Origin of the sequence: Parapedobacter tibetensis, assembly GCF_024704835.1 — a bacterium.
In the GTDB taxonomy this organism is placed as follows: domain Bacteria; phylum Bacteroidota; class Bacteroidia; order Sphingobacteriales; family Sphingobacteriaceae; genus Parapedobacter; species Parapedobacter tibetensis.
The window spans coordinates 1-40503 of sequence record NZ_JAMXBE010000024.1 but is presented as its reverse complement, the minus strand read 5'-3'; the positions used below and the strand labels follow the sequence as shown (position 1 = coordinate 40503).

At 47.1% G+C, this 40503-nt stretch carries 35 protein-coding genes and 1 pseudogene; 19 read left to right on the top strand and 17 right to left on the bottom strand.

What is annotated here, in order from left to right:
- The 7 genes from NF543_RS23675 to NF543_RS25605 all read left to right on the top strand — a co-directional run.
- Nucleotides 1-1660, top strand: a 1660-nt coding sequence (locus tag NF543_RS23675; RefSeq protein WP_257957567.1) for a hypothetical protein, incomplete at its 5' end; no start/stop codon positions are given.
- 53 nt (nt 1661-1713) lie between these two features.
- Nucleotides 1714-3147 (top strand): CshA/CshB family fibrillar adhesin-related protein, encoded by a 1434-nt coding sequence (locus NF543_RS23670; RefSeq protein WP_257668786.1) that lies wholly within the window; start codon nt 1714-1716, stop codon nt 3145-3147.
- 4 nt (nt 3148-3151) lie between these two features.
- Nucleotides 3152-4813, top strand: coding sequence for a T9SS type B sorting domain-containing protein (locus tag NF543_RS23665; RefSeq protein ID WP_257668785.1), 1662 nt, complete (start codon nt 3152-3154; stop codon nt 4811-4813).
- Nucleotides 4814-4954: 141 nt separating this feature from the next.
- Nucleotides 4955-5968, top strand: coding sequence for a PorP/SprF family type IX secretion system membrane protein (locus NF543_RS23660; protein WP_257668784.1), 1014 nt, complete (start codon nt 4955-4957; stop codon nt 5966-5968).
- Nucleotides 5969-5998: 30 nt separating this feature from the next.
- Nucleotides 5999-7942 (top strand): OmpA family protein, encoded by a 1944-nt coding sequence (locus NF543_RS23655; protein WP_257668783.1) that lies wholly within the window; start codon nt 5999-6001, stop codon nt 7940-7942.
- 50 nt (nt 7943-7992) lie between these two features.
- Nucleotides 7993-8214: a hypothetical protein gene (locus NF543_RS23650; RefSeq protein ID WP_257668782.1), complete on the top strand. Its 222-nt coding sequence runs from the start codon at nt 7993-7995 to the stop codon at nt 8212-8214.
- Between the two features lie 36 nt (nt 8215-8250).
- Nucleotides 8251-8454: an HTH domain-containing protein gene (locus tag NF543_RS25605; protein ID WP_373275029.1), complete on the top strand. Its 204-nt coding sequence runs from the start codon at nt 8251-8253 to the stop codon at nt 8452-8454.
- Nucleotides 8455-8944: 490 nt separating this feature from the next.
- On the opposite strand, the gene NF543_RS23645 is transcribed toward NF543_RS25605, so the two are convergent.
- Entirely contained in the window at nt 8945-9214 is a 270-nt protein-coding gene (locus tag NF543_RS23645; RefSeq protein ID WP_257957566.1) for a hypothetical protein, read from the bottom strand.
- Here NF543_RS23645 and NF543_RS23640 point away from each other — a divergent pair.
- From NF543_RS23640 to NF543_RS23620, 5 genes are all read left to right on the top strand, one after another.
- On the top strand, nt 9213-9356 hold the full coding sequence (locus NF543_RS23640) for a hypothetical protein (protein WP_257957565.1): 144 nt from the start codon (nt 9213-9215) through the stop codon (nt 9354-9356). The two genes, NF543_RS23645 and NF543_RS23640, sit on opposite strands and share 2 nt — an antisense overlap.
- 398 nt (nt 9357-9754) lie before the next feature.
- Nucleotides 9755-10405 (top strand): NAD(P)-dependent oxidoreductase, encoded by a 651-nt coding sequence (locus NF543_RS23635; protein WP_257668779.1) that lies wholly within the window; start codon nt 9755-9757, stop codon nt 10403-10405.
- 14 nt (nt 10406-10419) lie between these two features.
- Nucleotides 10420-10773, top strand: coding sequence for a DoxX family protein (locus NF543_RS23630; protein WP_257668778.1), 354 nt, complete (start codon nt 10420-10422; stop codon nt 10771-10773).
- A 347-nt stretch (nt 10774-11120) separates the two neighbouring features.
- On the top strand, nt 11121-11945 hold the full coding sequence (locus NF543_RS23625; protein ID WP_257668777.1) for an SDR family NAD(P)-dependent oxidoreductase: 825 nt from the start codon (nt 11121-11123) through the stop codon (nt 11943-11945).
- On the top strand, nt 11942-12397 hold the full coding sequence (locus tag NF543_RS23620; RefSeq protein WP_257668776.1) for a DUF1772 domain-containing protein: 456 nt from the start codon (nt 11942-11944) through the stop codon (nt 12395-12397). The genes NF543_RS23625 and NF543_RS23620 overlap by 4 nt, the downstream gene beginning before the upstream one ends.
- 28 nt (nt 12398-12425) lie before the next feature.
- Here NF543_RS23620 and NF543_RS23615 read toward each other — a convergent pair whose 3' ends face one another.
- The gene (locus NF543_RS23615) at nt 12426-12725 is read right to left on the bottom strand and encodes a hypothetical protein (protein ID WP_257668775.1); all 300 of its coding nucleotides are present in this window, start codon (nt 12723-12725) and stop codon (nt 12426-12428) included.
- A 542-nt stretch (nt 12726-13267) separates the two neighbouring features.
- On the opposite strand from NF543_RS23615, the gene NF543_RS23610 reads away from it, so the two are divergent.
- From NF543_RS23610 to NF543_RS23595, 4 genes are read left to right on the top strand one after another with little or no spacing between them, the layout of a single operon-like run.
- A complete protein-coding gene (locus NF543_RS23610; RefSeq protein WP_257668774.1) occupies nt 13268-15271 on the top strand; it encodes a S9 family peptidase in 2004 nt (667 codons plus the stop codon).
- A 38-nt stretch (nt 15272-15309) separates the two neighbouring features.
- The gene (locus NF543_RS23605; RefSeq protein ID WP_257668773.1) at nt 15310-16719 is read left to right on the top strand and encodes a TlpA family protein disulfide reductase; all 1410 of its coding nucleotides are present in this window, start codon (nt 15310-15312) and stop codon (nt 16717-16719) included.
- A 41-nt stretch (nt 16720-16760) separates the two neighbouring features.
- Entirely contained in the window at nt 16761-19823 is a 3063-nt protein-coding gene (locus tag NF543_RS23600) for a SusC/RagA family TonB-linked outer membrane protein (protein WP_257668772.1), read from the top strand.
- A gap of 31 nt (nt 19824-19854) precedes the next feature.
- Nucleotides 19855-21249, top strand: a complete 1395-nt coding sequence (locus NF543_RS23595) for a RagB/SusD family nutrient uptake outer membrane protein (RefSeq protein ID WP_257668771.1) — start codon at nt 19855-19857, stop codon at nt 21247-21249.
- Between the two features lie 25 nt (nt 21250-21274).
- Here NF543_RS23595 and NF543_RS23590 read toward each other — a convergent pair whose 3' ends face one another.
- From NF543_RS23590 to NF543_RS23560, 7 genes are all read right to left on the bottom strand, one after another.
- Nucleotides 21275-21880 (bottom strand): DUF5025 domain-containing protein, encoded by a 606-nt coding sequence (locus NF543_RS23590; RefSeq protein ID WP_257668770.1) that lies wholly within the window; start codon nt 21878-21880, stop codon nt 21275-21277.
- 67 nt (nt 21881-21947) lie between these two features.
- A complete protein-coding gene (locus NF543_RS23585; protein ID WP_257668769.1) occupies nt 21948-23294 on the bottom strand; it encodes a DUF4302 domain-containing protein in 1347 nt (448 codons plus the stop codon).
- 26 nt (nt 23295-23320) lie between these two features.
- Nucleotides 23321-24220, bottom strand: a complete 900-nt coding sequence (locus NF543_RS23580) for a substrate import-associated zinc metallohydrolase lipoprotein (RefSeq protein ID WP_257668768.1) — start codon at nt 24218-24220, stop codon at nt 23321-23323.
- Between the two features lie 18 nt (nt 24221-24238).
- A complete protein-coding gene (locus NF543_RS23575) occupies nt 24239-25729 on the bottom strand; it encodes a RagB/SusD family nutrient uptake outer membrane protein (protein ID WP_257668767.1) in 1491 nt (496 codons plus the stop codon).
- 11 nt (nt 25730-25740) lie between these two features.
- On the bottom strand, nt 25741-29166 hold the full coding sequence (locus tag NF543_RS23570) for a SusC/RagA family TonB-linked outer membrane protein (RefSeq protein WP_257668766.1): 3426 nt from the start codon (nt 29164-29166) through the stop codon (nt 25741-25743).
- Between the two features lie 792 nt (nt 29167-29958).
- Entirely contained in the window at nt 29959-30558 is a 600-nt protein-coding gene (locus tag NF543_RS23565; protein WP_257957564.1) for a hypothetical protein, read from the bottom strand.
- A 623-nt stretch (nt 30559-31181) separates the two neighbouring features.
- On the bottom strand, nt 31182-31961 hold the full coding sequence (locus NF543_RS23560; RefSeq protein WP_257670853.1) for a CPBP family intramembrane glutamic endopeptidase: 780 nt from the start codon (nt 31959-31961) through the stop codon (nt 31182-31184).
- Nucleotides 31962-32416: 455 nt separating this feature from the next.
- Between NF543_RS23560 and NF543_RS23555 the strand changes: the two genes are divergently transcribed.
- Nucleotides 32417-32548: a hypothetical protein gene (locus NF543_RS23555; RefSeq protein ID WP_257670852.1), complete on the top strand. Its 132-nt coding sequence runs from the start codon at nt 32417-32419 to the stop codon at nt 32546-32548.
- Nucleotides 32549-32597: 49 nt separating this feature from the next.
- Here NF543_RS23555 and NF543_RS23550 read toward each other — a convergent pair whose 3' ends face one another.
- From NF543_RS23550 to NF543_RS23530, 5 genes are all read right to left on the bottom strand, one after another.
- Nucleotides 32598-33017 carry a hypothetical protein gene (locus NF543_RS23550; protein ID WP_257670851.1) on the bottom strand — a complete coding sequence of 140 codons (420 nt, stop codon included), beginning with the start codon at nt 33015-33017 and terminating at the stop codon, nt 32598-32600.
- Between the two features lie 7 nt (nt 33018-33024).
- The gene (locus tag NF543_RS23545) at nt 33025-34134 is read right to left on the bottom strand and encodes a type VI secretion system amidase effector protein Tae4 (protein ID WP_257670850.1); all 1110 of its coding nucleotides are present in this window, start codon (nt 34132-34134) and stop codon (nt 33025-33027) included.
- A 139-nt stretch (nt 34135-34273) separates the two neighbouring features.
- A complete protein-coding gene (locus NF543_RS23540; RefSeq protein WP_257957563.1) occupies nt 34274-34897 on the bottom strand; it encodes a hypothetical protein in 624 nt (207 codons plus the stop codon).
- Nucleotides 34898-35218: 321 nt separating this feature from the next.
- Complete coding sequence (locus NF543_RS23535; protein WP_257670847.1) at nt 35219-36895, bottom strand: hypothetical protein; 1677 nt, start codon at nt 36893-36895, stop codon at nt 35219-35221.
- Between the two features lie 12 nt (nt 36896-36907).
- On the bottom strand, nt 36908-37687 hold the full coding sequence (locus NF543_RS23530; RefSeq protein ID WP_257670846.1) for an ABC transporter ATP-binding protein: 780 nt from the start codon (nt 37685-37687) through the stop codon (nt 36908-36910).
- Nucleotides 37688-38237: 550 nt separating this feature from the next.
- Here NF543_RS23530 and NF543_RS23525 point away from each other — a divergent pair.
- On the top strand, nt 38238-38486 hold the full coding sequence (locus NF543_RS23525) for a hypothetical protein (RefSeq protein ID WP_257957562.1): 249 nt from the start codon (nt 38238-38240) through the stop codon (nt 38484-38486).
- Nucleotides 38487-38513: 27 nt separating this feature from the next.
- Entirely contained in the window at nt 38514-38768 is a 255-nt protein-coding gene (locus NF543_RS23520; RefSeq protein ID WP_257957561.1) for a hypothetical protein, read from the top strand.
- 214 nt (nt 38769-38982) lie between these two features.
- Here the strand turns inward: NF543_RS23520 and NF543_RS23515 are convergent, their stop codons facing one another.
- From NF543_RS23515 to NF543_RS23505, 3 genes and pseudogenes are all read right to left on the bottom strand, one after another.
- Nucleotides 38983-39243 (bottom strand): hypothetical protein, encoded by a 261-nt coding sequence (locus tag NF543_RS23515; protein WP_257670843.1) that lies wholly within the window; start codon nt 39241-39243, stop codon nt 38983-38985.
- 41 nt (nt 39244-39284) lie between these two features.
- On the bottom strand, nt 39285-39917 hold the full coding sequence (locus tag NF543_RS23510) for a fibronectin type III domain-containing protein (protein WP_257670842.1): 633 nt from the start codon (nt 39915-39917) through the stop codon (nt 39285-39287).
- Between the two features lie 119 nt (nt 39918-40036).
- Nucleotides 40037-40503 (bottom strand): annotated as a pseudogene (locus tag NF543_RS23505) (hypothetical protein); the annotation flags it as partial.

The window sequence follows — 40503 nt, the reverse complement described above, 5'->3', positions numbered from 1 at the left end:
CGACTTTGAGGACCTCGTCCAGGCCAACGAGACCCTGACCACCTTAGTAGATAACGGGGACGGTACGGTGACCTATACCGATGAGGCCGGCACGGCCACCACGATAGCCCTGGCCACGATTATCGACGACTTAGAGACCGTGACCGACCTGGTGGACAACGGCGATGGGACCATTAGCTATACCAATGAAGACGGCACGGTCCAGACCATAGACATAGGTGCGGTCGTCACGGCCAATGAAACGGTAACGACTTTGGCAGACAACACCGACGGCACCTTCTCGTACACCAACGAGGCTGGCGACGTGGTCACCTTCGACGCCAACACCACCACAATGGCGGACAATGGGGACGGCACCTACACCTTCACCAACGCCAACGGGGATGCCATAACCGTGGATGTGCCGCAAAGCGTGGTGGGGAACATCCAGAACGAAGGGGACATATTCAACGAGATCATAAACCTGATAGGCGAGAACGAAGTAGATGCCATCAATGGATTAACAAAAGTTGACGGGGAGATCAAATTGGGCGGTGCTTTAACAGAGCCTACCGAGATCATCACCGACGCCACCAACACCCTGGCCATTTCTGGCTTGGAAGCAGGAGACGTAGTAACAAACAGCGTGGTATCTGTTGACCCGAACGGTGTGCTGCAAACCATAGATGTGGATGCGTTGGCCATAGAACCCTGGCTAAACCAAGCAGACGGCGCCCAGGCTACCACCAACACGCAGGACATCTACCAGATGGGCCGCGTAGGTATAAATACGGCCTCGACCAATAAGCAACTGGAAATAGCAGGGACATTCAAAGCGATGTCGGGTGCCGGAACTCAATTCACCGGAATAGAAACGGATCTAGCTGGATCAAATGCCACGGCTATCTTCCACGTTAATAACGCTAATTTAGGGAATGCCACTGAGATTAGCACAGTGGCAACGAGACAGGGACTTTCACAAGTATATGGGGCTAGTGCTGCTACCAACAGGGTGGGGTTTTTGAATGTGCAAACAGGGGCAGGGGAAACACCGCATTTTGAACTTGCACTTGGTTTCCCGGGCTCACCAACTCCTGAACAGATACCGGAAGGCTCTTCTATAAGGGGAACTTTTGGGGAGATCAATATGAACAGTTTTCAGCCGAATGGCTTACGTTCGAGTATTCAAGTGAGTCGAGCAAACGGCATCCGATTTTCGTATGGCCTCCCTTCTCAACCCACGTTTGCAGATTACATTTTTCCCCGCAACAATCCTACCGCCAATCAGGTATTGGCAGCAGGTAGTACAACACCGCAACAATTGGAATGGAGGGATATGCCTGTGTCCGTTGATGCTGCTATGCCCAAGTTCTTCTATATGCCAGCTATTATAATACCTACGGCAGCGGATCAAGTGCCCTCGGGAGAAACTTTTGGTACTATAGACTTATATGCAAAATATCAAGACCAGTTTGGCTCGCCAATGGTTACGAATACAAATACCACCACTAATTTACCGGTATTACCTGCCAACGAGTTGGATTATTACATCACTTGGTATGACGATACCGTATTTACAAATGTCCAAGTAGATGATAATGGGGTACTGACATACTCGGTAAGCCCAACGGCAGATGTTCTCGTAGGATCGTTTATGAATATTGTATTTGCTGTTAAATAATAAATAGTATGGTAATGATGCAAAATACGTTAAAAAATTTTGGAGCAATAACAATGGTCTTGGTTTTGTTTTCTATAAACAACGCCATAGCCCAACCTTGTTACCCTAACCAGATTGTAACGGCAGCTTATGCAACAGGTGGAACCAGCCCTTATAAAGACCAAGTGCTATGGTTAACCTGGGGATCGTCAAATCAAACAACAGATCCTTATGGTAAACACAATCAACCCTTAACGGCAGGTAATAAATCGTATGCGTCCATATCGTTGGGAAGCGGCAAATACTTATGTGTGGAGGCTGAAATTATTAGTATAACGGGAACTCCAGTGAATAGCTACGCGCCGGGAAACTTTGTAGGAGATTCATTTGATAACCTGTATAATATCGGCGGAACAGGAGCCAACAATAAATTGGTTGCCGGTATTAGAAATAGGAACGATGGGAGGACATCTACACTTAGGCTAAGGTGCAAGGCTACCATTGGAAGCGTCCCTATTCGCATTGCAGGATTGGTAATTGCAGATGCGGAGTCTTTAGCTCCTACTGAGTATATCTATGCAACGGCAGATGGCAGGTGGACTATAGTAGAGCTAAAAAAAAATGTTGGGGCGGGGGACTATAGGGTAAGAAAAGAAAATGTGAACGGAACAACTCAACAAATCATGAGGTTTTTAAGAGGAAATGATAACAATACAACCGCTATCTCGTTTCTCTCTTTTAATGAATCTGCCTATAACAATACAGGAATTAATCCCGATCTTTCTGTTCAGTTTACCGCAACGCTAAAAGGAGGAGGGCTAACAGCCTTGGCAATAGGTTTATTAACGCCAAACGCAGATTTAGGGGATGCACCGGAATCGTATGGCAGCCCGATTCACCTATTGCAAAATCTTACATTTACAAGTGATGGAATTAACCCGAATCCAATATTTTATACCAACATTAATACCATCGGTTATAATCCGGGAGCTTTGGTAAGTACTTTAGGCAGTTATCTGGGAAGCACTCCCCCCGATGCCGATAATAATTCTATGTTTTCAAAAGATGCCCTGGGCGATGATAATTCGGGAGACGCAGGAATAGATGAAGAAGACACTTGGCCAATACAGTATAAACGTTTTTCATATAAAGCCTACTATATGCCGGGGAACATTATCAGTGCACAAATTCCATATAAAGGGGCAAAAGCCGGTGCACGGATATCGGGTTGGATTGATTTTAACCGGAACGGCACATTCGATACTGACGAAAGGCAAACGGCTATTGTTCCTGCCAATGGCGACGGAAATGTAGCATTGCAATGGACGGTGCCTTCTGTAAGGAAACCTTACAGTACATACGTAAGGTTACGCTATTTTGACCCGAGCGAACCCGATGCAACAAGCCCTGACAGTAACGTGAATTTTGGAGAAGTGGAAGATCACAGGATGTATATTTTAGGGCCTGCCATTACAAACCCCGGGCTTCCTTCAAAAGCAAAACAATAAGACTATGCGCAATAAGATCAACATGAAAATTATTGGCATTTCGTCGCTTTTCCAACTTTCGTTTTATGCAAAACGGCAAACAGTGGAAGAGTTGCCAGCAACATTGAAACACATCTTACAAAACATCATAATCATAATAGGCGTTACGATGTTATCTTCGGTTCCCGTTTCTGCGCAAACAGGCGAAGGTAGTGCCACGGCAGACAACTCGACGGTGGTTGTGAGCCCCGGGACGGTTGAACTCCGCTTTTCTGAGACTTCCTATTTCGGGCCTAATGCGCATTGGGAGATCCATGGAACATTGGAAATATGGAGCAAAAACATTTGGATAGCACCCACAGCGACCTTCACGGGCACGGGACGGATCATCATCCATGACCCTGCCACCAACCCGTATTATGAGCACATGGAATCCGGACCTACATTGATTGATGGGAACAATGGGACATTCATCGGGTTGGATATCGAACTGAGGAACCCGGGCAACCTGATGCTCGCGGATTTCGGGGATCCGGGGTACGGAACTGCCAATCCGGAGTCGGCTAAAGCCGCGGCGCTGAATATTGGTGGGCTGTTCGAATTTGCCATGGATGGCGGGGATATCATATTGAATGGCCACGATCTCGGTATGGACGTGTCGGCAAGGTTGATGGGATACAACAGCCAGCGGATGATCGTAACGGGCAACAGCACTGCTGGACATGTAATCAAGTCCTATGGCAATACCCAGCCGTTCGTGTTCCCGGTAGGTATCGCCGAAGGTGATTACACCCCAGCCACACTCGCGCCTGATGCCACGACCACCCTATATGTGAGCGTGCAGGACTATGGTGCGGCGGGTATCGACCTACCGGATCCGGAACGGGGCATGGACCGCATCTGGCATGTCCATGCCGATGCTGGGGTAAGTACCATGTACACATTGCAGCATAACAGCATCACCAACGGCAGTGCCTATGTGGATGCCGATGCGCAAATCGTGCAATATGCAGGCAGTGGCAACTGGATCGGAGACGTGACCGTACTAGCGGGCGAAGGTATCCATACGCGGGCCGATATATTAACCGTGGCCGGTGTGACGGCGGATGGCGGATGGTTTACCAAGTTAACAGACGGGGAAGAGGTCGGACCCGAGATCACCGACGATTCCGCAACGGTGGAATCCGGTTCATCCGTACAGATCAACGTCTTAGAAAATGACCGACCGGGCAGCAGTCCGATTGCAGTGGGCAGTGTACGCATTACGCGGCAGCCGAGCAACGGCACGCTGGTGGTCAACCCCGATGGCAGCATCACCTACACGCCCAACCCCGGTTTCGTTGGGGACGACAGCTTCGAATATGAGACTGCCGATGAGAACGGTCTCACCGATACGGCGACGGTAACCCTCACGGTGACGCCAAGAGCGCTACGGATACCGAACGTGTTTACCCCGAACGGCGATGGTAAGAATGACGTGTTCGAAATCGAGGGCATCGAAGGGTTCGACCGCATCGAGGTGACCGTGGTGAACCGCTGGGGCAACGAAGTGTACCGGAGCACCAACTATAGGAATGACTGGGACGGCCGCAACCTCAATGAGGGAACATACTATTACCTGATTACGACCCATAAGGGGGGAACCCTTACGGATTATAAGGGTTGGATATTGATTAAGCGACAGTAAGCAATGCGTTAATTCGCAAATACGCAGATTCGCTATTCGCAAAAAGCGCATAAACAAAACCCGACGCAGGAGGGTTCATTGATGCCTTTAAAAACAAACAGGGAATCAATAATCTGCAAATAAGCAAACAAGAAAAAGGAAATGAAAAGGACAATCATAAAAACGATGATACTTGCGGCATTGCTGGGGGGCTCTGGGATGCTCCGGGCCCAGCAGAACATTCAGTTCACGCAATACATCTTCAATTCGATGAGCGTTAACCCAGCCTATGCCGGTTATAAGGAGGAATGGTTCGGGCAGTTGGGCCTCCGTAGCCAATGGGTGGGGTTGGATGGCGCTCCGCAAACCGGATTGCTGTCCATAGACGGCGTAGTAGATCCCCTACGTAAGCGCCATGGTGTGGGCCTCCAGGTTACGGCGGATAAGTTGGGGCCCCAAGCAGCCAATGCGGCATACCTGAACTATGCTTTCCGGTTGCAGCTGAACACCGAAGATACCCGGCGGCTGAGCTTTGGTGTAGGCGCAGGAGCTACGCAGTATAGCCTGGACGGCACCCAGCTCGATCCGCTCCATTTGGGCGACCAAGCGCTCCCGCCGAACAAGATCAGCAACTTTGTACCAGACGTACGATTTGGTATCTATTATTACAGTCCCCGATGGTACGCGGGGGCTTCGGTGATGGACCTGCTGTCGGGCGACCAAAGCAATAACATCTTCCGCTGGGACAATACCACCACGGACAACATCCGGCGTAAACGGCACCTGTATTTCATCGGTGGGGCGTTGGTGGATCTCAGCGATGGGCTCAAACTGCGCCCAAGCTTGTTGGTGAAGGAGGATTTTAAGGGGCCCACCAGCCTCGATGTCAACGCGATGTTCATCTTTGGTGACCGTTTCTGGATCGGCGGGGGCTGGCGCACGGGGGTGACGGTGTTCCAGAAGGATTACCAACGCGTGACAGGTAGTAGCCTCAGCAGCCGGAATTCGTTTTCGGTCGTTACGCAGCTTTACGCGACGGACGATTTGCGGATTGGCTACTCCTATGATCATGTATTAAGTCGCCTGAGTAGCGTACAGAACGGTTCGCACGAAGTGACATTGGGAATCACGTTTGGAAAGCGTTATCGCCGGATGCTTAGCCCGAGGTTCTTTTAGGCAACAAAAACGAAAATAAGATAAGAGACTATGAGACCACAATACCTATACACCATGATGATGATGCTCACGCTTCCTTGCTGGTTATACGGCCAAGAACAGCCGAACCTAAGGCAACGGGCGGAAGAACATTACCTAAAGTACGAGTATTCCCATGCCATAGCACTGTATCTCAATCTAGTCGACGGCCGTAAGCCCCGACTTCGGGATTTGGAACGTTTGGCAGTCTGCTACAAAAAATTAAATGACTATGAGTCGGCAGAGAATTGGTATGCCCGTGTGGTGCAGCACGAGGATAGCGATGCGGAAAACCTCATACGCTATGGCGACGTACTCAAAAGCAACGGAAAATATGACGTCGCCAAGAAACAGTTGGAAGCTTACGCGGCAGAGACGGGTGATTGGGAAAGCGTTGCTATACAGTTGGCCGGTTGCGACTCCGCAGTCGTTTGGATGGCCAATCCTACCCCGCATAAATTGAGGAATGAGGCCAACGTGAATACCGCACTGTCAGAGTTTTCCATATTCCCCTTGGGCGATAAGGCATACTACGTGGGGGAACCCGACGCATTGGTGGGACAGCGATTATATGGCTGGACGGGAAATGCCTTTTTGCGGGTATATACGGTAGATGTGGCATCAGATCATACCTTGAGCCACCCCAGCATCGCTGAGTCCCCTATCAATAATGAGCGCTTCCATATCGGTCCGGTGGCAGTGGATGCGGGAGGCAATACCCTTTACGTAACACGTACCTACCCAGGCCATGATGGGGAGTACGTACGGGAAGGTAAAAAGAAAATCATTACCAATAGATTGGAATTGTACATCCATACCCATCAGGGTGGTACGTGGCAAGTTGAACCCTTTGCCTATAATGATGTGTCCATGTATTCGGTTGGGCATGCAACCCTCAGTTCCGACGGACAGACACTCTATTTCGTGAGTGACATGCCGGGCGGGCACGGCGGAACCGATATTTGGTATTACGTGGAGGAAGCAGACAATCGTTGGGGCAAACCGATGAACGCGGGGCCTATTGTCAACAGCCCGGGCGATGAACTGTTTCCGAATATCGGGCCGGATGGCGCATTGTACTATTCCAGTGATGGATTGGCAGGAATGGGTGGCCTTGACGTATTCAAGTCCCTAGGAAGCGAATCGACTTGGAGCAAGCCAGAAAATCTCCGGTATCCGGTCAATTCAGCCGGTGACGATTTTGCTTATATCGTGAGCACTGAAAATGAGGGTGGATTGGCGGGATTCCTTTCCTCCAACCGCAAAGGGGGTGTGGGTAATGACGATATCTATTCATTCAGCTATGAGAAACCACGGATTGTTATCGTCCTCAACGGAACGACCTCAGACAAGTCCACGGGCGAACGCATCTCTTCCACTTCGGTGACACTATACGACGGCACACGTGAAATTGTAGCGAAGAAGAACAGCGACAAAATGGGTAGGTTTGAATTCATCCTCGATAGCGACATGGGTTATACGGTGCTTGGCCAGCAGGAAGGTTACCATGCCGATTCGGCCAAAATCAGGACGCATGGCATCACCACATCAGACACCTTGGAGGTGGCGCTACTATTGGAGCCGGTGTCCAAGATAGGTCAGACTTTTGAACTGGAGCATATCTATTATGATTTTGATAAGGACAATATCCGTCCAGATGCCGCGGCAATACTGGATGAACTGGTTCGTACAATGCGTGACAACCCTACGCTGAAAATCGAATTGGCTAGCCATACAGACAGCCGGGGCAGCGATGCCTACAACATGGATCTATCTCAACGCAGGGCACAGTCGGCGGTAAATTACCTGGTAAGCAGGGGTATCTCGCGCGAACGGATGGTAGCGCAGGGATATGGAGAGACACGGTTGGTGAATCATTGCAGCAATGGAGTGCCATGTAGCCGTGCTGCACATCAAGCCAATAGGCGTACGGAGGTTACGGTATTGGCATATTGAGCAGACTGGTAGGTAGAAAAAACATAGATTTTGGAGATAATGATATTCGTGTGAAACCGCTTTTAAGAACTAAGGAACTGCTGTTTGTGGTTGTGGACAACCATAAGGGCTTGATGTCGGCCGTTGAGGGTAATTACGGTATAGTCGCCTTTGGCGAAAACATGGAAGATCTTAAGAACGTGATTGTGTTGAAAGTGCGGCAATTCTTCAATGGTCACTTCAAGGGAATTATCCGAATACGCCAATTCAGTGATCATATTGTCAGGATATAGCTAATCGTTACAGTTCTTTTTTAAACAGTTTTGTAAATGGATTATTTAACGTATTCTATTAGATTAGATTATTTACTTGAGTTGATAAATAAGCGTAGGCTTCATTCGCCCAAAGAGATTGCAGAAAAATTCAATTGCACAGAAAAGACAGTCCGCAATATGATTAATGTTTTAAGAAAAAAAGGTCATAAGATAGAATACTGTAACCAGAATAGGAAATATTTGTTAAAAAGTGAATGACGGAATATCTTTTTCCGTCTAATTACATTATTTCGTCATTGAAAATAATGTAAACTTAAAATTTTATCCAAAATGAAAATCAGTAAACTATCAAAAGAAAACCAATTCTCGATGGAACAGCGTACAGTTCCTTACGTACCTTATTGGCCTTGGGGCAATTAACTTATAATAATCTTAATGATAGTGAAACTCACAAACAATTATAAAGAGCGATTGATAAGGGGATTCGCGTTTTTTTTAGCTATATTCTTATTGCTTTTCGCCAAGGACATGGCACTGGAGGGGAAGACAATTTCAGAACTATTTGAATGGAATAACCTAATTTTTATAATCATAGGGGGAGTTGGCTCTGCTTATTTTTTGTTTGACAGTAAAAAGGACAAATAATAGTTCAGAGCGATTACGGTTCCATCATGGAAGTAACTGAAACTATTATGTAATCTTGCTGGACAGGCCCGTTATCAGAATTCATTATTTCGGGCCTGTCTTTTTATTTCAGTGCAGCCGGCATGATTTCGCCCGTTATGATGGCTTCCACCTCGCTGTATATTCTTTCATAATTTTGTTCCAAAAGTTTCTCGGTAACACCCTCTACAAAAGGTTCAACGGCCAAAAGACGTTCATTCGGGTCTACTTTTACCGTACCCCGTACTTTTGTTTTTTGTGATTCGACCGATAGGCCTACAAATTCACCCTGTTTAAGTTCGTATAACCTATCGGAACGAGAACCTCTGGTCAAGCGAACGGTCATGGTATACATGGCAGCCAACAATGACCTCAAAAAGGAAGCCCTTCGCAGCATCGACGAAATGGAAATGGTTGCTGACCAATTTGATGGACGGATGTTGGTGTTAATCATTCGGATACGACAAGGGGCAGCAGATGGACATAACGGAAGTTAAATGACAAAAAGCATACCCCATTCACGTACAAACCGGTTGTTTTATATCACCTAAATTGGGGTAGTATTTCCCACAAATATGGTGTGAAGAAACGATGATATTTTTATTTTCCTTTGACTTGTTAATCGCTTCGTTCGATATTTTGATAGCTCGACAAGCTAACAGCGTATTGTTCCTAAGGGGGATTAACAAGAAGAAACCTGCATGAGCTACCGCTCAAAAAAGGGCATGAACTAAGCGAAGCGGTCTCTTGAATGCCATTGAAAACACAGAAGAAATGAAAAATAAGACAGCTCATGCAAGCTTCATTGCCGTTAAAGAACAATTTATTCTAATGAAAAAAGTTTAAACAAGTTCATAGTTAAATCAATGAAGAAAAATAACATAAAAATAAAATCATGAAAATTTTATTAATTGGAGGAACTGGCAACATTGGCCAGCGAATATTAAAAGAAGCCTTAAATAAAGGATATGAAGTAACAGCCGCACAACGCAAACCGGAAGCCCTAGAATTGAAACACCCGAATTTAGCAGTAATTAAAGGCGACTTGCTAAATGAGGCAGAATTACCCTCATTAATAGCTGGTAAAGATGTTGTTGTATCCGCAATATCACTTTATGCAGGACTAACGCCTGAACAGTTTAAAAAAGCACATCAAAACCTTATCAATGCCTTAAAAAAACAACCGCAAACAAGAATTATTGCTGTTGGCGGAGGTCCTAATAATGAGATTGCACCTGGCCTGAAAATGTTGGATAATGCCGACATTATGAATAACATTCCGGAAGAATATAAACCATCGATTTTTGCACACGGTGAAGTGCAGGGGTTTTATGAAAATTCGGGGTTGAAAAACTGGACTTATTTTAACCCGGCTGCGATGATACAAGCTGGCGAACGTACAGGTAAATTCAGATTAGGAACTACCAATCTGGTTGCTGACGAAAATGGAGCAAGCACCATTTCATTCGAAGATTATGCGGTTGCGTTGGTTGATGAAATCAAAAATCAGCAATTTGTAGGCAAGCCATTTACCATTGGTTATTAAATCATCTAAAAAAAATGAAAAAAAATAAAATTATTTATTGGACAACCACAGGCATAATTACAGCCATAATGCTTTTTAGTGCATTCGGATATTTTACTAATCCTGATATGAAAGCGGCATTTGTACATTTAGGTTTTCCAGATTATTTCCGAGTTGAACTAGGAGTACTAAACGTACTTGGTGCTATAGCATTAATACTTCCACGGGTTTCAGATAAGATAAAATCATTTGCCTATTTCGGGTTCGCACTGACTTTCGTTTCTGCATTTATAGCTCACTTTGCAAGTGGAGATCCACTATCTGTAGTCATTATGCCTATTTTCTTTTTAGTGGTTTTGGCGGTATCATATTATTTTCAAGATAAATGAAAAATAAAAAGAATAAAGTAATGAAAAAGAAAAGAAGTTTTTCAGTAAAAGGTCAAAGAGCCGATGTCGGTACATTGGCCATCATGAGAATATTGCCCAATCGGTATGCCGATAAAATAGGCCCTTTCGTGTTTTAGACCACCTACCGCCAGTAATTAAAGAGACCGTTCATGTAGGCGGTATGGGTGACACACCGCCGTCGCATACCATCGTTTTCCCTCCCATCCATCGGGCAATTTCCAAAGCGCCAGTTTTAAGCAGCAAAATCGAGGGTATACCTGAAATCAATGACAAACTAAAGAAAGATTTACCACCGAACTTTGTCCTGTTAATTTAAACAAAGTATTATGGACATAGCAAACAAAAATATCGTCATTACCGGTGCTTCTGCAGGAATTGGTGCAGCACTGGCTTTGGAACTAGCATCTAAAGTAAAAACACTCATACTAATAGCCCGAAGAAAAGAACTGCTAGATAAGATTTCACAAAAAATAATCGCTATTAACTCATCTGTAAAAGTGATTATTTTTCCTTCAGATATTACTGATGAGAAATGTCAGCAAGAAATTATTGACCGACTGGAAGAACAAAAAATAACCATAGATATTTTGATTAACAATGCTGGTGTTGGTGACGAAAAATATTTTCACGAAAGTGATTTAATGAAGCTATACAGCATTATTGACCTTAATATTAAAAGTGTTGTTTCCTTCACTCATTTGGTTTTAAGAGAAATGATGCAAAGTCCTAAAGGCAAAGGCATTGTGTTCATGGGTTCCGGTGCAGGTATTGCTTGGATGCCCGGAAGCGCCGTATATTCAGCATCCAAACATTTTATTACCGGGTTTACAATGAATCTTAAAGCTGAATTAAAGCCTTACGGAATAGATATTGTATTGGTTACACCCGGACCCGTAGATAGTGAGTTTGACAAAAATGCGGGAATAGATGGAGGTATGAAAGGCGGTCCCTCTCAAAACACCCGTATATCATCAGAAGAATGTGCAGCAGATATTGTAACCCAATTAGAAAAGAACAAATCGCTTATTCTGCCGGGCAGAAAACTTCGCAGACTAATGAATCTGTATATCAACTTCCCCTGGTTTTTGAGAGAAAAGCTTTTATTGAGTGATGGAAAAAAAATGTTTAACCAGAAAAATAAAAAGTCATGAATTACTTAGAAATAATCACCATTATTATAGTGGGTTGGGTAGCGGGAGCAGAGTCAGGTTCCTGGATGTGTGTACACCCGGTAATCACAAAGTTACCTCCTGCTGAACAAATCACATTTCAAAAAGGATTGTTGAAAACATTTGGAAGGATTATGCCGATTTTAATGCCTTTAAGTTTAATCTTAGTTATTTCGATCTATGTCGCTAACCCTATCAAAATAAGCCTTTCGGGAACTTTACAATTGATCAGTAGTATCGTATTTTCTTTAGCCATTGCAACCACTATATTCTTTAATGTCCCAGTAAATGTCGCTACTGGTCATTGGAAAAGTGACGACTATTCAAATGAATGGAAAAGAAAACGAAGAATATGGCGTTTTTTTCAAGGATATCGTTCTATAGTTTTCATTCTGACTTTTGCTTTATTAGTGTTTGCATCGCAAAGTAAATAAGGCTGCAGTACGGTTTAGCTTTTTGGAGTTACAACAAGCCCTTAAATCTGCTCTTCCCTATTCTCTCGGTTCCGACTCCCTTTTCTATCCTCGCCGAGGCGGGTAGTTTCGTAGCAACATTACAAAGTGATGGGCAAAATGACCTCTTTAAAAATCGTCGAATACCTGTCGATAAACATCCAATTTTTTTTATAAAAACATAGGTCGTAAAAGGTATTTCCCCTTCGCTATCGGTATAGGTTATCAAATGCCCTCCTGCTATGACCGCCCTACCCGGCCCAATCCTGACCGTGGTAAAATCCAGCCTCTTGTGTTTTATCTTGCTCACGAAACGGAAGTTAAATGACAAAATGCATACCCCATGCACGTACAAACCGGTTGTTTTATATCACCTAAATTGGGGGGTAAATTCCAAGGATTATGGGGTATATCTCCTAACATTCAATTACGTTACTTTGTTTATTCCAAGACTTTAAAGGGCATCACAATACCCGCTTGGTTTATATCCGGTTGAGGAGATTTGATACCCATTGGGTTTGAAGAGTATGATTAGGTAATTGAAATGATTTATTTGGTTGGTTAGTTAGGGCAAGGGAGAGCAATCTCTCTTGTCCATTTTTAAATGGATACTGCCGATCGCTCGCATGAAACACCGCTGAAGTCAATAGACCTCATAAGAGCTCACCTAAATTGGGGTAGTATTTCCCACAAATATGGTGTGAAAAGGTGCTAAAATTATCCTGTTACTTTGTATTGTCTTCGTAGCATCCGTTGTGGGATTCAAAAAGCGGACACATGGAGAAGGCGCAGTGGCTTATGCCCTTTCCAAACACATCATATTATTTTTAAAGAGAACGTAACGAAAAAAAAATGAAAAAATTGATCTTATTAATCCCGGCATGTTTGATAATCGGTCATATCAGTGCCCAGGAAAACAAAGATTTACCGGGAAACGCAACACTTCCCTCTTCGAAAGAAGCATTGGAAATGCTGGCTTCACTTGAAAAAGGCAACTATAAATATGCTGTAGAAGATTATTTTGCAAAACCCAAGGCCTCTGCATTCGGGATATCTCCAAATGGGATGTATTTGAGTTATCGGGAAAAAGACGGGGATTTAAAAAACCACGTGTATGTAAAAAACCTGGAAACCGGCAATGTAAAACGAATAATTGAAGAAAAAGAAGAACTGGTGCTTGCTTATGCATGGGCCAATGACAACCGTTTAATCTACGTGATGGACAAGGGCGGCAATCAAAATTATCACCTGTTTGCGGCAAATGTTGATGGTAGCAACCAAAAAGAATTGACTCCGTATGAGGGAGTAAAGGTCGATCTCCCAATCCTGAATTTGCTGAAAGACGATAAAGACCATATGATTATCTCCATGAACATGAATAATCCGCAGGTGTTTGAGCCGTATAAGATCAATATCAATACAGGTGAGATAGAGCAATTGTATAAAAATGAGGATTTAGTGACCCCGATTACGGGGTATAATTTTGATAAAGATGGAAACCCGCGGGGTTTTGACCGGTTGGTAGGGGGTGTGAACACACACGTTTATTATGAAACCTCTCCCGGTAATTATGAGAAAATTAAAGAAACATCCTGGGATGAGAGTTTTAGTGTGCTCAGCTACGACTATGCTTCAGATAATCCGCATGATGCTTATGTGCTTTCAAACCTGGGAACGGATAAAACGCAGGTACTGAAATATGATTTGGCGAAAGGCAAAGTCATCAAAAAATTATTTAGCCATGATGAGTATGATGTACGCGGTGCTTCGTTTTCCAGAAAAAGAGACTGGGAGTTAGATTACTTCACTTATGAGGGAGAAAAAAATAATATGGTACCCGCTAGTGACTACTTCCAAAAGCTGCACCACCGAATCACAGAACAATTTCCTGATTATCAATACGGTATAAGTGGTTTTACCGATAACGAGAACAAGTACCTCATTTCTGTAAACAGCGACAAACTGTACGGAAAATTTTATTCCTACGATGTGACCACCGACAAATTTGAGCTGTTGTTTGATTTAATGCCACAGCTACAGGAAAAAGACATGGCGGAAATACGGCCTATTACCTTTACAAGTCGCGATGGTAAAACCATACACGGATATATTACCCTGCCCGAAGCTGCATTAAAAGGAGAGCGTGTCCCCGTAATCGTGAATCCGCATGGTGGCCCGCAGGGTATTCGCGATTCATGGGGCTTTAACCCGGAAGCTCAACTATTTGCCAGCAGGGGATATGCCACCCTTCAAGTGAATTTTAGAATTAGCGGCGGATACGGAAAAGAATTTTTACGCAGTGGGTTTAAGCAGGTGGGCCGAAAAGCCATGGATGATGTTGAAGACGGCCTGGCATACGTGATTGAGAAAGGCTGGGTAGATGGCGGCAAAGCGGCAATTTATGGCGGAAGCCATGGTGGTTATGCCGTATTGCGCGGATTGACCAAAACGCCTGATTTATACGTCTGTGGTGTAGATTATGTAGGTGTTTCCAACATATTTACCTTTATGAATACCATACCGGCCTATTGGAAGCCTTATCTGGGCATTTTAAAAGCCGTTTGGTATGATGAAGAGGTGCCCGAAGAAAAAGAAATCATGAAAGCAGTGTCCCCGGTTTTCCACACCGACAAAATCAAGAAGCCTTTATTTGTTGTACAGGGCGCCAATGACCCCAGGGTGAATATCGATGAATCGGACCAGATCGTTGAGAATTTGAGAAACAGGGGTGTAGACGTTCCATATATGGTTAAGTACAATGAAGGCCACGGCTTTGCTCATGAAGAAAACGAGATAGAATTTTATAAGGCAATGATGGGCTTTTTTGCTAAACATTTAAGGCAGACGGCCCTTTAGCTAGCTATATTTTCATTTAACCATTTAATCCAAATAACATGAAACCATCATGGAACACATTACAGGCAACGATGATTGCTTTGGTAATGATTGGGGGCTGTACCCAAGAGCAGAAAGCAGATTATGTCCTATTCTCCGGAACGGTAACCGGACACAAGGACCTGAAAGAAATAAAAATACGCGGAAACGATTATGAACAAGGTATAGCCCTGGATGGGAACAGAAGTTTTACAGATACGTTAAAGATCGAACTACCCGGCTATTATTCCCTATCGATAGGCGATCAACACACAACCCTATACTTAAACAAAGAAGACGACATACAGCTAAAAGTCAATGCTGACCCGGATGAAAATAAATTTGATGAAAGCCTTACGTATACGGGTACCGGGGAACAGGCAAATAATTACCTTGCCAGAAAATTTTTATTAAAGGAAAAATTTCCCAGGTCCAAACCGGATGAATTATTTGTACTGGAAGAAAAGGAATTTAAGCGAACCATACAGGATCAAAAGAATACATTAGACTCCTTGGCGAAAAATTCCAATTTGAACGAAAATTTTATACAATTGGAAGTAAGCGGTAATTACTATGAATATGCGCTGAACATTTTACACTATCCTGGTGCTCACAAGTACTTCACCAAAAATGATTCATTAGACCTTAGTGAAGACTTTGATACAGAGCTTAGCAACATAGATTATGCCGACGAAGAAGTTTTTGTAAAAATTCCTTCATATAAAGGATTGGTATTTAGTGAATTCGGTAGGCGGGTGCAAAAAATCCATGATAAAAACAAAGAAAAAGAAACCTCTTCCTATCCAGCTGCAATGCTCGAAGTTTTAAAGCAATACCCCCGCGGTAAAATAAAAGATGCATTATTAGACCTAAATGCACATGCCTTAATATCTCCGGGAGCAAATGACCTGAAAGAAACGTATGCCTACTTTATGGCGGAACTGCAAAGTGAAGGAATAAAGGAAAAACTAGCGAAAAAATATGAAAACATCAAGAACCTGGTAAAAGGGAAGCCTTCCCCTGTTTTTGAATACGAGAATTTTAATGGTGGGACTACTTCCCTGGAAGAGCTAAAAGGCAACTATGTATACATCGATGTTTGGGCTACGTGGTGTGCCCCATGTATAGCGGAAATCCCATTTCTAAAAGAAATAGAAAAAGAATACCACAATAAAAACATCGCATTTGTTAGTATTTCTTTGGATGAGAAGAAACAGTATGACACCTGGAGGGAATTGGTAAAAAACGAAGAGCTTGGAGGAATACAACTCATCGCTGACAATGCCTTTGAGTCTGACTTTATATTGGGTTATGCGATATCGTCGATACCGACATTTATTTTATTGGACCCTGCAGGAAATATCATTTCTGCCGATGCTCCACGGCCTTCCGACCCAAAAATAAAAGAGCTGTTTGATTCGCTGTTGTAGGGTTTCCATACGCAAATCAATTTCCTTAATCCCACAAAAGTATGAAGTTCAAATGCTCATATAAACTTCCATATCATTTATGGAAGCAAGGAGGTGCTGTGTTGCTCACTGTCATTTGTATCCAGGTTTCGGCGAATGCGTATACACGTACCTATCCAGTAACGGGGGCGTTACCCGAGACCCGTCAAATGACCGTACACGGTGTGGTAGTAGACATCCACCGCAATCCACTTACAGGCGTGACGGTGACCGAAAAGGGCACCAATAATGTGACCACCACGAATACACGGGGGCAGTTTTCCCTTACGGTACCACATGATTCCGCCATGTTGCATATCCATTATATCGGCCATGCCAGTCTTGACGTACGGGCCAGCGATGCAGGAGACATTATCTTGGAAGTCGAGCGATCCGTACTGGATGAAGTAGTGGTTATCGGATACGGGGAGTCTACGCGGGGCGAGCTCACGGGTTCCGTGTCCAAGGTGGAGGGGAAAACCATCGTCCAACAACCCATTCAAAATCCGGTAATGGCTTTGCAGGGCCGGGTGGCCGGCGTGTACATAAGCACTACAAGTGGCAACCTCGGTGCCCTCACGCACGTACGCATCCGGGGCGACAATACGGTTCTCTCCTCGCCACACCCACTATATATCATAGATGGAGTGCCCCTGCCCTCAACCTCCATCAACAATTATGATGTCGGTGGGGCCGCGGGTTGGATAAGCCCGTTCATCAACCTCAACGCTGCTGATATCGAGAGTGTGGAGGTGCTAAAGGATGCCGATGCAACCGCAATTTACGGTTCACGAGGGGCAAACGGCGTCATCCTGATCACTACAAAAAAAGGAAAAGCAGGCCCCACACGGGTAAGTGCCGATATCTACAGGGGCTACCAACGAGCCGTCAACAAACTGGAGCTACTGAACACCCAGGAATACATCCAGATGCGCAGGGATGCCTTCGCGGCAGACGGGATAGCCCCATCAGACATCACAGCCATCGATATCGTGGAATGGGGCGAAGAGCGGTACACAGACCTGCAGGATCTGCTGTTCGGTGATACGGAGAGCATCACCGATGCGCAGCTGAATGTCCAGGGTGGAACCAACCATACGACGTTCATGCTGGGACTGGGGTTTCGTGATGAAAACGGCGTACTGATGGGTAAAAACAACCAGAAAAAAGGCACTGCACGTTTGAATGTCAACCACCGGTCATCGGATAACCGTTTTACGACAAGTGCAACGCTCGCCTACACCCTGATGAAAATGGCCTCCATCGGAGCAGATGCCTTCGAATATGCCTGGCTGGCGCCCAATATCCCATTGCTGGATGAAGAAACCGGATTACCCTATTACGGCCCCAGCGGTTCTTCCAATACCCAAAGCCCGTTGCAATATACCTATACGGACACCGACCTGAAAAACTACCAGTTTGTCGGATCCGGCACCATTGGCTACCAGGTACTGGACAATTTGCAGGTCAAACTGGATGGCGCTTTTACCCGTTTGGATTACAATGGGATAGGAAGGTACAGAAGCGGCTATATTGATAATATTTGGGCGACAGCCGATAAAAATTATGCCTATTTCAGTACCAACTACCAATATACGTACAATATCGAGCCACAGATTAATTACAACGTATCATTCGGGAAGAACAAGTTTGCCGTTTTAACAGGAAGCACATTCCAGCACACCATCAGTGGTGGACAATTTATCGAGGGACAAGACTTCCCTTCCGAATTGTTGATGAACGATCTGGGGTCTGCGTCAAGGATAAGCAATTATAACAATTCCTACAACGAGTACAAGTTCCATTCGTTATTCGGCCGTGTGACCTATAATTTTGACGACACGTATTTCCTGAATGCCACATTCCGTCGCGACGGTTCTTCCCGCTTTGCCCCAGACAGACGCTTCGGCAATTTCTGGGCCCTCGGTATCGCTTGGATCCTCAGCAATGAACAGCTCGTCAAGGATAACCTATCATTTGTCTCCTTTGCCAAACTCAGGTCCAGCTACGGCCTCACGGGAAACGATGGAATTGGCAACTACGCCTACATGGAGACATTTGGGGCCGCAAACCATCCGTACAACTTCACTCCGGGATTGTATGCCGACCGACTGGGCAACCCGCAATTTAGGTGGGAGCGTACCAACAAATTTGAAGTGGCCTTGGAACTGAACCTGTTCAACAACCGGATCACTACAACTACGGCTTTCTTTAACCATTCGGGAAGTAATCAGTTGGTGACTTATCCGACTGCCCTACAAACGGGATGGTCAAGCTATGTAGCCAACCTGGATGGTGCCAAAACCAGGAACCGGGGGGTGGAATTCGAATTTACCACCCATAACATAAAAACGACGGATTTCAATTGGCAGACAACTTTCAATATCACCACGTATAAAAATACCTTGGTGGCCTTTCCCAATCTTTCCGCTACCGTGTATGCCAACAGGTATGAAGTTGGTAAATCCCTCAATACGTACAAGCGTTTTGAGTTCGACCATATCGATCCGGAAACAGGGATGCCCCTTGTAGTAGACCAAAATGGAGACGGCATGATCACTTGGCTAGACGACAGAATCAGCTACGGCAGCTCGGATCCAGCTTATTATGGTGGTCTAGGGAACACATTCCGTTATAAAGGGTTTGAACTGGATGTCTTTTTCCAATTTGTCAAGCGTCCCTATGCCAACGGCTACATCAATGATTCCAATAGCTCGCAGCCGGGGATAATATTCAATGTGCCCAAGTTCCTGTTGGAGGGTATATGGCGGAAACCCGGAGACCAGGCATCCCGGCCACGGCTATCCACGCAGAATAGCGGTGACTTTGGGGTCGCCTATGATCGCTACGGAAATTCAACGGCGGCCATAGAAGATGCATCCTTCATGCGCTTGAAAAACCTTTCGCTATCGTATACGGTACCGGCGCAATTCGCCAAAAAACTAAAACTGGATAACCTCAGGGTTTATTTACTCGGGCAAAACCTGTTGACCATCACCGGCTACAAAGGCTATGACCCGGAAACACCGGGCTTCTACACCCCTCCCTTGAAGGTATTCACCTTTGGCTTGCAGGTAACACTGTAACCAGCAATACACATTTTAACTGATCATCATCATGAAATCACCAGCTATCGGCATCAGCACGTTAATACCAATGCTCGGATTATTTTTGTCTTCCTGTGAAAAGTTCGTGGACATAGACCCGCCGACAAACAGCTTCATAGCCGGCACAGCGTTTGCCACGGACGAATTGGTGGAAGCCAATATCGCAGGGATGTATAGTTACAACCTCATAGGCAGTGCATACCATGACGTTTACCGGCATATCTACCCGGCTTTTTCAGCGGATGAACTCCTACACTTCAATTCACCTGAATACGATCAATTCGTTTACAACAGCCTATTACCCTCCAATGGGTCTAGCCTGACCATGTGGCGCATACCGTACCATTCCATTTACCAAAGCAACCTCATGTTAAGCGCATTGGCGGAAGCTCCCAACATCTCCGAAAATGTCAGAAAAGAGGCCCTTGGGGTTGCCCGGTTTTTCAGGGCACTGAGCTACCTCAATTTGGTGAGCCTTTTTGGGGATGTCCCTTTGGTACTCACCGCGGATGTGACGGTATCGGGATCACTGGCCAGATCACCAAAACTGGCTGTATACGCACAAATCATCGATGACCTTACACAAGCCAAGGTGCTCCTGCGCCATGTGACCAAGAACAATGGATGGGCCACGGAACCTGTAGCGGCCGCTTTGCTGGCGCGTGCCTACCTATACCAAGAACAATGGGAGCAGGCAGCCAGTGAGGCCGATCAATTAATCAACGGTCCGTTGAAGGGTTCGTTAGCGCTGGAGGAGATTACGCAGGTTTTTCTAAGAAGTAGCCAGGAAACGATATTCGCCATCAGTACGGATGGCTCCAGTAGGACGACCATAGGCCATACCAATGCCGGAAGATACTACATCCCTTCTCCTTCTGCACGAGGAGCTTCCCTTTTCTTCACGGATGACTTTCTTGATGCCTTTGAGGAGGGCGACCAGCGCAGGGTCAATTGGGTGAACCAATTTACCGCAAGGGAGCCTTTTAATTGGTACCCTTATAAATATAAGCAACGGAGCACCCCGGATGACGGTACGTTGGCCGAGAACCAGGTACTTATCCGCCTGGCCGAGATGTACCTGATCTATGCGGAGGCAAATGCCCAGTTGGGCCGTCTTTCGGCGGCCATAAATGCGCTGAACACCATCCGTGGCAGGGCAGGCTTGGGCGAACTTCCGCCATCCCTGTCAAAAGAAGAAGTATTGCTTGCTGTCGAACAAGAAAGAAGGGTAGAATTGTTTTCCGAATACGGACATCGGTGGGTGGATTTGATCCGTACCGGTAGAGCCGATGCCGTGTTGGGTGCACACAAAGGAAGCTCCTGGAAAAGCGATGCCGTATTATACCCAATACCGGAACAAGACCTTGAATTGAATCGCAATCTGACACAGAACCCAGGGTATTAGGTTTGGTTAAACGTGAAATCCCTGCTTAATAGGCCCTGGTCTTGAATGCTAAATCTAGCACCATGCTATCCTGTCCGTCATCAGGATTATATAAACTTCCCTTAATCGTTCCGCTAACGATGGGAATAGTTGTAATCGGATCGGGTTTCACTTCAGTGACCGCCAACGTGACGGTGCTCCTGTCTTTTGGGGTTGTGAAGATGACATTCTTTTTTTTCTCCCCATCTCGCTGATTGATGTGGCAATAAATCCAGCATGTAGCTGGATCCTTCGTAGCGGTGGGGGCGACAAGTTGATGGTTTTTTTCCACCCGAACATCGTGAATGTTCACTTCCAAAGCCAATGATAAATCATGCCTAGCAACATCGGAAAAGCGATTCCATAAGAACTGAAACCTATAGCAGTCATTAGCACGGTCGTATTTGATTGTTTTGATATACATATTTTCTTTACCATTCGTCAATTGCAGATTTAAGTACGGCAATAGTTGTCCAATGATATATCCTTGTTCAACCTCCTGTTTTCCCCGTTCAACGCTTTTATTCTCCTTGCAAGAAAAGAAAGGAGAGATAAGCAGAAAAATGTTCAGAATTTTCCCAAAACGCATATTAAGAGCCTGTTTAAAATTCATCTAATCATTCTTCTTTTCGCCTCCATCAGCTACTCACGCATGATATCGCGCAATAAGCAACTCTCATTTACAACAAGACACCTGCAAAAAATACAGCTGCGTCTTCCGTACTTACAAAGTTCAAAAACGTGAAACCCGGAATCGGATGGAGGGCCTCCAATCTAAATGAGTGCGACATCAGGAAGCTGAAAAGCGGCCGCATACCCGGCTGAAAATAGCTCCCATATGTACCGCTAATAGCTTGGACTCCTGTAATCCTTATGGCGTTGCCTTCTAATTCATAGGAAAGCCGGTAAGAAGTCGGAGTGATCAATGAGTTGGTACCGTTGGTTATCTGACACACCATCAATATGGATTTGTTTCCAAAATCGACGGACATCGCGATTTCCCCGACAGTAAAGCCCGGTACCCCTGCTGCTGATGCAATGGCTTCCACCTGCACTTTCGCGTTATTCAGGGCAGACACAAAAGGATCGGACCAAAATGTTCCAAATCGCTCCATATTGGGCAGATACAGGCGTCCGGCTCCAATCAAAAAGGATTGTTCTGGCGGCAAAATACGTTGCTCGCTTACCTCAATGGGTATGTCCAAACCGGCGATGACAAACCGCTGGTTAGCCTCATCCCATACCAACTCGGTAATCCGTTCACCGTTAACAACCATCGGCTCCACAAATACCACCCGATGTGGTGGCACATGATAAAATGCCGACTGCCTGACGACCAGCGTACCGTTTTCTACGTAAGCAAAAACAAATTTGCGCAGTTCGGGCATGGGTACCACTTGCGTAGGTATTCCGTTGATCGATGCCGAAAGGAACTCCCCCCCCATATCTGTTATACCGATCGTTTTATCAAGCAAGTTGGGCAACGTTTGTCCATCTGTAAAGGCTTCCCGTTCGGCAGCCGTAGCCCGCACCAAGGTCAGGGGTACTTGCTGTTTCTTGCCGATGAACGACAACGTGTCTCCAATGATCGCACGCCATTCGAATTCGATATCCGAGCCATAGCCGGATCCCGCCTTCCCGCCAAAGGCGTCAGGGGTCGGATCGGTCAATAGCGTAATGATGTTGTAGGTATCAAACATCAATACGGGCCCATTGCCTTGAACGATGCGGTACGTGCTTCCGAAGGTTTCTGAGGCTATTTCCTCATTCATATCTCCCACGATACCGACGCGCCCATCACTACCAAATGCCATGTGGAAGGAATAACAGTACCCGCTATTCGTTTTTAACAGGGCTATCCAACCATGCTCACTACCGGTCAATGTGCGCGAGAGACTATCCAATGATTGGCGGATTCGTTCTTCCGGCCTAAGTCCGTCGATGAGCAACCGGTCTTCCATTTTTGAACAGGAAAGGGCCATGATGGCTACAAATACCAAATGGGTATAATAGTTAAATTTTCTCATTATCTGCGTGTTTAACATGGTTCATTCTATTGGTTCTGCGCTTCCTGCCCGGTGGCAATGATGGCGGCCTTTGTTTCGGCAATTTCACGCTGTAGGGCACGGAAATCGATATCAAGGCCTGTCTTAAAATAATCCACCACAAATTGCTCTTTGACTCGTAGCCGTTCTTGCCCTATGCCATCTGCCGCACTGACATAGCTATCGAAATACGCCTGGCCTTCCACCAACAGGAAAGCAACCGTCTCCACAAAATCCTCGTGGTAGTTCATCCGCGCATACCGCGAAGCGAAACCAAGGTTTCTTGCCGTTTCCGCTGTATTTGCAATAGAAGCCCAGGTTCCTCCGACATAGTATGGCGAAATCTTCTGGAACTCCGGTGAAATGACAACGCGTTGGTGGAGGATGTGCGCAAATTCGTGATGTATGGTATGAAACATGCGATTCAGAACGCTTTCATCGGTCGGATCATAAGAATTGAGTTCAAAAAGATTAACCTGCCTACCGGCGTCAGCGGTACCTAATGTTATGGTTCCATCATTGTTGTAAGATGGGCTACCCACCAATCCAAGCTGCTTGGGCAGTATCGGTTTAATAAACGCTTTCCCAGCCAGTTTTTCATACGGTGCGATCCACAGGTCCAATACCGCCTGCATCACCGGTATCACCAACGTTTCGTCAATTGGTGCCAGATCCTTGTCGATTTCGTATTGGAACCGATCGAATCGGTAAAGTACCTGTATGTTGTAAGGCGTTACGATATGTTCATCCAGCCAGCGGTCGAGTTCACTGCTGGTCTGTGGGTCACGATCACCGGCGGTGGTCAGCGGAGCGTCACGCAAGTCTACGTTCAACGCGTTGTTATCGGTACAGCCGAGCGCTAAGCCACAGCATAATGCAACCGCTACAAGTTTATTTGATGTTGTCATGATTTCTCGTTATTAAAATTATCTTGGGTTACGTTCGATTCCTGCCCTGGTGACCGTTTCCGGGATTTGGAATACCCTACGGGGATCATTAGCGGGCAACTCGATGTATGTTTCGTTGCCGGCGGCGTCACGCATGTTATGCCTAACGGGCAACCGGTGCCGGATGATATCCAGCCAACGGAGGCCTTCCGATACGAACTCCGCGCGCTTCAGGTCCAGGATGGCGTTGACCACGCCCTGCTGCAGCTCGACACCTTCGTAGAAGGCTGCGACTTTCTCGGGCGTTACCGAATGGTTGCCGGGATCATAGTTAGCAATCCGCGTACCGACGAACGCATTGATATCCTGAAGGGCCAGATCCAGTTGTCCGGATTGTGCATAGGCTTCAGCCCTGTTCATCAACAATTCGTCCACGGTAAATAGCGGAACCATCACGTACGGTTGGCCGAACCCCGATCCAATCTGGGTTTCAAAAAACAACTCTTTCCATTTTTGAAACGAGTAATAAGGTTCCCGGTTCAATTGGCGGTAGGAAAACCGCCCGCCTGTGACGTTTGGGTCCTGCGTCAATTCGCTGACCACTTCTTGGCCTAACCCGTACCGGATATAATAATTCCTGCCCCAAGCAGAATTAGCCTCCGCTAGCAACAAATTGGAGGGCTGGCTGGATTGCGTATATAATATAGGCAAATGGTCATAGCTTGCCGTATTGTAAACGGTATTCCAAGGACGCAGGTTAGGGATATACTCCGCTGAAGCGCGGTAAACCGCGCTCGCATGTTCGATGACTTTATCAAACGCTCCCTTGAACAGGAAAAACCGAGCTGCGAATGCATTGGCGGCGGCGCGCGTGAAATGGAATTTAGGCACGTTATAAACATTGTCATCCAACAAGGACAATCCTTCCATCAGGTCTTTTTCAATCCGCGCATACGTTTCGCCTACTGTCGAACGGTCATATTGCTCAAACACCACGCGTTCGGGCTCGGTAACGTAGGGAATTCCGAGTGCGGTATTGCCGCCACCGATCTCGTAGGCCGTTGCATACAAGGTCACCAGCATGAAATGCGCATAAGCCCTGGCCACCAATGCTTCACCTTTGTAGGGATCCAGGCTGCGATCGCCCGGATGTTCCTCGATATAACCGAGCGCACTGTTGGCTGAAGCAATTGCCAAGTAACACTGACTCCAATATAGGCTGGTAGATCCTTGCACCGCAGCTGGGTTATCGTAATCTTTCCATTTGTAGGTTAACGAAAGGAAATCGCCATAATCCCCCAAACTAGCATAGTCCGAACGCGGCCCCTTGTCTTCCACGTTATCGGAAGCCAGTTCCATAAACATATAGTCTGTTTTGGGATAGGCAGAGACCAGCAATTCTGCCACTTTTTCAGTGTTGTTAAGTTGTGTGCGCAAGTCAGGTTCAACCTCCAAAAATTTGCTACATCCGGCAGCCAGTCCGGCAATTGCCGTCACAAGCGCCAATCTTACTATTATTTTTCTTTTCATGTTACCGTTGATTAAAAGCCGAGTTTGACCGATAAGGAAAATTGGCGGGGTAGCGGCATGGCTACTCCACCGGTGCCATAAAACTCAGGGTCTTGGCCATTCAGCCGTTTATCCGCATACATGAGCCAGATGTTGTTGCCCACCACGCTTATAGCCGCATTGCCTATCCCTGTTTTGCCCAGCCATTGGTCGGGCAACTGATAAGTCAACAGCACCTGCTTCAGGCGGGCAAAACCACCGTCGGCTACCCGTTCGGTTGAGTAGTTATAGGCATTATAGGGGTACTCCGAAGACGCCAGGTTAGCAATCACAAACGGATCGGCAATTGCGGGCACATTGGTTTTCTCGTCGTCGCCCGGGGCGATCCAGCGTGCCAGGAAATCATTGGACATGGCATTCAGGTCGGTGTAAAATGAATTGAACGATGGATAGAGTCGCACTTTGTTGCCGGCGCTGAAGGTAACCAAAGCGCTTAGTGAAAACCGGTTATAGGAAAAACGATTGGTAAAACCACCAGTCAGCTTGGGGTCGATCTGCCCTTCGTAGTGCAGGTTATCCACGTTGCTGCTTTGGAAATAAACAAATTTACTCTGGTGGTCCCCATTCTCGTTGTAGAACGTAGGTACCCCGGTATTCGGATCCAACCCGTCAAAAGCAATCGAGAAAAGCCCCCGTTGTGGGTATCCCTCCCGTGCTCCTCCGGTCTCGGTGATCAAATCCATGATCGTGGGATCATTGCGCAGGTTTACGATTTCGCCCACATGGTAGCCGAAGTTCAGGTTGGTGCTCCAATTGAAGCCGCGGTCCGGCCTACGGATGATGCCGGCATTAAGCGTCACTTCGATTCCCTTGGATGTCATATCCGCATAGTTCGCATTTTTAAAGGTATCGCCGCCGATTCCCGAAGACCGGAGTGGACCAATCAGGTCAAAGGCCTTGCGGCGATAAAGGTCTATGGTCAAACCAATGCGGTTATCAAAAGCTCCCAAATCGACACCGAGGTTGGTTTCATATTGTTTCTCCCAGGTCAACTCCGCATTTTCCAACCCGCTGATGAAAATCATCGACTCTTTGTCTGCCACGTTCTGCCTGCGTGTAACCTGATTGCGGTATACTATGGTAGAGTTCGTGGCATTGGCCGTACTACCGGTCAACCCATAGGTGGCGCGGATCGTAGCATGAGATAAGGTGGCTTGCTGCTTGAAGAATTGTTCCTCATGCACATGCCAGGCACCACTGATGTTCCATGTCGGAAGCCAGCGCGCCGTCCGGGAAATCCCCAATAGGTTCGAACCGTCGTAACGCACCGTACCATTGACCGAATATCTCCCTTTGTAGGAATATGCAGCCCGCGCCATATAAGCAAGGAAGCGCTCGAAACCCTGCCCCATATTGTAGTACTGCACATTGGCTTCTACGGCTTGTTTGAAATAATTGTAATCCACATAGGGAACACCTCCCCGGTCAAACTGGTACCCCACCCCATCAAACCGGGTGTTTCTCCGATCGATGAAGCGCAACTCTGCCGAAGCAAAAGCGTTAAACACATGGTGTTCGTTGAATACCTTATTATACTCCAACGAGTTACGCATGTAATAGTTGGTAATGTCATTACCTGTTACATTATAGAATCCCCCCTGCGGCAGCACGATCATGGGCAGGCTTCCGGGGCGATCAGAGTCTGAATACAGAAATCGGTTGTCTTCTATGACATTCTGGTCACCATAGGCGCGATAAGCATTGGCCGCGTTGGAATACTCGGTCATGCTATGCTCGCGCTCGCTTTTCACGAAACGGTAGGCCCCATCAAAGGAATATTCCAAGCCTTCCAACAACCGGTACTTCAATCCACCCTGCACCTTCAAATCCACTACACTCGTTTGCAGCTTGTTGTTCTGCAATTCGTGGAGGATATTGAATGGCGCATAATTCTGCGTAAAAAACTCCAGTTCTCCCTGGTCGTCATAGGGTGTAAGCGTCCGGGAGGTATTCAAGGCATAGTTGAAGGGGTTGATATCGAAATCCCGATTAAACGAACCCACCACCTGATTCTCCTCACGCCTCAACGTACCGGGGCTGTTCTGCCGCCGCACGGATCCTTGGCTGAGCAATTCGAAACGCAGCTTATCATTGATCTTGAAGTTGCCCCGCAGCGTACCGGTGAAACGTTTTACATGGTCGCCTACCGTCCATCCGTGGTCTTGGAGGAAACTCGTTGACGCATAGAACTGGGAAGCCTCCGTCCCGGACGTCACGCTAAGCGAATGCTCCTGCATGAACGAATTTTTGAACAGGTGGTCGAACCAGTCCGTATTGGCATTCGCATAGCGGTTCAGGAAGTCTAATCGGGAAGGCGCATCGTTTCTTAATGCAAATCGGTCATTTGCCACGTCATACACATACATTTGGTCGTACATCTTCTTAAACACGCCCCCGCTCGCAGCGCTGGATACCTGCGGGTGGTTCAGCCATCCCTTGTTGTACATTTCCAGGTAAGTGTGCATTTGGTCGGCCGAATTCATGATATCATATTGGTCATAGTTTGGTTTCAGGAAGGTGCTGAAGTTGCCCGTGTAAGAAACCATCGGCTTTCCTTGGGTATTCCTTCCTTTTTTGGTGGTGACCAACACCACGCCATTCATTGCCCGGGCCCCATACATGGCCGTGGCCGATGCATCACGGAGAATATCAAAGCTTTCAATATCATCGGGATTTAACCCCGCAATGGACGACCCGACCAATGTATTCGGATCGCCGGTTGAGAGTTGTTCATTGGAAATATTCACCACATCTTCCAGGATGATGCCATCAATGACCCACAGCGGCTTGTTGTCTCCGTTGATGGAGGTAGCACCCCGGATGCGGATTTTGGGGGCGGCCCCAAATGTACCGGTCACGTTCTGTACCGATACCCCAGCCACTTGGCCTTCCAGCATCCGGCTGGCATCGGGTATGCCCGCCCGCTGTGCATCCACTGCTCTGACCTTGGCAGAAGACCCCGTAAAGAGGCGCTTATCAATCGTCTGATACCCCGTACTCACCATCACCTCCTCCAGCGTGGTCACCGACACCCGGAGGGAAACATTGATGGTGGTGGCTTCCCCCACGGTGCGCTCAAGGGTTTCATACCCCATCATCCGGAAAACCAATACATCCCCCGCACTGGCGGCAATCCGATACGATCCATCCGATCCGGCGGTCGCTTTTCTGTCTGTCCCTTTGACCAATACGGTGGTACCCACAACCGGATTCCCGTCTTGCCCCACCACTTTTCCACTTACCGGTGTCTGTGCAAAGGCGATTTCATCCAACTTGTTGGCGCGTTCGTCTTTCGGGGTTGCCTTACTGCCCATGGTCGAATACAGTAGAACAGGAAACAAAACGGCTAATTTCCAATTCAGGCGGCTTCGTCTTTTTGATACGTAATTTTGGTTCATACTTTTTGTTATGTTTGGTTATCTGTAACGCTGCTACCGCAGCGCAATGGTTTCCGCTTAAATCAATCGTTTATCTTTACTAATGAGACAAAGGAAAATAAAAATTTCATCGTTTCTTCACCCCAAATTTGTGGGAAATACCACCCCAATTTAGGTGGTATAAAAGGGAACGATGGGCCCAAGATTCGGAGCGCTTCCCTCCTACAAAGCAAGTGGTTGGTTAAGTTGCCCGAAAATTATCCCCGGTATTTGCCAGCTGCCTTTATATGCGTGACTCAACCCTCAAAGACTTGCGCGAGGGGGCATGCTGCGGAAGGGACGGCACACGACACTTAGCCGGAAAGTAGTTATGGCTATAACCATAAAAAACATGGATATATAAATCTTTTTAAGGTTATAGCCATAAAAACTTGATATTTGTAAATCATTGTAATGGTTGATATGGATTATATCAACCATGAGGCCTACACCCAGACTTGTTTGGTGTGAAATCCAGTACGACGTTGTTGGAGTTCTTCGCCTATTTCAAAGACGCTTACCTCATGGAATCTCTCCCACAGTTCAGCTATTTTCTGGCCCTTGGCAACCAGCTACGCCCCCATTCAATGCTCTAGGTCCAACGGTCTGTTTTTGCCCAACCTGAACCCGACGGATGCACCGGCGAGCGGTGCGAAATACGCTTTCCTTTCGTCAATCCCCAATCCCCCGCCAACAAGCATGCCATTGGCGGTATGCTCAAAATCAAAATTAAACGATGGCTTCGCATTTTTCAGCTGGCGGATGGCTGTTGTCTTATGGCGTATCCCCGAAAATCTTTAATAAATCTGCTTCAAATTCGGGCGACAACTGGTAGTCAACCGCGAAAAACTTCAATTCATCGAAAAGCTTTAGGTAGGTGTTTCTGTCATACCTGATGCGATAGCGTGCGATATCTTGGGTAAACAGCCGTTTCATGCCGTTAAGGCCTTTCGTGCCGATGACCCCAGCTGCGTTGGCGGCAACGTCGATGGCCAGGTTTTCGCCCACCGTCCGTTCGAGGTAATGTTGGTTGAGCGGTTCATCCAGATCGATGAATCCGTGCTGGTTCCTGAAGAGTCTTTCATCATCGAATGCATAGCTCTGGATTTTGTACGTATGGGTTTTCGTGTTGAACTTGATGTGTATGGTTTCCACCTGCTCCACGGGTATGTAATCGTATCCATTGAACAGATTTTTAATCACGATATTGCTGTCCGTCACCTGTTGCAGTACACCTTTTATCCTGCCAGTCTTCGTTTTCACCACCGTGTTATAAGCCGTTACCATCCGGTCGCCCGCCGGCATGTGCTTTTGGGCTAGGGCCATGTGGCCGCATAACAGCGTGATGATTAATAGGATGGTGGTTTTCAACATGGTGGTTTTTGATATAACGAGTTTGCGCTATTTAGGACTTTATGAAAGGGCTTCAAATTTCAGGCTGTAGCTTACTTGGGTACTCCATCTAAAAGAAAATACTAACGCCAAAATTGATCTGTCTTAAAAAATCGCCGGTATACCTAGTATAGACGGGATTTTCCCAGTCTCCTTTAGATAAATCAGCTGTCCGGGCCTGCCACCTCTCCCTACGGAAACCTACTTCCGTAGCAGATTAATCTACATTTACATACCTCCTTCTTATTTGATTATGCCGAAGACTAATGAACCTGCTTAAACTTTTTTCTCCTTGTTAATCCTCCTAAGGAACAGTACGCTGTTAGCTTGTCGAGCTATTGAAATATCGAACGCAGCGATTAACGAGACAAAGGAAAATAAAAATATCATCGTTTCTTCACCCCAAATTTGTGGGAAATACTACCCCAATTTAGGTGATATAAAAGGGAACGATGGGCCCAAGATCCGGAGCATTGACAAGGGGCAATAATGCGATGAACAGGTCTTCCAAATGTTCATCGAGCAATTGGAAATACTGTTGCATAATTTCGTTTGGTGGTCTTGGGGATTTTTCATGTGATTTTTGTAACCATTTCGGTCTCCGGTCAAATGCAACCCCGCTTCTTAAATAACATGGCCATCGCATATAGGCAAACAACCAACACTGATACGCTGGAAATGCCAATAATAACGGCATGCTTGTCAATGAATCCTGAAAACGCCTCCATGCTTATATATTGCTTTACGAAGCCGTATTTAAAAAAAAAGCTGATCGTATTTCCAATTGCGTGGGCCACAATGCAATAAAGGAGATTATTGCTCCGGTAATAAATCCATCCTACAAAACAGGAAAATAAAAATGCACCAACTATGGAGACATGCAGTAGGCCAAACAGTATGGAAGAAAGCAGGAGTGCGACGATAAATGAGTACCGCCTAATCAAACCGTTCAGGACAATGCCTCTAAATAGTATTTCCTCAGAAATGGGAACAATAATACATGAAAAAACAAAGTAATACACATTTACTTCACTTGCCATGGGTTCAATCAACATCTTATACACATCATGCTCATCAAAAAAACTAAGAAAAGGACTAGGGAGAGACTTGATACACAATACGCCCAAGCAAATCAAGAAAACAATATTCACATTAAGCTTTCTGACTTTGAATAGTGATTGACCCAAATATTCATATTTGACCAGAACTCGCGCGAACACCAACAAAACGAACAGTTTGAGCACTTCGGAAAGCAACGATACCAACGATTCGTTTTCGATGAATGAGAATGGGAGTTTGGAAATTGGGTGAAGTACAAAAAACCAAATTAACAGCAATGCTAATGATTGTATAATATTAGGGAATGTATATGTGGATTCTTTCATATTGCCATAAGCTTTAACTATTCAGCCCAACTGACAATGTAGACATTAACATCGCCTCTGATGCTGGGGAAATCGGATCCCGTCCTCGATACTTGCCATTGAACATGCGTCAAACTAGATGTGTCCTGTGGCTAAGGAAAGGAAGGCTACCTTTGGATAAACGGCTATAACGCCTAGCCTATAAAATGCACATGATATTAACGTTTTGTCTTCGGCAGTCCGATGCCAACCCCCAGCGTATAAAAGCCGAGGCTGTTATATTCCAGGTCTGCCAATTCCGGATTGTTGTTCTGATTAAGAGATTCGGTGAATTATAAATGGTTTTGAAAATGAAAAATTATAGTCGAATATTTTGAAATGAACTCAACATGTTTTGAGTTTTAAAAGATGGATATAGTACAATTTTTGGCACTTCCTTACATTTTTACGGTTAATCTTTTTGATGGAGCCGTATCATGGATATACCGCCAAGTGCAACGACTAAGGCATCGGAAATCCCGCTTGCCCATGATCATTTGCCCAAACAGGTGGTGAATAACCTCGCCGCTACGAATGCTACGTTGTGCGGGGTCGTGGGGCACACATGACCACTTTTCAACCACCACATCTCAGTTATGCCTGTTTGGGCTATCTAAATTACTCTTTATAAAGATTCTTCCTGTATTTCTTCTCCTTTTTATATTCGGCTTCTGCAATGGAATCCAATATCTTGCTGTGATAGATGCCAAAAAAGTAGTTGGAAATGGGTTGTCCCTCAACGGGCATCAAATATGGATTAGCCCTCAAATCAGATGCGTACGCTTTCCCTAGGCTGTCAGCTAACCTGTTGACATGGGTATTACCGATAATGTCAAAGTTTATAGACAGAGATACGTCTTTAGTGATAGTGTCAGGTTGCGTGTAAAATTCCTTCATACCGCACATAAATACTACCTGTTTAAAACTTTCCACCCAATTCGCCTTTCTTTGCCGCTCTGCTTTGCGGAGTGAACATGCGCTACAAAGCAAAAGCAGCAGAATCACCATTAAAATTTTTAGTTGCACAATATTTGCCATTGATAATTCATTTTAATTCCCACAAATGAATATACGCCACTCCCTGCTGTCTTCCATTGATAGGAGGTCTTGCTCCAATACCAAAATAACACCCTGAATTGCAAGTTCTTCCATCCCATAAATCGGCATGACCTGAGGCAAAATCTCTAGGGTAATTGGGAATCATAATATAAATACCTTTTTTCCCTTCAAGAAGTCTTGGAAAATTTTTCCCATTTTCTCCTCCCTGAGCCCCGGTAAATTTTGTTGGTGCTGCAAACGTTTTTTTCATCCATGCGTTTAGATTAGCGGCCCCTAAAAAATAATTCTTCCCATCAGCTCCTTTCGCAGTTTGTCCGCTTATTGCAGGTATTGTGATACCGGAATAATTCAACGCTTTGGAAACCCTGAGCGCACACGCATTTTGATAACTGTTGTCTGTATCATTCAAATGCAGATTGTAAACCTGCCCCCCAATTAATTTATAAACCTCCGGATTGGGCATGAAACTACCATTTTTTTTCGGAAAAGCGGTGTCAAATGCCTCCCAAGTTGGGAGATTTTGCTGCTTGAAGCTCAGACTTGGATTATTCCAATACGCTTCATCAAAATCTTCACCGTCTTTTCCCGGATTACTCCCCATGAACCAGTTCTCGAATTGCCCCCAGGTTATGTCGGGTCGATGGGCAAGGAATCCGACCGCCCACTTCGCGAACGCCGTGGCCTCAGGCGAATGTTTTCCTGACTCAAGGTAATCCACAAGGACACCGACTACCAAAGGGTTTGTTTCAAGGTATTTGACTTCTGTTGGGTCGGTGACCCCCAAGGCCAATATCAGGTATTTCCACGCAGCTATCGGCGGTGCGCTTTCCACTTCCTTTATCAACGGATTGAAGGTACCCGGATCTTCCGGCTTGGGGATCAGGTCCATGCAGGGCATCATCCACACCATACCGTCGGGAACCGGTGTTTCCGGCATCCTGTAGTTCGGATCGGGGTTGCAGTTGGGCGGCAGGTAATCCTTCGGCAATGGATTGCTACTTACGCCGCCACCCGGGCCCATCGGGGCCACACCTGAACCACCGGGGCCTCTCGGCGGCGGCAAGGGGGGGCATCGGGCGGGGGTGGCGGCCAACATATCATGCGGGTATTGGTTCTACTGCAGGACACGCGTCCTGAAATGGCCGTCCCCCCGGGACAGTCGCATTCACATGTCCAACTGCTTACCAACGCACAGCCACCCACGCTCCCCTCCGACACGTTGCCGCCAGTTGCCATCATGGGGAACCCATGGGCCGTCCAAAGCCGGCCTGCCGGGCAACCGAGGCAGGTTTTTCCTTATCGAATCGAAAGCTGTTCTCCACGTTGCCTTCAAGGTCCTGTACCAGCAGCAGGCCACTGTATGAATGCCGGTCCCCGTACAACCAAGCCGAATCGGGAAAAAGCGATATCCACTTTTCCCGGATCTGCTGGTTGCCATCCCTGTACATATACAGGTAGTTGAAATAGTCAACCGAAATGCTGGCCCCGTTCACCGTATCGTACTCCCAATAACCCGATCCCGTACGAAGTGGAGCCAAAACCGCGTTGCCGCTCCCGCTCAGTCCCTTCTCAATCGCGCCCTGCCAGACCACCCCCAGTTCCAGAGACTTTTCGGCAAAATTCCCGGATGGATCCACGCTACTGATCTTGACGCCTTTTTGTCGAGGGTTTCGGTTCTGTTTGTAGTGTGCCATAGCCTCGGATATCGTCAGCTTCCTGCCAGGCTCATCCGGATCGATACCTGCGTCGATCTCCTTATCGCAGGAACCAACGGAAAAGGCCAGGGAGAATGTCAAGATTAAAAGTCTGGATGTACGGACAGTGCGGCTTTGTCTTTTTGATACGTAATTTTGGTTCATACTTTTTGTTATGTTTGGTTATCTGTAACGCTGCTACCGCAGCACAATGGCGACCCTTAAATCAACCGTTTATCTTTAATAGCGAGACAAAGGAAAATAAAAATTTCATCGTTTCTTCACCCCAAATTTGTGGGAAATACTACCCCAATTTAGGTGATACGATTTGTTATGGAACCCGTGCAAACCACGGCACATCAGGCACCGTTCGTTGGATATTAAATTTGAAAACAGTCCATAACTTATGGGCAATACCAGGGATTTTTAAAAGAATCGCAACCCCTCGTCCTTGCGAGCAAGTGCGCTGTGGAATGATTTCAGGCATCATGCCCGCAAGGCTTCCCATTCTTCCTTCCTGAAACGGTGGAGCATGACGGCAAAAATGCCCCAAGCCACGAGGCAGGCTACCCATACCAGAAGCTCGTGACGGATGAAGACGTAATGTGCATAGCCCAACACGCCAACACCGCCCATAATCAACAACGTCGTCATGAAATTGCTGCCGGACAGCTTTATGGGCTGCGAGAAGGGATAAGCTTTCATCGTAAACAAGGCAACCAATATTGCCTCTATGCTTCCTATGGCGGCTGCAAGCAGCGCATCGTTGATGATGCCAAACCCGGCTATGGGCACACCAAGCAGGAGCAATCCCAAAATAAACGGATAGAAGAATTTGGTAAGCACGGCCTTTAATACGCCAGCCATGAACACTCCCGGCGACGAAACAGGAGCAGCCCGGTAAACCCATGCCGCTTTGAACTGCTCGTGCTGCGTCAGGTATTGGTAAGCGCTGATTAGTGTAAATAACGACAAGTAGAATAGGAGGATAAAACCGCTCCCGTCGCGCATTTGCTCCAACTTGTCTTCAAACGACCGCGGCGTATCCTGCTTACCAAACCCGAAGAAGAAGAAAAATACGAAATACACCGGGATATAAGCCAATGTTGGGTAAAGCTTCTGCTTAAATTCCCGCGATCGCCCTGTAATGAGCCACACGATGTTGAACCCAGCGCTTTCCAGCGGGCTGCGTGTCAATACAGGTGACAACCGGCTGCCCCACTTACGTTTTGACGGGCGATCGGTATCCGTCCGCTGGCCATCGCCCGTGGCCATCGCGGCCACCTTGTCATTGAATCCAGTAGCGAAAATTCGAACAACCAGCCACAGGGAAACCATGGGAGTGGTTACACCCAAGAGGCTCAATACCACCATTAGCCAAGATAACGACTGCGCGGCCAGTTGCTGAAGTGAGGCTATCCACACCGGTGGAAACACCCATAACCACGGTGTCTCTTCCACCCTGAGTTGCTGCACCCAATCTTGGCGCAACAGTATCGGGCCGAAATAATAGGCCGAAATCACCACCACCGTAAAGACAACCTGGAGCATGGACACCAGATCCTTTAACCGCCGTGCCGACAGCCACTTGATCATCATGAGGTAAAACTGATTGACGAGCAACAGGGTAAGTATGCCGGCAGTGAATACCTGGAAGATAAAAACGAGCCCCACAACTATGCCTTGGGTTATGGCGGTATATACCAATCCGGGTAACACAAGGCCAATGAGCAATCCCATCAGCAAGACGCCGATATGCAGGATACGGCTTACGGCAAATGTACGGTCGTCAACAGGCCTCGGCAAAATGATGTATTGGTCGCGCGGGTCAATGAGAATGGTAGAGAGATCGGCGATAAGCATCAGCGCCAGCACGCACATCATCGAGAAAAAATAGAGTGAATAGGCCACATAGGAGTTGCTGACCATGAAGAAATAAGCCATCAGCATGGCACCCATGACGGCCATGACGAGGAATTGGAGGAAGGTGTTTCCAGACCACCCTTTCTTTTTGGAAGACGATTGGCCCATGGAGGCAAAGGGCCGGCGATCATCCAGCGTCAGCTTAACCTCCAGGATAAGGCGCAGTTTCTCTGTATCCACCCCCATGCGCTTCCAAAGGGCGGTTGGCAATAGCAGCAATTTAAGAATCAGTTTGTTCATGTCTTAACCAAATCAATCCAAAGCCGAAAGGATATGCGAGGCATCCAAATTGCTGTCCGTTCTTCCCGTAAGCCGGGCAAAAACCCGCTCCAGTGTTTCCCCATGTTCATTTTTCAACGACTCAAAGGTGCCGTCGGCTACTATAGCGCCTTCGTTAATCAAGAGGATTCGGTCTGAGATTTTTTCCACCACATCCATCATGTGCGAGCAGTAGAAGATGGTTTTCCCCTCTTTGGCCAACAGGGCAATCAGCTCTTTCACCATGATCACCGCATTGGCATCGAGGCCCGAGAGGGGTTCGTCCAGCACGATGACCGTGGGATTGTGGATGATGCCGGAAATGAGCAGCACCTTCTGGCGCATGCCCTTGGAAAAAGTATCCATTCGGCTATCCCGGTGTTCACCCAAGCCGAAGCCATGCAGCAGCAGCCCCGCCCGCCTACGGGTGGTTTCTTCATCCATGCTGTATAATTTGCCCATGAAATCGAGGTATTCCATCGGTGTAAGCACATCATAGAGTTCGGCATTTTCGGGTACATAGCCGATTTTCGCTTTTACGGCAAGCGTATCTTGGCGGATGTCTATGCCAGCGACCGTCACGTCGCCCCTAAAATCGCTGATTAGCCCACATAGGATTTTCACCGTCGTGGATTTACCAGCTCCATTCGGGCCAATGTATCCGATGATCTGTCCGGGATAGATGTCAAGGTCAATCCCTTTCAGGATCTGCTTGCTATCATACCATTTCTCCAATCGGGATATGCTGATGATGGGTTGTGCCTGTTCGTTCATGCGTAACTTATGATTGTGTGTAAAACTTCCAACGATTCCCAAAAATAATCTTTATTTGCCATTCAACCCAGCATACTCATTTAAAGTTAACTCTTTGATTATCTACATTCTTTATGTTTGAATCTCAATGAATGTCATTAGAGAAATCAATGATTAATAATTTGAAAGTCTTTGAACAAAGGAAAATAAAAATCTTATCGTTTTTTCACACCATAATTGTGGGAAATACTACCCCAATTTTGGGGGGCAACGTCGAGGTGATGCAATTAGCTCCTTACGAACTTCCAAATCCAATAATCCATAAAACAACTTATCGTCTCATGCTAGACATAAAACCGTTCCACGCCGGAACGGATCCATGCAACGCCCAACCGGTTTTATGGGAACGTCGGAAGTAAACCAGTCGAAGTATTACCGGGCCTAGGTGAAATGTACCTGAACCCATCTGGAACGCGAACGGCTCCATGGCCATGTTGGAAGCAAACTATCCGGAGTACGAACGGTTCTGGGGTGAAATAGACCCGAACCCATCCGGAACGCGGACGGCCCCATGGCCACGTTGGAAGCAAGCCATCCGAAGTACGAACGGTATTGGGGGAAAATAGACCCGAACCCATGTGGGATGCGAACGGTCTCATGGCCGCGTTGGAAGCAAGCCATCCGAAGTACGGACGGTATTGGGGGAAGCAGGCCCGAACCCACCCGGAACGAGACCGGTTCCATGGCCATGTTGGAAGCAAGCCGGCTGAAGTGCGCACGGTTTCATGGCCACGTTGGAAGCAAACCGGTTGAAGTGTGAACGGGTTTGGGTGAAACAGTCATGGACTTGTCTGAAATACGAACGGCTTTGTGGACGATTGGTAAGGAATCCGTCCGAAACCGACCCAGGCTCGGGTGGAATGTAACCGAACCCATCCGGAGCGTGAACGGGTTTAGGATAGCGTTGGAAGTAATCCATCCTGAATGCGGACGGTTTCATGCCCATGTTGGAAGTAAACCGGTTGACGTGGAAACAGGTTTCGGTGAAACAGCCATGAACCCATCCGGAACGCCAATGGTTTCATGTCCATGTTGGAAGTAAACCGGTGGAAGTCTGAACAGGCTTGCGTGAAATAGACCTGAACTTGGTCGGAAATAGCCCCGAACCCTGCCGGGCGTGGACAGGGTTCGGGGCTGTGCAAACCAATACCGTTCAGACGTCGGAATAACGGTTGTTTGGGCAATGGTCATTGCCGGAACCGGCGGAGAAGGAACAGGGCAGCGATGGCCAGGGCCAGGACAGCCGCCGCCCAACATCAGGGGGGTTGGCGCATATCGCTATGCCTGAGCGTGTGGCTTTGCTGGTACACCGTACTATCCGAAACCGAGGATGTGGTGCGTTGCGTATGCCGCAGGCTGTCGCGGGTGGAGCGGCGTTCCGTACGCACACCTTCGCGTTTCACCTCCACGCGTACGGCAAGCCCGCGGTACCCCGAATCGGGATGGTAGGTAAACGGGCCGGATGGGATGATGGTGGCGCTTTCCCGGTAAGTTGTATGAAAAAGGGTGGTCCGCACATCGCAAGACCACCCTGTGGTTAATCACTGCCTTGGTCCGTTTACCAACGGGTAAACACTGTGGCAATGGGACTCCAGGCACTTTCGCCCTTGATATTGCGCGATCGCACGCGGGCATAGTACTCTAGCCGGTTTTCCAGGCCGGTGATGATATTGCCCTTGCTGCGGCGGATCCGCCGGATCTCACCCCAGATAGGTTGCCCATCGGCATCCAGCCCGTCGGCTATCGTATACTCGTATTCGGCAGCTGCCTTCACGGCCGCCCAATCGAGGATTACCTCCCCGGGTAGCCTTCCGTCACGGAATTTGATCCAATCCACCGTTTCAGCCGCCAAAAGCGCACTGGGTGGTTCCACGGCATAGAACCCCGAACCCAGTTGGATGGAACTGATGTCCGTGAAGTTGTTGATGTAGGAGGTTACCCGCCGCATCATCACGATCAATGCTTCGCGGGCTTCATCTTTCTCTTGGTTTTGCTGGATGCTCCCCCCTTTGGCCGTGATGCCCTGCTTGGCGATGTAATCCAGCGCCACCGCTTCATATTCGGCGAAGGTGGGGTGCAGGTCGGGGAAACCAGTACTCGTGCGCAATGCGTCCGCTGTACGGGTAGCCAATCTGGCCAGGTCCGCATCGGACAGGTAACCGTAATTTGTTTTTAATTTTGGTCGTCTCATTTTCTTTTTTGTTTATTTGTTTATTCACTGATTTTCTGCTTGTTTGCTCATTCGTTTATGCGCTTTTTGCGAATCGGCGCATCCGCGTATTAGCGAATAGCGAATTAGCGGATGTGTGGCTAGTGCCACCGGGCAACGGCATGGATCGTCCTGACCGGCCGTCGCTTCCTGTATACACCTTCCGTGGAAGGGCCTGCACGGATGGGATTGGAACGGTCGCCATTTTCATCCACGGCGCCGTCCGGCCCGGTGTTGCCTTCCACGGTGATGCACCAGGTACCGCCCCAGTTATCTACGAAGCCTACATGGGCGATGCGCCGGAGGTTGCTGTAGTAGATGCCGATCTCTGCCAGGTAGATTTCGCGAAGGGGATCGAACACGGATGACGCGGATTGGGCGGATAAGCGCTGATCGCTTAACCCTCTTCCCGCTATTTCTTTCGTTCTATCACCCTTTATGTGAAAACTATCTCGATGCGGCATCGAGTGCGGGGTAGCGGAACGCATCAAGCGAGAATCCGTGTCAATCTGCCCAATCCGCATCATCCGCGTTCCATTCAGAATACCGCCACCAAGCAGCACACAAA

Coding starts and splice junctions, on each gene's coding strand:
- NF543_RS23670 (WP_257668786.1), top strand. CDS start 1,714: ATGGTCTTGGTTTTGTTTTCTATAAACAACGCCATAGCCCAACCTTGT.
- NF543_RS23665 (WP_257668785.1), top strand. CDS start 3,152: ATGCGCAATAAGATCAACATGAAAATTATTGGCATTTCGTCGCTTTTC.
- NF543_RS23660 (WP_257668784.1), top strand. CDS start 4,955: ATGAAAAGGACAATCATAAAAACGATGATACTTGCGGCATTGCTGGGG.
- NF543_RS23655 (WP_257668783.1), top strand. CDS start 5,999: ATGAGACCACAATACCTATACACCATGATGATGATGCTCACGCTTCCT.
- NF543_RS25605 (WP_373275029.1), top strand. CDS start 8,251: ATGGATTATTTAACGTATTCTATTAGATTAGATTATTTACTTGAGTTG.
- NF543_RS23640 (WP_257957565.1), top strand. CDS start 9,213: ATGGCAGCCAACAATGACCTCAAAAAGGAAGCCCTTCGCAGCATCGAC.
- NF543_RS23645 (WP_257957566.1), bottom strand. CDS start 9,214: ATGTATACCATGACCGTTCGCTTGACCAGAGGTTCTCGTTCCGATAGG.
- NF543_RS23635 (WP_257668779.1), top strand. CDS start 9,755: ATGAAAATTTTATTAATTGGAGGAACTGGCAACATTGGCCAGCGAATA.
- NF543_RS23630 (WP_257668778.1), top strand. CDS start 10,420: ATGAAAAAAAATAAAATTATTTATTGGACAACCACAGGCATAATTACA.
- NF543_RS23625 (WP_257668777.1), top strand. CDS start 11,121: ATGGACATAGCAAACAAAAATATCGTCATTACCGGTGCTTCTGCAGGA.
- NF543_RS23620 (WP_257668776.1), top strand. CDS start 11,942: ATGAATTACTTAGAAATAATCACCATTATTATAGTGGGTTGGGTAGCG.
- NF543_RS23610 (WP_257668774.1), top strand. CDS start 13,268: ATGAAAAAATTGATCTTATTAATCCCGGCATGTTTGATAATCGGTCAT.
- NF543_RS23605 (WP_257668773.1), top strand. CDS start 15,310: ATGAAACCATCATGGAACACATTACAGGCAACGATGATTGCTTTGGTA.
- NF543_RS23600 (WP_257668772.1), top strand. CDS start 16,761: ATGAAGTTCAAATGCTCATATAAACTTCCATATCATTTATGGAAGCAA.
- NF543_RS23595 (WP_257668771.1), top strand. CDS start 19,855: ATGAAATCACCAGCTATCGGCATCAGCACGTTAATACCAATGCTCGGA.
- NF543_RS23590 (WP_257668770.1), bottom strand. CDS start 21,880: ATGAATTTTAAACAGGCTCTTAATATGCGTTTTGGGAAAATTCTGAAC.
- NF543_RS23585 (WP_257668769.1), bottom strand. CDS start 23,294: ATGAGAAAATTTAACTATTATACCCATTTGGTATTTGTAGCCATCATG.
- NF543_RS23580 (WP_257668768.1), bottom strand. CDS start 24,220: ATGACAACATCAAATAAACTTGTAGCGGTTGCATTATGCTGTGGCTTA.
- NF543_RS23575 (WP_257668767.1), bottom strand. CDS start 25,729: ATGAAAAGAAAAATAATAGTAAGATTGGCGCTTGTGACGGCAATTGCC.
- NF543_RS23570 (WP_257668766.1), bottom strand. CDS start 29,166: ATGAACCAAAATTACGTATCAAAAAGACGAAGCCGCCTGAATTGGAAA.
- NF543_RS23565 (WP_257957564.1), bottom strand. CDS start 30,558: ATGTTGAAAACCACCATCCTATTAATCATCACGCTGTTATGCGGCCAC.
- NF543_RS23560 (WP_257670853.1), bottom strand. CDS start 31,961: ATGAAAGAATCCACATATACATTCCCTAATATTATACAATCATTAGCA.
- NF543_RS23555 (WP_257670852.1), top strand. CDS start 32,417: ATGGATATACCGCCAAGTGCAACGACTAAGGCATCGGAAATCCCGCTT.
- NF543_RS23550 (WP_257670851.1), bottom strand. CDS start 33,017: ATGGCAAATATTGTGCAACTAAAAATTTTAATGGTGATTCTGCTGCTT.
- NF543_RS23545 (WP_257670850.1), bottom strand. CDS start 34,134: ATGTTGGCCGCCACCCCCGCCCGATGCCCCCCCTTGCCGCCGCCGAGA.
- NF543_RS23540 (WP_257957563.1), bottom strand. CDS start 34,897: ATGAACCAAAATTACGTATCAAAAAGACAAAGCCGCACTGTCCGTACA.
- NF543_RS23535 (WP_257670847.1), bottom strand. CDS start 36,895: ATGAACAAACTGATTCTTAAATTGCTGCTATTGCCAACCGCCCTTTGG.
- NF543_RS23530 (WP_257670846.1), bottom strand. CDS start 37,687: ATGAACGAACAGGCACAACCCATCATCAGCATATCCCGATTGGAGAAA.
- NF543_RS23525 (WP_257957562.1), top strand. CDS start 38,238: ATGGCCACGTTGGAAGCAAGCCATCCGAAGTACGAACGGTATTGGGGG.
- NF543_RS23510 (WP_257670842.1), bottom strand. CDS start 39,917: ATGAGACGACCAAAATTAAAAACAAATTACGGTTACCTGTCCGATGCG.